Origin of the sequence: Pseudomonas sp. P7548, from assembly GCF_013386585.1 — a bacterium.
In the GTDB taxonomy this organism is placed as follows: Bacteria; Pseudomonadota; Gammaproteobacteria; order Pseudomonadales; family Pseudomonadaceae; genus Aquipseudomonas.
In genome coordinates this window covers 57,672-115,342 of the sequence record NZ_JACARO010000002.1, presented here as the reverse complement: position 1 = coordinate 115,342, position 57,671 = coordinate 57,672, and the positions used below count along the sequence as shown (strand labels likewise).

The following is a 57,671-nucleotide window of genomic DNA, read 5'->3' as shown; positions in this document are numbered from 1 at the left end:
GACGGCACCTGTCCCTCAAGGAACAATGGCACACCATCGAACAGGGTCGCCGGGTACAGCCCGGTAGTGGCACCAGCATAGAGCGGTTTGTCGTCCGATGGCCGGTTCAGGTCGATCACGAAGCGCGAATACTCCGCCGCCAGGGTGCTGGCGCCCAGTGCTTCGGCAAAATCGTACAGCGTAGGGATATGCCAATCGGTGTCCGGCAGGCTTTGTGCTTCTGGGATCAACCCGGCTTCGACCGCAGGCGTGAGGCGCAAGCCAGCGTGGGGCATGCTGATCAGCAGCGGCACGCGGCCTTTTTTGAACGTCAGAACCTTATCCACAGCAGCACTCCTTCATACAGTGACGTCGGCGCCATGGCGCACGACGCGTTTATCCAGCTCGCCACCCAGCCAGTAGGCCAGGTCGGCGGGACGATCAATCTGCCAGGCGACAAAATCGGCCACCTTGCCCACTTCCAGGGATCCGTGGGTATCGCCCATGCCCAGCGCGGTCGCCGCGTGGGTGGTGGCGCCGGCCAGGGCTTCTTCCGGAGTCATGCGGAACAGGGTGCAAGCCATGTTCAACATCAAGCGCACCGACAGCGCCGGCGAGGTGCCGGGGTTGAGGTCGCTGGCGATGGCAATTTTCACGCCGTGCTTGCGCAGGGCGTCCATCGGCGGCAACTGGGTTTCGCGCAGGAAGTAGAAAGCGCCCGGCAGCAGGACCGCGACGGTGCCGGATGCGGCCATGGCGATGGCGTCTTCTTCGGTCATGAACTCCAGATGATCCGCCGACAACGCGTGGTAACGCGCCGCCAGGCTGGAGCCGTGCAGCGACGACAGTTGCTCGGCATGCAGCTTCACCGGCAGGCCCAGTTGCTGCGCGACGTTGAATACACGCTCCACCTGCTCGGTGGAAAACGCCAGGTATTCGCAGAACGCATCCACCGCATCCACCAGCCCTTGCGCCGCCAGGGCCGGCAGCATCTCGGTGCAGATATGGTCGATGTAGTCGTCGGCGCGGTCCTTGTACTCCGGTGGCAATGCATGGGCCGCCAGGCACGTGGCCCGTATGCTGACCGGCAGCGCTTCACCGAGGCGACGGGCTACGCGCAGCATCTTGCGTTCGTTGACCAGGTCCAGGCCGTAGCCGGACTTGATTTCCACGGTGGTCACGCCGTCACGCAGCAGGCTGCGCAGGCGTTTCTCAGCGCTGGCAAACAGTTCATCCTCGGTCGCGGCGCGGGTGGCGCGTACAGTGCTGGCAATGCCGCCACCCTTGGCTGCGATCTCGGCGTAGCTCACGCCTTGCAGGCGCTGCTCGAACTCGCCACTGCGATTGCCACCGAACACCGTGTGGGTGTGGCAGTCGATCAGCCCGGGGGTGACCCACGCGCCTTGCAGGTCATGCACCTGGGCGTATTCCGCCGTAGGCACCTGACTGCGGGGTCCGATCCACTCGATGAGCGAACCGGCGGTGACCATGGCGGCATCCTCGATGATCGAGTACTTGCCCTGGGCCATGGTTGCGACGTGGCAGTGTTGCCAAAGCGTTTTCATCAACGCCTCCCTAGATTAACGATGAGACAAAGCCGGGTCGTGATGAACCTTGGCCGCTTGCCCGGCCGCAGGCTTGACCCACAGCAGGTAGGCCACGACCAGCAGCACGATCCATACGGCGCCGACCAACAAGGCGGCCTGGGTGTCCGGGAAGTAACCCAGCACACCAAACACGAACAGCATGAAGACGATGGCGGCGGCCGGCGCATACGGCCAGAACGGCACCGGGAATTTCAGTTCGGCGACCTGCTCCGCTGTCATGGAGCGGCGCATGGCGACCTGGGTGAACAGGATCATCAGCCACACCCACACCGTGGCGAAGGTGGCAATCGAGGCGATCAGCAGGAACACGTTTTCCGGGATCAGGTAGTTGAGCACCACGCCGCCCAGCAGCGCTGCGCCCATCACCACCACGGTCATCCATGGCACGCCGTGCCTGGACAACTGCGCAAACCCCTTGGGTGCCTGCCCTTGCTGGGCCAGCCCGTACATCATGCGGCCGGCGCCGAAGATGTCGCTGTTGATGGCCGATACGGCCGCCGAGATCACCACGATATTGAGAATGGTCGCGGCCGAGCCGATGCCGAGGTTGCTGAAGATCTGCACGAACGGGCTGCCCTGGCTGCCGATCTGCGGCCACGGGTAGATGGCCATCAGCACGAACAACGTCAGCACGTAGAACAACAGGATGCGCAGCGGCACGGCATTGATCGCCTTGGGGATCACACGTTGCGGGTCCTTGGCTTCACCGGCGGTGATGCCGATGATTTCGATGCCGCCAAACGCAAACATCACCACCGCGAACGAGGCGATCAGGCCGCCGACGCCGTTGGGCATGAAGCCGCCGTGGGCCCACAGGTTGCTGAGGCCACTCGCTTGGGTTTCACCCGCCGAGTGGATGCCGAACAGCATGATGCCGAAACCGCCAAGGATCATCGCGACGATGGCGCCAACCTTGAGCAGCGACAGCCAGAACTCCATTTCGCCAAACACTTTGACGTTGCACAGGTTCAGGCCGCCGATCAAAAAAACAATGCCGAGCACCCAGACCCAACGCGCGACGTCGGGAAACCAGAAGCCCATGTAGATGCCGAAGGCAGTGACGTCAGCCAGGCAGACGATGATCATTTCAAACGCGTAGGTCCAGCCGAGGATGAAGCCGGCCATGGGGCCCAGGTAGGTGCTGGCGTACTGGCCGAACGAGCCCGCCACCGGGTTGTGCACAGCCATCTCGCCGAGGGCGCGCATTACCATGAACACGGCGGCACCGCCGATCAGGTAGGCCAGCAGCACGGCCGGGCCGGCCATCTGGATGGCGGAGGCGGAGCCGTAGAACAGCCCGGTGCCGATCGCGGAACCGAGTGCCATGAAGCGAATATGTCGGGCGCTGAGCCCGCGTTTCAAACCCTTTTCTTGCTGGAGCATTTCTCGTCCCTAATTATTCTTATCCTGAGAAAAATTCAGAGCCTGACGCCCATCACTGTAGGAGCTGGCTTGCCAGCGATGGCGGCGTGTCAGATAGACCGCTATCGCCGGCAAGCCGGCTCCTACAGGAGTTGTTGCGCCTTACAGGCTTGGCAGCAACTTGGCCGGCACCAGCTCATTCAGGCAGCGGCTGGCGAGCAGTTCGCTGGCGGCGTTGATGTCCGGGGCGAAGAAACGGTCCTTCTCATAGAACGCCACTTTGTCGCGCAGGATGCCGCGCGCTTTCTCAAGCTTGGCCGAGGTCTTGAGACCGTCACGCAGATCCAGGCCCTGGCACGCGGCCAGCCACTCGACCGCCAACACACCACGGGTGTTTTCAGCCATTTCCCACAGGCGCTTGCCCGCCGCCGGGGCCATGGACACGTGGTCTTCCTGGTTAGCGGACGTCGGCAGGCTATCCACACTGTGCGGGTGGGCCAGCGCCTTGTTCTCACTGGCAAGCGCAGCAGCGGTCACCTGGGCGATCATGAAGCCGGAGTTCACCCCGCCATTGCCCACCAGGAACGGCGGCAGTTGCGACATGTGCTTGTCCATCATCAGCGAGATACGGCGCTCGCTCAGCGAACCGATTTCGGCGATGGCCAGGGCCATGTTGTCAGCGGCCATGGCCACGGGTTCGGCGTGGAAGTTACCACCGGAGATCACGTCGCCTTCGGCGGCAAACACCAGTGGGTTATCCGACACGGCGTTGGCTTCGACCACCAGCACTTCAGCGGCCTGGCGGAACTGGGTCAGGCACGCGCCCATGACTTGTGGCTGGCAACGCAGGGAGTACGGGTCTTGCACCTTGTCGCAGTTCTGGTGCGACTGGGACACCTGGCTGCTTTCACCGAGCAGGTCGCGATAGGCTGCCGCTGCATCGATCTGCCCACGCTGACCACGCGCAGCATGAATGCGTGCGTCGAACGGCGAGCGCGAACCCAGCACCGCTTCCACAGTGAGCGCGCCGCACGCCAGGGCGCCGGCGAACAGGTCTTCGCCTTCGAACAGGCCGCGCAGTGCGTAAGCGGTGGACACCTGGGTGCCGTTGAGCAGCGCCAGGCCTTCTTTGGCGGCGAGAGTCAGCGGCGTAAGGCCGGCGACTTTCAGCGCGTCGGTGGCTTCCAGCCATTCGCCTTTGTGGCGCGCCTTGCCTTCGCCCAGCAGCACCAGGGACATGTGCGCCAAGGGCGCGAGGTCACCGGAGGCACCGACCGAACCTTTGAGTGGAATGTGCGGGTATACCTCGGCGTTGATCAGCGCGATCAGCGCGTCGATCACTTGGCGGCGGATCCCGGAGAACCCACGGCTGAGGCTGTTGACCTTGAGCACCATGACCAGCCGCACCAGCGCATCGCTGATCGGCTCACCGACGCCGGCGGCGTGGGACAGCACCAGAGAACGCTGGAGGTTTTCCAGGTCTTCGCTGGCGATGCGGGTCGAGGCCAGCAGGCCGAAACCGGTGTTGATGCCGTAGGCGGTGCGGTTCTCGGCGAGAATCTGCTCCACGCAGGCCACACTGGCGTCGATCTGCGCCGTGGCGCTGTCATCCAGACTGAGGGTTACCGGCTGCTGGTAGATGGCCCGCAGTTGGGCGAGGCTCAGTTGGCCTGGAATCAGGTTTAGCGCAGTCACATTCATGCTCCTTTTGAGAGTGTTGTTAACTACCAGTCGCTCCGGATGCTTCCGTTATCCGCCGCGGCCCTCTTTTAGAGCGACACGCGGCTTGGCACGCTGGTTATTGTTGGAAAAACTTCAGTGCAAATTCGGCAAGGTGCGCTGCAGCAGAGCGGCGTCCTTGAGCAAGGCGGCGGTGGTGGCGATGTCCGGCGCGAGCCAACGGTCCTGTTCATAGGCCGGCACCCCTTCACGCAGCAATCGCCAGGCGCTGTCGGTGCCGGCGCCGAAACGCTGGTCCTTCAAGAACTCAAACGCCTGGGCCGCCAGCAGGTACTCGATGGCGAGGATCTGGGTCACGTTGGCCAACACCTGGTGCAGCTTGAGCGCGGCATTGGTGCCCATGCTCAGGTGGTCTTCCTGCAGGCCCGAGGTGACGAAGTTGTCGAGCACAGCCGGTTGCGCCAGCTGGCGGTTTTGCCCGCACAGGGAGGCGGCGACGTACTGCACGATCATCATCCCGGAGTTGACCCCCGGGTTGCTCACCAGGAACGCCGGCAAGCCGCTGACGTGCGGGTTGATCAAGCGGTCCAGGCGGCGTTCGGCCACGGAACCGATCTCGGCCATGGCGATGGCGAGCATGTCGGCGGCCAGTGCCACGGACTGCCCGTGGGGGTTGGCCTGGGACATTACGCGGTAGTTGTCCGGAGTGCCGAGCACCAGCGGGTTGTCGGTGGCGCTGTTGAGTTCGGTCTCGATCTGGCGGGTGGCGTGCTCGACCTGGTCGCGCGCGGCGCCGTGAATCTGCGGGATCGAACGGATGCTCAAGGCGTCCTGGGTGCGTATGCCTTTGCTGCTGGCGATCACTTCGCTGCCGTCGAGCAAGGCGCGCAGGTTGATGCCCACTTGCTGCATGCCCGGGTGTGGCTTGAGCGCGATAATTTCTTCATCAAAGGCGTCGATCTGCCCGCGCTGGGCTTCAAAACTCATGGCACCGATCACATCGGCCCATTGCAGCAGGTGGTGGGCATCGGCCAGGGCCAGGCAGCTCAGGCCGGTCATGCACGGTGTACCGTTGACCAGGCACAGGCCGTCTTTGGCGCCGAGCACCACCGGGTGCAAACCTTCTGCGCTTAATGCCTCTTGCGCCGAAACGATCTTGCCCCGGTAACTCACATCACCGACGCCCAGCAAGGCCACGCCGACATGGGCCATGTGGGTCAGGTAACCCACCGACCCCTGGGACGGTACTTGTGGTGTGATGCCGTGGTTGAGCAGCGCCAGCAGCGAATGCACCACCTGCGGATGCAGGCCGGATTTGCCGTGGCTATAGTTGATGATGGCAGCGCAGATGATCGCGCGGGTCTGCTCGTCGCTGAGCACCGGACCGACGCCGCAGGCGTGGCTCAGCAGCGTATTGCGCGACATTTGGCTGAGCTGCTCGCCCTTGAGCGACACATTGCACAGCGCGCCCAGGCCGGTGTTCACGCCGTAGGCGCGTTCGCCGCTGGTGACGATGCGCTGCACGATGGCTTGTGCGTTATCGATGCGTGCCCAGGCCTGGCCCGAGAGTTCGAGGATCGCGCCGTGACGGGCCACGGCGACCACGTCCTGCCAGCGCAATGGCGTGTCCGCGATGATGATTTTTGTTGGCTGGGACATCTTCATACCTTCTCTAATGCTTATGCAGCCTTACCGGCCTCTTCGCGAGCAAGCCCGCTCCCACAGGGGGAATGCATTCCAAATGTGGGAGCGGGCTTGCTCGCGAAGGGGCCAGCCAGCTCACCATAAGATCCGGGTCAGACCACCGCCGCCCGCCGCTGTACGAACCGGTCCACATACTCATCCGCCGGCGAATGCAGGATCTCGCGGGGCGTGCCGACCTGGATCAGCTTGCCGTCCTTGAGGATCGCAATGCGGTTGCCGATGCGCACGGCCTCGTCGAGGTCGTGGGTGATGAACACGATGGTCTTGTGCAGGGTCTTTTGCAGCTCCAGCAACTGGTCCTGCATCTCGGCGCGGATCAGCGGGTCGAGGGCGCTGAACGCTTCGTCCATCAGGATGATGTCGGTGTCGGCCGCCAATGCGCGGGCCAGGCCAACGCGCTGGCGCATGCCGCCAGAGAGCTGGTGCGGGTATTTGTTTTCGTAGCCTTTGAGGCCCACGGTTTCGATCCAGTGCAGGGCGCGTTCGGCACACACCTGCTTGGTTTCGCCACGCACCTTCAGGCCGTAGGCGACGTTGTCGAGCACGCTCTTGTGGGGCAACAGGCCGAAGCTCTGGAACACCATGCTGATCTTGTGCCGACGGAATTGGCGCAGGGCTTCCATGTCCAGTTGCAGGATGTCTTCGCCGTCCACCAGGATCGCGCCGCTGGTAGGATCGATCAGGCGGTTGAAGTGGCGCACCAGCGTGGATTTGCCGGAACCCGACAGGCCCATGATCACGAAGATCTCACCGGTGCCGATGCTCAGGGACAAGTCGTTCACGCCGACCACGCAGCCGGTCTCGGCCAGCACCTGGTCCTTGGTCTTGCCTTGGCCGATCAGCGACAGCGCGTCCTTGGAACGGGCGCCGAAGATCTTGAAGACGTTTTTAACTTCAATTTTGCTGACAGTAGTCATTTGCTCGCCTCATGCCGTGGACGACCATAGGCCTGGGTAATGCGGTCGATGACCACTGCGAGAATCACAATCGCCAGCCCGGCTTCGAGGCCGCGACCGACGTTGAGGGTCTGGATGCCGACCAGCACGTCTTCACCCAAGCCACGGGCACCGATCATCGAGGCGATCACCACCATCGACAGCGCCATCATGGTGGTCTGGTTGATACCGGCCATGATGCTCGGCAACGCCAGCGGCAGTTGTACGCCGAACAGTTGCTGCCAGCGGTTGGCACCGAAGGCGTTGATGGCTTCCATGACTTCGCCGTCGACCTGGCGAATGCCCAAGTCGGTCAGGCGAATCAGCGGCGGCGCAGCGTAGATCACCGTGGCGAAGATCGCCGGGACCTTGCCCAGGCCGAACAGCATCAATACCGGGATCAGGTACACGAAACTCGGCATGGTCTGCATGATGTCGAGCAACGGCATCAGCACCGAACGCAGGCGATTGCTGCGCGCCGACAGAATGCCCAGCGGGATGCCGATCAGCACCGAGATCACCGTGGCGACCATCATCAAGGCCAGGGTCTGCATCAGTTTGTCCCACAGGCCGACCGCGCCCACCAGGAACAGCAAACCGACGATCACCGCCGTGGTCACCACCTTACGGGTGGCGTGCCAGGCAACGCCGGCAACGATGGCCAGCATCAGCCACCACGGCGCTGCGCGCAGCAAGCCTTCCAGGTTGACGATGGCCCACAGCAGGGTGTCGGAGATGTGCCGGAACACATCGCCGTAGTTGGTGACCAGTGAATCCACCCAACCGTTGACCCAGTCGGCAATGGAAAACGTAAAACTCTCAGGAAACATATCGTGCTCTCGATCCAGTGGGTTGTGGCCAAGTGCCCGGCCAGCCCCTCAGGGTAGCCGGGCACACTTGACCTACAAGGCCGCGTCGATTTTCTTGGCTGCGTCGTCGCTCACCCATGCGTGCCAGACTTCAGGATGTTCCTTGAGGAAAATTTTCGCCAGTTTTGGCGATTCAATTCGCTCTTTGGCCATGCGACCGAGGTTCTGGTTCAGCAGGTCGATAGGCAGGTTGACCTTTTCCAGCACGGCCACCAGCTCTGGCGCCTGCTCGTGGAAGGTCTTGGACAGACCGACCTTGATGCTCACGCTTTTATCCACGCCGGGTTTTTCTTCCAGCTTGACCAGGTCGACCTGGCCCATCAGCGGTGTCGGCGACCAGTAGTAGAACAGGATCGGCTCGCCACGCTTGTAGCTCGACAGCACCGCCGCATCCAGCGCCGGGCCGGTGCCTGGACGGAAGTTGGTGTAGGAATTTTCCAAGCCATAGCTTTTCAGCATTTCGCTGTTGTCCAGCTCGCAGGTCCAGCCGGCCGGGCAGTTGTAGAAACGCCCCTTGGACGGCTCTTCCTGGTCCTTGAACACCGAGGCGTATTTGGCCAGGTCGGCGATGTTTTTCAGGTCCGGCGCCTTGGGTTCCAGCTTGCGCTTGGCATCGCCTTCGATCACATAGCGCGGCACGTACCAGCCTTCGATGGCACCCACCACCGGCGCACCAACGCCGACAACTTTGCCGGCCTTCTCGGCCTTGTTCCAGACTTCACTGCGGCCCACCCATTCTTCGGCGAAGATCTGGATGTCGTTGCTGCTCAGGGCGTTTTCCATGGTGATGGAGTTGCCCGGCAGGCTGTCGGTTTTGCAGTCGTAGCCTTTTTCCAGCACGGTTTGCAGGATGTCGGTGAGCAACATGCCGCTTTCCCAGTTAAGGCCGGCGAACTTCACCGGCTTGCCGGATTCGCACCAGCCGGCCGCCTGGGCGCCAGCACTGGCCAACACGCCCGCAGAGAACACAGTGGCCAACAGGGTTTTATTCATCTTCATTGTTGTGACGCTCCCAATCTTGAAATGGATTACGGCAGTCAGTAGGCATCCTGCCCTGTCCACGTCCCATCAGGCTTGTACCGCCAGCCCGTTTGTCGTCGTTGGTGCAGCGCCCTGCTCTGCTGGCAGGATCAGGTGTTCAGGAGTTGCGCTGTGCCACTTTTTGGCGGCCCAGTAATACAGTGCAGCGGGCACCACCAAACCGATGATCCAGGAGATATCGGTGTCACCGAGGCTGGCGACGAGGGGGCCGGTGTAGAAGTGCGTCGAGATGAACGGCATCTGGATCAGCACGCCGAACACATAGATGCTGATGCCCATCAGGTTCCAGCGGCCGTAGCGACCGTTGGGATTGGACAACGCAGGAATGTCATAGCGCTCTTTGGTGATGCAGTAGAAGTCCACCAGGTTGATCGCACTCCAGGGCGTGAAAAACGCCAGCAGGAACAGGATGAACGCGGAGAAATCCTTGAGGAATGAGTCTTTTCCCAAAAGTGCCAGCGCGGCGGCAATCGAGACCATCAGGAAGATGTACAGCAGGCGTACCGCACTCGAGATGTGCCGGCTGCCACGAAAACCGCTGATGATCGTCGCGATGGACATGAAGCTGCCGTAGGCATTGAGGGTGGTCACGGTGACCTTGCCGAAGGCGATGCTGAAATACAGCAGCGCCGCGACAATGCCGGTGCCGCCCAGGCCGACGATAAACGAGACTTCGTGGTGGGCGAATTGCGCGCCGGCCAGGGCCGCCGCGAACACACCAAACACCATCGACGCCTGCGCCCCGATCACCGACCCCAGACCAACGGCCCAGAAGGTTTTCGACGCGCTGGTGCTGCGCGGCAAATAGCGCGAGTAGTCCGCCACATACGGGCCGAACGCGATCTGCCAGGACGCCGACAACGAAATCGCCAACAGGAAACTGCTCAGGGAAAAGTGCTTGTTGCCCAGCAACGCAGCCACGTCGTTACCCGCCAACAGTTTGTAGAACAGGTACACGAACGCAATCACGCCGAGCACACTGGCCACGCGGCCAATGCCGTGGATGACGCGGTAGCCGAAAATGGTGAACACCATGATCAGCCCGGCAAACAACACGATGCCGACCCAGTCTTCCACGTGCAGCAACTGCGCCACCGCCTGCCCCGCCAGCAACGAGCCGCTGGCCGAGAAGCCGATGTACATCAGGCACACCAGCACCAGCGGGATCACCGCCCCATACACACCAAACTGCACACGGCTGGAAATCATCTGCGGCAAGCCCAGTTGCGGGCCTTGTGCCGCATGCAACGCCATCACGCCACCGCCCAGCAGTTGGCCGATCAGCAGACCGATCAACGACCAGAACACATCACCGCCCAGCACCACAGCCAGGGCCCCGGTGACAATCGCGGTGATCTGCAGGTTGGCACCCAGCCACAGGGTGAACTGGCTCAATAGACGACCATGTCTTTCCGCTTCCGGGATGTAGTCGATCGAGCGCCTTTCGATCAACGGGGTGGTGTCATTTGCAGCCATGTTGTTCAACCTCTGATGGATTGTTTTTGTGTGCATTGCTGTTCTGTGGGAGCTGGCTTTTGTAGGAGCTGGCTTGCCTGCGATGCAGGCGACTCGGTCTGTCAGTCAAACCGAGGTGATGCCATCGCAGGCAAGCCAGCTCCCACACAAGCCCGCTCCCACATTGAGTTACTTGATCATTGGGAGGTTGAGGCCCTGTTCTTTGGCGCAATCGATCGCAATCTGGTAGCCGGCGTCTGCGTGGCGCATCACACCGGTGGCCGGGTCGTTGTGCAGCACGCGGGCGATACGCTCAGCGGCTTCGTCGGTACCGTCGCAGACGATCACCATGCCGGAGTGCTGGGAGAAGCCCATGCCGACGCCGCCACCGTGGTGCAGCGACACCCAGGTCGCGCCGCTGGCGGTGTTGAGCAGGGCATTGAGCAGTGGCCAGTCGGACACGGCGTCGGAACCGTCCTGCATGGCTTCGGTTTCGCGGTTCGGGCTGGAGACCGAACCGGAGTCGAGGTGGTCACGGCCGATCACCACCGGCGCCGACAGCTCGCCGCGGCGTACCATTTCGTTGAATGCCAGGCCCAGCTTGGCGCGCTGGCCCAGACCGACCCAGCAGATACGCGCCGGCAGGCCCTGGAAGCTGATTCGCTCGCGCGCCATGTCCAGCCAGTTGTGCAGGTGGGCGTCGTCCGGGATCAGCTCTTTGACCTTGGCGTCGGTCTTGTAGATGTCTTGCGGGTCGCCCGACAGCGCCGCCCAACGGAACGGGCCGATACCACGGCAGAACAGTGGGCGGATGTAGGCCGGTACGAAACCCGGGAAGTCGAAGGCGTTTTCCACGCCTTCTTCCTGGGCCATCTGGCGGATATTGTTGCCGTAGTCGAAGGTCGGGATGCCTTGTTTCTGGAATTCCAGCATGGCTTTGACGTGCACGGCCATCGACTGCTTGGCGGCCTTGATCACGGCAGCCGGTTCGGTCTTGGCGCGGGCGCGGTATTCGTCCCAGGTCCAGCCGGCTGGCAGGTAGCCGTTGAGTGGGTCGTGGGCACTGGTCTGGTCGGTGACCATGTCTGGGCGCACGCCGCGCTTGACCAGTTCCGGCAGGATCTCCGCCGCGTTACCCAGCAGGGCGATGGAGATGGCCTTGCCTTCCTTGGTGTATTTGGCGATGCGGGCCAAAGCGTCGTCGAGGTCGGTGGCTTGTTCGTCGACATAACGGCTGTTCAGACGGAAGTCGATGCTGACCTGTTGGCATTCAATGTTCAGCGAGCAGGCGCCGGCCAAAGTAGCGGCCAGAGGCTGGGCGCCGCCCATGCCGCCGAGGCCGGCGGTGAGGACCCAGCGGCCGGTCAGGTCGCTGTTGTAGTGTTGGCGGCCGGCTTCGACGAAGGTTTCGTAAGTGCCTTGGACGATGCCCTGGCTGCCGATGTAGATCCAGCTGCCGGCGGTCATCTGGCCGTACATGGCCAGGCCCTTGGCATCCAGTTCGTTGAAGTGTTCCCAGCTGGCCCAGTGCGGCACCAGGTTGGAGTTGGCGATCAGTACGCGCGGCGCGTTGCTGTGGGTCTTGAACACGCCAACCGGCTTGCCGGACTGCACCAGCAGTGTCTCGTCGTCGTTCAGGTTAGTGAGGCTCTCGACGATCTGGTCGTAGCACTCCCAGTTGCGCGCGGCACGGCCGATACCGCCGTACACCACCAATTCTTTCGGGTTCTCGGCCACTTGCGGGTCGAGGTTGTTCATCAGCATGCGCAGCGGCGCTTCAGTCAGCCAGCTTTTGGCAGTGAGCTTGTTACCGTGGGCGGCACGGATTTCGACGTCACGGTATTTTGTAGGCTTGGTCACAACAAGAACTCCTCGGCGATCGATGCGCGAACATGGATGGTGCGAAGGAGAGTCTTACGCACACATCTTTACTTGTACATACAAGCATATGCAATCAAGCGGCCAACTTGGCGAGGGGGTTGTCGAGATTTTTTTGGAAAGCACGCGCAAGCCTTGGAAATTAAGGCTTCGGGGCTTGATGAAATTTCTTACGGAGGATTTTTACAGCGAGAGAGGTTTAGCGCGTTGGCGTGGTTTTGCGCCACGCTGGGGCATTCGGTAACAAATTGGTGCGGGGTCTGGAAACAGTTTTTATCAGCACCACAAAACAACTGTAGGAGCCGGCTTGCCGGCGATGGCGGTGTGTCAGATACACCGCTATCGCCGGCGAGCCGGCTCCTACAGGGTTATTCGTGCGGGGTCAGTTCGATGATGCAACTGCGGCCGGCTACGGAGATATCCAGCAGGCCAGTGCTACCGTCCACTTGCAGGCAGTCGTGGTGACCGAGCTTGTGGTCCAGCACCTTCACTTCATCCGCCACACTGAACACCAGCACGGTCTGCGCGGTCGTGAAGAATTGCTGCACGCCGTCCACCCATTGCAACCGCGCGTGGTAACGCTGGGGCGAATAGATCAGGTTGAAGTCGCGAATCGGCCCGGTGATCAGGCGACAAGACACCTGGCTGTCACCTTTGAACGCGAACGGTTGCAGCGGTAACAAACCGCGCTGTTCCTCACCGTCGACCGTCAACACCATGCCTGCACCCTGGATCACGGTAATCACGCGCTGGTAACCGGCGAAGGTAGAGAACCCGCCCGACTCGCCAATGTCGGCAATCGACAGGCGCCAGCCGAAGCCATCGAGCCCTGCGCCGGCATCACGGGTGATTTCTTCGGTGCTGCCACCGCCGTTTTTCCACGGCATGCGCACGTAATCGGCGGCACGCCAGACTTTCACTGCACTCATTTACTGAAACGTCCTTCCAGGCTATGACGGGAACCGGGGTGGATCAAACGCGCGGCGGTCACCGGCTGGCGGCCCGACCAGGTGCGTCGGCGGATCAACAGGCACGGCTCGGTGGGCTCGATCTGCAGCAGCTTGCACTCGGCGGCGTCGGCCAGGATCGCCTCAACCACGTGCTCGCCTTCAGTGAGCGGTGCCACCTGGTTCAAATAGGCGTAAGGGGTTTGCTGGGTGAAATCCTGCTGCAGGTATTCCGGTGCGACCAGGGCGTTGACGAAACGGTCTTCGATTTGCACGGGAATGTCGTTTTCGAAGTGCACGATCAGCGAGTGGAATACGCGCCCGCCTTCACGCATCTCCAGGGCAACGGCGCGCTCGGAGCCGGCAGCCTCTTCGCCCAGGTGGATGACCTGGCAAGTGTGCCGATGCCCACGGGAGGCGATCTCATCGGCAATGTTGTGCACTTCAAACAGCGCTGACTGGCTTTTGGGCTCGGCGACGAATGTGCCCACGCCTTGCATGCGCACCAGCAACCCTTCGGCGGTGAGCTCGCGCAGGGCGCGGTTGATGGTCATGCGGCTGAAGCCCAGTTCGCTGACGAGTTCGCTCTCGGACGGCACGCGGTAATGGGGCGGCCAGTTGCCGGTGAGAATCTGCTGGCTGATCATCTGTTTGACGCGGGCATACAAGGGCGCCGGACTTTCGTCCATGTGGGCAGCCAGCGAAGAGTTGGCGGGCGGAGTCGGCACAGGGAATCCTTGCAGGTGGAAAAGATGCATAGATTGCCGGAGTTTACCGAGCAGGCAAACGTCTGTATATGTATATACAAATAAACACACGACCGGGGTGCCTTGATCATGTCCGCTTTCTTTGCCGAACGCGCGCTGCTGCCTAATGGATGGGCCAATGATGTACGTCTTGAAGTCAGCGCCGATGGCCTGCTGACAAAGGTTGAGGCCAATGCCAGTGCAGAGGGCGCTGAACGGCTGAGAGGCCCGGTTCTGGCGGGCATGCCGAACTTGCACTCTCATGCATTCCAGCGCGCCATGGCCGGTTTGGCCGAAGTGGCCGGCAACCCGAATGACAGTTTCTGGACCTGGCGCGACCTGATGTACCGCATGGTCGGCAAGATCAGCCCGGACCAATTGCAGGTCATCGCACGCCAGCTGTACATCGAGATGCTCAAGGCTGGCTACACCTCGGTCGCCGAGTTCCACTACGTACACCATGACGTCAGCGGCCAGCCCTACGCCGACCGCACCGAGCTGTCGCGCCAGATCAGCCTGGCGGCGGCCAGTAGCGGGATTGGCCTGACGCTGTTGCCGGTGCTTTATACACATTCCGGGTTTGGTGGCCAGGCGCCGAATGAAGGCCAGCGGCGCTTTATCAACAGCACCGAACACTACCTGGACCTGCAGACCCGCTTGAAGCCTATCCTCGCCGCACAGCCGGCCCAGCAGTTGGGCCTGTGCTTTCACTCCCTGCGCGCCGTCACGCCCCAGCAGATCAGCGACGTGCTGGCGGCCAGCGACAAAGCCTGCCCGGTGCATATCCACATCGCCGAACAGCAAAAGGAAGTCGACGACTGCCTGGCCTGGAGCGGCAAGCGACCTCTGCAGTGGCTGTATGACAACGTCGAGGTCGATGAGCGTTGGTGCCTGGTGCACGCCACCCATGCTGATGCCGACGAAGTGAAGCGCATGGCAGAGAGCCGTGCGATTGCCGGTTTGTGCCTGACGACTGAGGCCAACCTGGGGGACGGTATTTTCCCGGCCGTGGATTTCCTCGCCCAGGGCGGACGCATGGGTATCGGTTCCGACAGCCATGTCTCGCTGAGCGTGGTGGAAGAATTGCGTTGGCTGGAATACGGCCAGCGCCTGCGCGATCAGCGGCGCAACCGGTTGTATCGCAGTGATCAGCCGATGGTGGGGCGCACGCTGTTTGATGCTGCGCTGGACGGTGGCGCTCAAGCATTGGGGCAACCGATAGGTCGCCTGGAAGTGGGTAAACGTGCGGATTGGATTGTGTTGGACGGCAGTGATCCGTATCTGGCGACAGCCACAGAAGACGGGATTCTCAATCGCTGGTTGTTTGCCGGGGGTGATCGGCAGGTGCGGGATGTGCTGGTGAACGGCAAGTGGGTGGTGCGCGATGGGCATCATGCTGGTGAGGAAGACAGCAATCGCGCATTCACACAGGTGTTAAAGGACTTACTCGGTTAAAACTGTGGGAGCGGGCTTGCTCGCGAAAGCGGTGTGTCAGCCATTGCATCTGGTACTGATATACCGCGTTCGCGAGCAAGCCCGCTCCCACATTTATGATCGGCGGTGACCCAGGCTTATTGCGAGGTCTTGGCCATCTGTTTGTCCGACGTGCGCCAGATCAAACGTGTGGTGTCGTACCCCTGCTGCCGCGCCCTGCTCAGCAGGTCCTCGCGGGTGTCGGCATTCACGGTTGGCGTGCGCGACAGGATCCACATGTAGCGTCGGCTGGGGCTGCCCACAATCGCGGTCTTGTAGTCATCACTGACGTACAGCACCCAGTAGTCGCCCTTGGCGACGCCCGGCAGCAGCGACGTGAACCAGTTATTGAATTCCACCCAGAGCTTGTCGGTCTTGCCCGGTACTTGCGGCGTGGCCGTGCCTTTGGCTTCTTCCCACTTCCATTCGGTCGTCAGGCAGCGGTTGAACACCGACATGTCGCCATCGGGCAACAGCGTGTAACGGGCTTCGGACTGGGCGCAGTTGCGCTGGAAGTACATCGGCAATCGGGCCAACTCATACCAGGTGCCCTGGTAACGCTTGAGGTTGACGTTGCTCGCTGTCTTGGGTTGCAGATCGTCGCCAGAATGGCTGGCGCAGCCCGCCAAAAACAGGCTGGCACAAAGGTATAAAACAAAACGCATCATTCTTTTTCTCCCGCAGGCTCGCGCCCCGGTTTACTTCAGGCCTTGCCCGGAAAACATCAGAACTTTGTCACCGGCGTATTGCACGCTGATAAAGCTGTTTTTATCGCCCCACGTGCAGCTGGACATGCCCAGTGCGCCGGAACAATCGGTCGGCTTGCCCAGCAACGACTCCACCTCAGCCTTGGCCATGCCAGCCGACAGCTTCGCGTAATTTTCCTGATTGACCTTGCTGCAGGCGGCCAAAAGCACGCAAAAAGTCAGCAGGGCGAGACGGCGTAACGACATGGGATAACTCCTGGAGAGACGAAGCAGCGTGGGTATCTGCCAGAAGCTTAGAAGGGAAAAGGGGTGTCTGGTTCCCGATGAGCAAAAACAAAAAAAGCCCCGAAACGCTGAAACGTTTCGGGGCTTCTTCAAGGGTGATCCGGCTCACAACAACGCAGATGACCGGTCGCCGCCACTTACTGCTTGTGGTAGGCGGTCACGCGCTCAACTTCTTCCTTCGAACCCAGGAACACCGCCACACGCTGGTGCAGGCCCTCAGGCTGGATGTCGAGGATGCGCTGATGGCCGTCGGTGGACGCGCCACCCGCCTGCTCGACCAGGAAGGACATCGGGTTGGCTTCATACATCAAGCGCAGCTTGCCCGGCTTGGACGGCTCGCGGCTGTCGCGTGGGTACATGAACAGGCCACCACGGGTCAGGATACGGTGTACGTCAGCCACCATCGCAGCGACCCAGCGCATGTTGAAGTTCTTCTTCAACGGGCCTTCCTCGCCTTCCATCAACTCATTCACGTAGCGCTGTACCGGGGCTTCCCAGTGGCGCTGGTTGGACATGTTGATGGCAAATTCCTGGGTGGAGGCAGGAATGGAGATGTCTTCGTGGGTCAGCACGAAGCTGCCCATTTCACGGTCCAGGGTGAAGCCCTTGACGCCGTCGCCCAGGGTCAGTACCAGCATGGTCTGCGGGCCGTAGATCGCGTAGCCGGCCGCGACCTGCTCGGTGCCCGGCTGCAGGAAGGCCTTTTCGTTCAGGGCTTCGTTCTGGCTCAGGTACTCGTTCGGGCAACGCAGTACCGAGAAGATGGTGCCGACCGGTGCGTTGATGTCGATGTTGGACGAGCCGTCCAGTGGGTCGAATACCAACAGGTACGCGCCTTTCGGGTATTTGCCCGGGATCTGGTAGGCGTTGTCCATTTCTTCGGACGCCATGCCGGCCAGGTGACCGCCCCATTCGTTGGCTTCGAGCAGGATCTCGTTGGACAGCACGTCGAGTTTCTTCTGCACTTCGCCCTGCACGTTTTCAGTGCCCATGCTGCCCAGGACACCACCCAGTGCGCCTTTGGACACGGCGTGGCTGATTTCCTTGCAAGCACGCGCCACCACTTCGATAAGGAAGCGCAGATCGGCAGGCGTGTTGTTGCTGCGGGTCTGCTCAATCAAATAGCGACTCAAGGTAACGCGGGACATGTAAGGCTCCGGAGAATGGGGGGGCTAAAAACCCGCGCAGTTTAACGCGAGTCGGGGCTTATTTCCTCTCATCAGAGGATTTAACACCAATAGAGTTCACGGTTTGGCCACGGGCTTGCGCAACAGACTGTAGGCCATGCCTCCCAGCGCCGCCACGCCGAGCAGAAGTACAGCCCACAGGCCCAGCTTCTTCCAGTCGGCACCAACAGGGGGCGACACCGCTGCAACCGACGCACTGACCACCGCCTCGCCCACGGTCCTGGCCTGCCCCAGGGTCTTCAGGCGCTCGGCGCTGTAGTCGGGAATCAGAGTCGATAACGGCAGGTTCGCCGCCTTCACGGCGCCATTGCCCAGCGCCAAGGTGAACGGCGGCTCACCCCGCGCCAAAAACACCAGTTGCGTGGAGCGTACGGCAAAACGCACGGCCGGTGCGTCGACGCCCAGGCCACCGCCGCGCTCGTCGACCTGCAATTTGAGTTCGGTCACAGCCTGGCCCGGCAACGGCAACTCATCCTGCACCACCTCCTGGCCATTCTGGGCCAGGCGATACAGCAAGCCATTGCTCAGGGGTTGCCAGGCTTGGTTGGCTTCACGCCGCCCCGCCAGCGTCACCGGCGCCAGCGTGTTGGGCTGTTTCAACTCGATGCGCAGGCGCTCGACATTCAGCCCCGTCGGCAGTTGCCAGCTGTACTCCCCCGCCTTGAGCCGCGTGCCCGACAACGGCTGCGACCACACCAATGGCATTGGCAGGCTGCTGCGGGTAGCGCTGGTCAACTTGGCTGACGTCAGCAGCGGCGCGGCCTGCCCCTGCCAGACCAATCGCAGGTAACGCGCCGACTGCCCCGGCAAGCTGACGTCATGCTGCTCGACCCGTTCGTCGGCAAACGACAGGCGCGCCACCTGGCCATCGCCCCACGACTCCCAGTGTTGCAAATCATCGCTGGCTTCGATGCTGAAACGCTGGAACCCGTCCTGCTCCCGGCTCCAATCCAGGTTCAGTTGCTGCAACGGCGCCTTGATCGCACTGGCGTCCAACACCCAGCCGCGCAGCACCTGCTTGCCGGGCTTGGGCGCGGTGGCTGGCTTGATCTCCACCAGGGCACCCTCGGTAGTGGCCTTCATCACCACGCCCGGCAACGCCTGTTGGGTATCAGCGGCGTACAGCGGGAACCACTTCACGTCGGTCACCGCGCGACTTTCGGTGGGCTGCGACGATTGACGGGACAACGCATAGGCCTGGGGTTCACCCGCCGCGTTGAACACCCGCACATCACTGAGATCCGCCTGGCGCGCGCTCAACTGCACCGCCAGCGGCAGCTCCAGGCGATACCAGGGGCCGTTGCCGCTCACCGCCAGCGGCACATGCGTGGTGAAGTCGGCCGGCCCTTCCTGGGCAACTGCCGCCGCGCACGCCATCCATACCGCCAACCCGCCCAGACTCAACTTGCCCATCAAGAAGACGCTCCTTCGGTTTCAATCACAGGTTCGGCACGTTTAGGGGGCAGCGGCGCAAAGTAGCCCACCACCAGCAGCAACCCGCCCACGCCGATAAACGACACAATCCGCGCCAGGCCGCCCCGGTTGCTCAGCTCGACAAAGAACAGCTTGGCCACCACCAGCGCAATCAAGGCCGCGCCGATCAGCCACACTTCGCGACGATGACGCAGGTGGCCGCCGATCATCAGGCCGAGGGCGATCAGCGTCCACACGATCGACAGGCCCGCCTGCACCAGCATGGATTCGAGCAATGCATCCGCCTGGAACGGCACACCGCCCCAATGATGAGCGGTGCGCATCACCAGGGCCGTAAAGAACGCAAACAACGAAATACCGGCAACACCCTGGGCGATCAGTTCCACCCTCGGCCCGCGTTGCGGCGCCACGCTGCGTGACCACAGGTAAACGCCCAACAGCGCAAACAGCAGGCCCAGGTCCAGCGGGTTGAGCAACGGTACATAGGGCAGCGGCTTGGCCACGCCATCGCTGAACGTGTTTGCCAGCCAGAACCAGCCGAGCATCAACACCGCCAGCGGCAATGCCGCCAGCACACGGTATTCACGCGGGTACGCCGACACCGGCCATGGCCAGCTGCGTGGTGCGGCTGCCAGTACCAGGTACAGGCTTGGCAGGATCGCCCAGCCCAACCAGCGCCAGGCGTTGTATTCGGCCGACAGAGACAGCAGACCGTAACGCAACTCCAGCGCCAGCACGCCGATCAGCATCCAACAGCCCAACACATGGGCTACGCTCAGCACCTTGCCAGGCACGACGGCCGCCAGGCGACGCAGCGAAATGAAATGCACCGCAAACACGGCGAACCAGGCCAGCCAGCCGAACTGCGCAGCCGGGTGGTAGTAGGCATGGGCAGACACCAGCAACACCACGCCGGCAGCCGGCATCAGCAACGTGCACAGCATGCCCAGCGACGCCCAGCGCAGGCGCTCGGCCAGCAGTGCCCAGATCGCCACGCTGATCGCGGCGATACCCAGCAGGAACGCACCTTGCAGTGCCTGCGGGACAAACCGCAGCACTTCTCCGGTCAGCGCCAGCGTCCACCAGGCCGCGCCCCACACCAGCAGCAGGTCGGACAGCCGTTGCAGTTTCAGTACGTCAAACACCGGCGCATGGGGTTCGCGCTGCAGGCGCCAGGCGCCCACGAGCGCCGCCAGGCCCAGCACCATCGGCGTCCAGAAGCCACTGTGGGCCAGCGGGCGCAATCCTTCGCTAGTCAGCGGCCCCAGCAGTTGCGGCACCGACAGCAGGAACGAAGCACCGCCGACCACTTGCAGCAGCAAGCCGAATACAAAGCTGACGCGCTGTTGCAGGTACAGGCTCAGCCAGATGATCAACACCCCACTGGCCGCCCACACACCGCTGGCGCTTTCCCACGGCAGCACGAACAGCACCGCGAGATTGATCAGCACCAGCCCCGCCAGCAGCACCACTGACAGCCCGCGCAGCAAGCGCACATCACCGCGCACCATATCGTCACGCGCCGCCAGCAGCATGCCGCCAACCAATGCAAGGCCGATCAGCGATGCCGTCAGCAAACCGCCCCAGCCCGCACTGAACACCGCCGCCCCATCGCCGCCCTGCAAGCGCAACAGGAACAACGCGCCGCCCAGCAACTGCACGGCGAACGCAGTGAACAGGAAGGTGCGCGAGCCGATGCGCAAGCCGACAAACAGTGTCGCCAGGCCGGCGAGGGCCCAACTGATGGCCGTGCCTTGGGCCTGCAACAGCAACGGCGCCAGCAGGTAAAGGAAGCCCAGGCCCAGGCTCGCCAGCACCGGCAAGCCTTTGCGTTCCCACTCCGACGCCTGCTCGGTGGAGGCTTTGCGCAGTTGATCGAAACTGAACAGCAGCGCAGCGCCCAGTAGCAACGCGCCCAACGGCGCGCCGTCGAGCAGGCTGTGCTCCCCCATGCGCAACTCGCTGAGGAACGCCACCGCCGAGCCCAGTTGCAGCAACAAACCGAAGGCCCGCGCCAGCGGCCGCTGTTGGCGCACACCCAGCCACAGTATCCCGGCGCCCTCCACGGCCCATGCCGCAGCGGTCCAGCGCGCATCCAGGCCCAGGGGAATCGCCAGGCTGGCGAAGATCACGCCCAGAGCCAAGCAGGTCTCCGCCAGCAGCAACGCGCGCCCGCCACTGAGCATGCGAGCCAGGGCCATGTAGATAATGCCCAGGCCGAGGGCGCTGAACGCCGCCGCGAATTCCAGGTGCTGCACCAGCGCAAACTGCAAGCCAAAGCCCACCAGCGGCGGGCCGAACAGCATGCTGCCGTCGATATAGTCACCCTTGGCCGCCGACCAGCGCAGCAGGGCGCTACGGCTGTCGTCCTCAGGGGCGTCGCGCATCTCCAGCAACTTGCGCCGGGCGAACAGCAGGCCGATGGCCAGGTACATCAGGAAAAACAGGATCAGGAAGGGTTCGGTGCTCCACAACAACTCCGGCGTGTAAGAGCGCATGCCCCACGCAAAGCCGATGCCGAAGGTGCCGACAAAGCCGATCAGGTTGAGCAGGCGCCAGGCCTTGAACCAGGCGATGGCGAGGATGCCGGCGTTGAGCAGCGCGAAATAGCTGAACAACGCCACATGGTTACCGGCACCGGTAGAGGTGAGGATCGGCGCCGCAAAACCGCCCAACGCCGCCGCGCAGGCCAGGCCCAAGGCGTCCTGGGTAATCGCCAGGATCGCCGAGAACACCGTCACCGCCACCAGCAGGCCCAGCGCCGCCCCGGGGTCGATCAGCGGGTGCAGGCGCATCGCGGCAAACACCGTCAGGTACAGCACCGCGATCCCGGTGCCTTGCAGCATCAGCCCGTAATTACTGTTACGCAGGCGCAGCCACCAGCCCAAGCCCAGCAGGCCAACCGCGGCTGCGGCAACGCCGGCGTAACGCAGCTCGATCGGCACCACCATGCCTTCGGTGGCGTAGCGCAGCAGGAAAGCCAGGCCGAGGAACAACAGCACCACGCCAACCCGCAGCACGGTGTTGCCACCCAACAGCCAATTGCGCGCACCGCTGATGGCGCGCTCGATCAGGTTGGGACCACGGGGCGTCACGGGCTCAGCGGGACGTGGGGCGGGAGCAGGTGCCCAGACGTCATCCGGCAGCGGTTGGCTGGGCTCGGCAACCATCGCCACGGGCGCCAGTTCGGCGGGCAGCTCCCAGACAAGCTCAGGCGCCTCAGCGACAGGGGTGGGTTGAGGTTCGGGTTCAGGGGCGACGGGCTCGGCAGCAATACTGCTCGCCGGGGCAGGTACTTCCAGTTGCCGCAGGCGTTCGCCCAATGCGATCAGCGCCTTCTGCGTGGTTTCCAACTGACGTGCTTGCTGGTTAGCCTGGGACGACAGCATCGACAGGCGAATCGCCTGGCCGATCCCCAACCCCAGCAGCGCACCAAAACCGGCATCGGTGAACGACTCATCGAGTGTCCAGCCGAGTGCCAGGCCAATCAGCATGAAAATCCATTGCATGGTCGATATCCCTAAGCAGCCCGAAGCGGGCAAACCGAGGCCTAGTATATCGACGCGGAACCAATGTGGGAGGGAGACTTGTGTGGGAGCGGGCTTGCTCGCGAAAGCGGTGGGTCAGTAACAGATGAGTTGCCTGACACGCCGTCTTCGCGAGCAAGCCCGCTCCCACACAAGCCCGCTCCCACATTTCGGTATTGCGGTGGTCAGTCGAGGGCTTTCCAGATCTCGGTCGCGTATTCGCGAATGGTGCGGTCCGAGCTGAACCACCCCATCCGCGCCGTATTCAACACCGCCGAACGCCACCACGCCTTGGAGTCGTGCCAATGCGCTTCGACCCGTGCCTGGGCGTCCCAGTACGAATCGAAGTCGGCACACACCAGGAAACGGTCGTAATCGATCAGCCCGTCGATCAGGCCCACGTAGCGGCCCGGATCATCCGGCGAGAACACCCCGCCACGGATCGCCTGCAACACATCATTGAGGCGATGGGAGGCCGCGATGTCCGGCCCGGCATTGAACTCGCCGGCGTGCTTGCGCGCCTCCACTTGTTGAGCGCTCAGGCCGAAGATGAACATGTGTTCGGCACCGACGCGCTCGTGCATCTCCACGTTGGCGCCGTCCATGGTGCCGATGGTCAGCGCGCCGTTGAGGCCGAACTTCATGTTGCTGGTGCCCGAGGCCTCGAAGCCTGCGGTGGAGATCTGCTCCGACAAGTCGGCGGCGGGAATGATGCTCTCCGCCAGGCTGACGTTGTAGTTGGGCAGGAACACCACCTTGAGCAACCCGCGCACGGTCGGGTCGTTGTTAACGGTGCGCGCGATGTCGTTGGTCAGCTTGATGATCAACTTCGCCTGGTGATAACTGGCCGCGGCCTTGCCGGCGAAAATCTTCACCCGTGGCACCCAGTCGGTGCCGGGCTCGGCGCGGATGGCCTGGTACAGCGCCACGGTGTGCAGCAGGTTGAGCAGCTGGCGTTTGTACTCGTGGATACGCTTGACCTGCACGTCGAACATCGCCGCCGGGTTCACTGAGATGCCCAGGCGCTCGTGGATGATGTCTGCCAGGGCACGCTTGCTGTGCAGGCGCTGTTCGGCGAAGGCTTTGCGGAACGCCTGTTTCTCGGCGAACGGCTCCAGCTCCACCAGGCGTTGCTCGGGCTTGTCGAGGATGTCCGGGCCCAACGCTTCCACCAACATGTCGGTGAGCTTGGGGTTGGCCTGGTACAGCCAACGACGGAAGGTGATGCCGTTGGTTTTGTTGTTGATGCGCTCCGGGTACAGCTTGTGCAGTTCGGAGAACACCGTGCTGCGCATCAACTGGGTGTGCAAACCGGACACGCCGTTGACGCTATGGGAGCCAAGAAACGCCAGGTTGCCCATACGCACGCGGCGGCCGTTATCTTCTTCGATCAGCGACACGGCGCGCAGCACGTCAAAATCGTGGATGCCTTTGGCCCGCAGCGAGTCAATGTGCTGGGCGTTGATCAGGTAAATGATCTGCATGTGCCGCGGCAACATGCGCTCCATCAAGCCGACCGGCCAGGTTTCCAGGGCTTCGGGCAAGAGCGTGTGGTTGGTGTAGGAAAGGGTCTCAACGGTGACGTCCCACGCGGCTTCCCACGGGATGTCGTGCAGGTCCACCAGTTGGCGCATCAACTCGGCCACGGCGATGGACGGGTGGGTGTCGTTAAGCTGGATTGCGGCGTGCTCGCCCAGGCTCAGCACCGAGCCGTGCATGTTCTTGTGGCGGCGCAGCAGGTCTTGCAGGGAGGCGGCGACGAAAAAGTATTCCTGGCGCAGGCGCAGTTCCTGCCCTGCTTCGGTGCTGTCGGCCGGGTAAAGCACCCGGGAGATGCTTTCGGCACGGGCCACTTCGGCGACGGCGCCCAGGTGGTCACCGGCGTTGAAGCGCTCCAGGTGCAGGTCTTCCACGGCCCGGGCACGCCACAGGCGCAAGGTGTTGACGCTTGCGCCGCGCCAGCCGACCACCGGGGTGTCATAGGCCACCGCGCGCACGGTTTCGTTGGGCGTCCACACCTGGATCATCTTGCCCGAGGCATCGGCCTTGGTCTCGACACTGCCGCCAAAGCCGATCGGGTAGATCACTTCAGCCCGCTCGAACTCCCACGGGTTGCCGAAATCCAGCCAGCGCTCGGTCTGCTCTTGCTGCCAGCCATCAACAATCGCCTGGCGGAACAAACCATGCTCATAGCGAATGCCATAACCGTGGCCGGCAATGCCCAGGGTCGACATGCTTTCCATGAAGCACGCCGCCAGGCGGCCCAGCCCCCCGTTGCCGAGCGCCGCGTCGGGCTCCAGCAAGCGGATGCGCTCCAGGTCCACGCCCAGCTCGGACAGGGCGTCGCGTGCGATTTCCAGCACACCCAGGTTGCTCAGGCTGTCGTAGAGCAGGCGGCCAATCAGGAATTCCAGGGAAAGGTAATAAACCCGCTTCTGACCTTTGCGGTAGATATGCCGCGTATGGTTCATCCAGTGGTCGACCATCTGGTCGCGCGCGGCCAGGGCAATGGCTTCGAACCAGTCGTGGTCGAAGGCGTGATCCGGGTCCTTGCCCACCGCGTAGGTGAGTTTGGTCAAGACGGCATCGCGAAATGCGGCTACCTCTGCTTCTCGTGCAAGCGGTTCCTGAGACATCGGTGCGACCTCGGGCGAGATAGAAGGAGTGGCTAGAGCCTAGTCGGTCTGACAGACGGTAGACGCTCTGGTTCGGCACTTTTTTAACGCATTTACCTTTGGGGTTTTAGATGCAGGGCTCGTGCCCGATCACCGTTCACGCCGTCTTGCAGCGGAAATCCGCAAAATATTGTTCAAAAAACCACCAATCCCGGTATGATCGCGCGCCCGGATAACGCCCCACCTTGGAACCCTGATGAAGCCTCAACTGATCGCCGCCGCGGAACTCGACCGTCTCGAGACTTGGCAGAAATACTCCGCCCACATGTGTGGGGGCTGCGTGTCCAGCTGCTGCACGCTTCCGGTGGAAGTGAAGATCAAAGACCTGATCCGCATTGGCATCGTCGATGAGTTCGAGCGTGGTGACCCACCGAAGAACATCGCCAAGCGTTTGCAGAAGGAAGGCATCGTCGAGCGTTTCAATTCCAAGTCCGAGATCTTTACCCTGCAGCGCATGAGCAACAACGATTGCCTGTATCTGGATCGTAAGACGCGCTTCTGCACTATTTATGACAAGCGCCCGGACACATGCCGCAACCACCCGAAAATCGGGCCACGCCCGGGGTATTGCGCGTACAAGCCGAAGGAAGTGGTGCGCGAGACCAATTTGCGCACACTCGATAAATTCTGATCCAAAGCCAAACCTGTAGTGAGCGGGCTTGCCCCGCGCTGGGTGGCGAAGCCGCCCCAAGACCATGCGCCTCGGTCTGACTGAAACACCGAGGTGTCTGGATTTAGGGCGGCTTCGCCACCCAGCGCGGGGCAAGCGCGCTCACTACAAGAGCCCGCGGCGCAGAGAATCCAGGCACAAAAAAACGCCCCCGGCCTTTCGACCGGGGGCGTTTTTCATTCAGCCTGAGTTAACTCAGTTCTTGGCTTTCTTGGCAGCGCGGGTACGCTCGCCTTCGTCCAGGATCTTCTTACGCAGGCGGATCGACTTAGGCGTCACTTCGCACAGCTCGTCGTCCTGGATGAATTCCAGAGCCTGTTCCAGGGTGAAGCGAACAGGTGGAACCAGAGCGATGGTTTCGTCTTTACCCGAAGCACGCATGTTGTCGAGCTTCTTGCCTTTGGTTGGGTTGACGCCCATGTCGTTGTCACGGCTGTTCAGACCAACGATCTGACCGTTGTAGATCTCTTGACCGTGTTCAACGAACAGCTTGCCACGCGCCTGGAGGGTTTCCAGGGAGTAGGTCAGTGCCTTGCCGGTTTCTACCGATACCAGAACACCGTTCTGACGGCCGGACATGTCGCCGGACTTCATGGTGTCGTAGCGATCGAAGATCGAGGTCAGGATGCCAGCACCGTTGGTCAGGGTCAGGAACTGGTTACGGAAACCGATCAGACCACGAGCAGGGATGTTGTATTCCAGACGTACACGGCCTTTGCCATCCGGCACCATGTTGGTCAGGTCGCCTTTACGCAGACCCATCTCTTCCATCACCTTGCCCTGGGATTCTTCCGGGGTGTCGATAGTGACGTTTTCGAACGGTTCCTGCTTCACGCCATCAACTTGACGGATGATCACTTCTGGACGACCAACGCCCATTTCGAAGCCTTCGCGACGCATGGTTTCGATCAGTACCGAGAGGTGCAGCTCACCACGGCCGGAAACCTTGAACTTGTCAGCCGAGTCGCCTTCTTCAACGCGCAGAGCAACGTTGTACAGCAGCTCTTTGTCCAGACGCTCCTTGATGTTACGGGAGGTCACGAACTTGCCTTCTTTACCGCAGAAAGGCGAGTCGTTTACCTGGAAGGTCATGGAAACGGTTGGCTCGTCAACGGTCAGAGGCTTCATGGCCTCGACGGTGTCCGGGTGGCACAGGGTGTCGGAGATGAACAGCGAGTCCATACCGCTGATGCACACGATGTCGCCAGCAGCTGCTTCTTCAACGTCTACACGGTGCAGACCGTGGTGACCCATCAGCTTCAGGATACGACCGTTGCGCTTCTTGCCGTCAGCGCCGATAGCGACAACCGGGGTGTTCGGCTTGACGCGACCACGAGCGATACGGCCAACGCCGATAACACCCAGGAAGCTGTTGTAGTCCAGAGCGGAGATCTGCATCTGGAACGCGCCGTCACGGTCAACAGCCGGTGCTGGTACGTTGTCGACGATCGACTGGTACAGCGGGGTCATGTCTTCAGCCATGTCGGTGTGGTCCAGACCGGCAATGCCGTTCAGGGCCGAGGCGTAGACGACTTTGAAGTCCAGCTGTTCTTCGGTGGCACCCAGGTTGTCGAACAGGTCGAAGATCTGGTCCAGAACCCAGTCCGGACGCGCGCCTGGACGGTCAACCTTGTTGATGCACACGATCGGGCGCAGGCCGGCTTCGAACGCCTTCTTGGTCACGAAACGGGTTTGCGGCATAGGGCCGTCTTGAGCGTCAACCAGCAGCAGAACGGAGTCAACCATCGACATGACGCGTTCTACTTCGCCGCCGAAGTCGGCGTGGCCCGGGGTGTCCACGATGTTGATGTGGTAGCCGTTCCAGTTGATAGCGGTGTTTTTTGCCAGGATGGTAATACCGCGCTCTTTTTCCTGGTCGTTGGAGTCCATCACGCGCTCGTCGTTGAGCTCGTTGCGCTCCAGGGTGCCGGATTGACGCAGGAGTTTGTCTACCAGGGTGGTTTTACCATGGTCAACGTGAGCAATGATGGCGATGTTACGTAGATTTTCGATCACTTGTGTATCTCGATCAGAGGATTCGGTGTGCTGACAGGTCGTGGCAGCGATTAACAGTAGAGTCAGGCCTTGCCGTTACAGCTTGACGGCAGAGTCGGGGGGCCGGTGACGCAGGCCACAGGCAAACAGCCCCGGGCTCTTAGCTCGGTCGATAAACGCGCACATTGGCATGCCCCTCACTGAGCAAATGGTGGGCATGCAGGCGACTCATCACGCCTTTGTCGCAATACAGCAGGTACTGACGGCTGTTATCCAGTTCCTTGAAACGCGCGTTCAGTGCGTAGAACGGCAGCGTTTGCACGTCGATGCCAGCGATTTCCAGTGGCTCATCTTCAGCGGCATCCGGGTGACGGATGTCGATGACGATCTGGCCGGCCAGGGCTTCGCTGACTTCTTCGATCTTCACATCCTGGCCCAACTCGTCGATCACGCGATCGATCGGGACCAGCTTGGCGTTCTCGAGCGCACGCTCCAGGATCGCCATGTCGAATTCTTTCTCTTCATGCTCCACGCGGTAACGCTTGGCGTGGGTCTTGGGGTTCACCGAAATGACCCCGCAGTACTCAGGCATGTGCTTGGCAAAGTCGGCGGTGCCGATTTCTTCTGCCAAGTCGATGATGTCCTGCTTGTGGCTGGCGATCAGCGGGCGCAAGACCAGCTTCTCGGTGACGCAATCGATGATCGACAGGTTGGGCAGCGTCTGGCTGGACACCTGGGAGATCGCTTCACCGGTCACCAGCGCATCGATGTGCAGGCGGTCGGCAATGCTCGACGCCGCGCGCAACATCATACGCTTCAATACTACGCCCATATGACCGTTATCGACTTTACCGAGAATTTCTCCCAGCACTTCCTCGAACGGTACGCTCACAAATAGCACGCGTTGGGAGCTGCCGTATTTCTTCCAGATAAAGTGCGCAACTTCCATCACGCCCAATTCGTGTGCACGCCCGCCCAGGTTAAAGAAGCAGAAGTGGCTCATCAGGCCACGGCGCATGATCTGGTAGGCCGCCACCGTGGAATCGAAACCGCCGGACATGAGTACCAGGGTCTGTTCCAGGGCGCCCAGCGGGTAGCCGCCGATGCTGTTGTGCTGGCTGTGGATCACAAACAACCGTTGGTCGCGAATTTCGATACGGACTTCGATTTCCGGCGTTTTCAGCGAGATTCCTGCCGCGCCGCACTCGCGACGCAGCTTGCTGCCGACGTATTTTTCGACGTCCATGGAGCTGAACGGGTGCTTGCCGGCGCGCTTGCAGCGCACCGAAAAGATCTTGCCGGTCAGCGAGTCACCGTAGTGCTGCTTGCACTTCTCGGTGATGTCGTCGAAGTCGCCCAGCGCGTACTCATCCACCTGCAGGAAATGCGCGATGCCCGGCATGCAGCTCAGGCGCTCGGTCATGTCCTTCAAGGCTTTGGCGTCGGTAATGCGGGTTTCCAGCTCGAGGTTGTCCCACACACCGTTCACCACCACAGCCGGGTCCAGGTCTCGGAGCACGGCACGGATGTTCTTGGCCAATTGACGGATGAAACGCGTCCGTACCGGTCGGCTCTTGATGGTGATCTCGGGGAAGACTTTAACGATTAATTTCATGGAAACAGCGCGCGCCGGGCCTGCTGAAAAAGGGGGGCGCGGATTATAGCGGAAATCGCTCAAGGTTTAACCAGTTAATATGCACAACAGGTTGAGCGCACCAAAACAGGTCATTTTCACGAATTAACGCTACATTGCAGTGCGTTATTTTTTCCGTTTCAGCGGATTGCACCGTTATAGGGGCCATTTTGAGGCAAAAAGGCCATGTTGGCGCACTGGCATGCAATTTGCTCCCTTGTGAGGCAGGTTGCCTTGGCGGAGTATCCGCGCCGGCATCACCCACATTCTAAGGGCTAACTCCACTACCCAGCCCGAAGCCACCCGGAGGACACCATGTCGAAGTCGGTTCAACTCATCAAAGATCATGACGTTAAATGGATTGATCTGCGCTTCACGGACACCAAAGGTACTCAGCACCACGTGACCATGCCGGCTCGCGACGCGCTGGATGATGCTTTCTTCGAAGAAGGCAAAATGTTCGACGGCTCCTCCATCGCTGGCTGGAAAGGCATCGAAGCTTCCGACATGATCCTGATGCCGGACGACAGCACTGCCGTGCTCGACCCGTTCACCGAAGACCCAACCCTGATCATCGTCTGCGACGTGATCGAGCCTTCGACCATGCAAGGCTACGACCGCGACCCACGTGCGATCGCCAAGCGTGCCGAGGAATACCTGAAGTCGACCGGTATCGGCGACACTGTATTCGTAGGCCCAGAGCCAGAATTCTTCATCTTTGATTCGGTCAAGTTCAAGTCCGACATCTCCGGTTCCATGTTCAAGATCTTCTCCGAACAAGGTTCGTGGATGTCCGACCAGGACGTGGAAGGCGGCAACAAAGGCCACCGTCCAGGTATCAAAGGTGGCTACTTCCCAGTTCCGCCGTTCGACCACGACCACGAAATCCGTACCTCCATGTGCAACGCCATGGAAGAAATGGGCCTGGTCATCGAAGTTCACCACCACGAAGTGGCGACTGCCGGCCAGAACGAAATCGGCGTGAAGTTCAACACCCTGGTTGCCAAGGCTGACGAAGTTCAGACCCTGAAGTACTGCGTACACAACGTGGCTGATGCCTACGGCCGTACCGCTACCTTCATGCCTAAGCCTCTGTACGGCGATAACGGTTCGGGTATGCACGTTCACCTGTCCATCGCTAAAGAAGGCAAAAACACCTTCGCTGGCGAAGGTTATGCCGGCCTGTCCGACACTGCCCTGTACTTCATCGGCGGTATCATCAAGCACGGTAAGGCCCTGAACGGCTTCACCAACCCGTCGACCAACTCCTACAAGCGTCTGGTCCCAGGTTTCGAAGCACCGGTAATGCTGGCCTACTCGGCGCGTAACCGCTCCGCCTCGATCCGTATTCCTTACGTGTCCAGCCCTCGCGCTCGCCGTATCGAAGCCCGCTTCCCGGATCCAGCAGCCAACCCATACCTGGCCTTCGCTGCCCTGGTAATGGCGGGTCTGGACGGTATCCAGAACAAGATCCACCCTGGCGATGCCGCCGACAAAAACTTGTACGACCTGCCGCCTGAAGAGGCCAAAGAGATCCCACAAGTGTGCGGCAGCCTGAAAGAAGCCCTGGAAGAGCTGGACAAGGGCCGTGCGTTCCTGACCAAAGGCGGCGTATTCAGCGACGACTTCATCGATGCCTACATCGAGCTGAAAAGCGAAGAAGAAATCAAAGTACGCACCTTCGTACACCCACTGGAATACGAGCTGTACTACAGCTGCTAATCCAGTAGCGCTACTTGACGTAGCGTGACAAGAAAGGCCTCCTTCGGGAGGTCTTTTTTTTGCCCAGGCTTTTTGAACACTATAAAAGAGGGCTGGCGCCCTCCCATCAGGAGATCACCGTTGAAACGTCGACTCTTATTTGCCCTGCTATTTGCCAGTGCCAGCGCCCACGCTGCGCCACCCACGCTCGACCCCCTGCTCAACAGCATCGCCGAACGCCTGCAGATCGCCGAACAGGTCGCCCTGAGCAAATGGGACAGCCACAAGCCCGTGGAGGACAAGACGCGCGAACAAGAGGTGATCGCCAGTGCTGCCACCCAGGCACCGAGCTACAAACTGAGCCCTGCTGCCGCCGAGCAGTTTTTCTCGGCGCAGATCGAAGCCAACAAACTGGTGCAGTACACCCTGCTGTCCGACTGGCAGTTCCAGGGCAAGGCGCCCGACGATCCACGCCCGGACTTGGTGAAGCAGATTCGCCCCCGCCTCGACGAACTGCAAAAACGCCTGCTCCAGCAATTGGCGGACTTCACCCCGCAACGCACCGACCCTCAGTGCCCGCAGTGGCTGGCGCAGGCCGTCCACGAACCGCTGAACGAGCCCATGCAACAACTGGCGATGATCCGCGCCACCGCCGAGCTGTGCATCCACAAAGGCTAGAGCCTGCAAACCCCATCAAAACTGTGGGAGCGGGCTTGCTCGCGAAAGCGGCGCATCAGTCAATGAAGATGTCGACTGAAGTACCGTATTCGCGAGCAAGCCCGCTCCCACATTTGAATTGCGCTCATTCAGGTGCTTCCTGAACAACCTTCACAAAACCGCACTATATTGGTGCGACAGGCTGCACCCTTCCCATCGACTCAGCCCATTTTGGTTCGAAACTTCACGAGCAAGCTGGCAGAACGCCACAGTTTCGCGCCTAAAACCCCCATTTCAGGGGTTTCGCGCTTCTTTTCGGAGCCTTGGTTTGGTTTTTGCATTTTCCTTGTATCAGCGTGTGCCCGAAGCCCGCGCCTTGCTCCAAAAGAGGTCCTGATGACCATCAGCGATGCACTGCACCGTTTGCTACTCGACAACCTGACCACCGCGACCATCCTGCTCAATGACGACCTGCGTCTTGAGTACATGAACCCGGCGGCGGAGATGCTCCTGGCCATCAGCGGCCAGCGCAGCCATGGGCAGTTCATCAGCGAATTGTTCACCGAGTCGGCCGAGGCCTTGAGCTCGCTGCGCCAGGCGGTGGAGCAGGCACACCCGTTCACCAAGCGCGAGGCGATGCTCACGGCCCTTACCGGCCAGACGTTGACCGTCGACTACGCCGTGACCCCCATCCTGAGCAACGGCGCCACCCTGCTGCTGCTGGAAGTGCACCCCCGCGACCGCCTGCTGCGCATCACCAAGGAGGAAGCGCAGTTGTCCAAGCAGGAGACCAGCAAGATGCTGGTGCGCGGCCTGGCCCATGAAATCAAGAACCCGCTGGGAGGCATCCGTGGCGCGGCGCAATTGCTGGCCCGCGAGCTGCCCGACGAGAATCTCAAGGACTACACCAACGTCATCATCGAGGAAGCCGACCGCCTGCGTAACCTGGTGGACCGCATGCTCGGTTCCAACAAGTTGCCGTCGCTGGCGATGACCAACGTGCACGAAGTGCTCGAACGCGTCTGCCAGTTGGTGGAGGCCGAAAGCCAGGGCTGCATCACCTTGGTGCGCGACTATGACCCGAGCATTCCCGATGTCTTGATCGACCGCGAACAGATGATCCAGGCGGTGCTCAACATCGTGCGCAACGCCATGCAGGCCATCAGCAGCCAGAACGAGCTGCGCCTGGGCCGCATCAGCCTGCGCACCCGCGCCCTGCGCCAGTTCACCATTGGCCATGTACGCCATCGCCTGGTGACCAAGGTCGAGATCATCGACAACGGTCCGGGCATTCCTGCGGAACTTCAGGAAACCATCTTCTTTCCCATGGTCAGCGGCCGCCCGGATGGCACCGGGCTGGGCCTGGCCATTACCCAGAACATCATCAGCCAGCACCAGGGTCTGATCGAATGTGAGAGCCATCCTGGCCACACCACCTTCTCGATCTTTCTGCCTCTGGAACAAGGAGCCCCATCGACATGAGCCGTAGTGAAACTGTCTGGATCGTCGATGACGACCGTTCTATCCGCTGGGTCCTCGAGAAAGCCTTGCAACAGGAAGGCATGACCACCCAGAGCTTCGACAGCGCCGATGGGGTGATGAGCCGCCTGGCGCGTCAGCAACCGGATGTGATCATCTCCGATATCCGCATGCCCGGCGCCAGTGGCCTGGACTTGCTGGCGCGCATCCGCGAGCAGCACCCACGCTTGCCGGTGATCATCATGACCGCGCACTCGGACCTGGACAGCGCTGTCGCATCCTACCAGGGTGGCGCCTTTGAATACCTGCCCAAGCCGTTCGACGTGGACGAGGCGGTGGCACTGGTCAAACGCGCCAACCAGCACGCCCAGGAACAGCAGAACCAGGAAGCGCCGCCGACCCTGACCCGCACCCCGGAAATCATCGGCGAAGCGCCGGCGATGCAGGAAGTGTTTCGCGCCATCGGGCGTTTGAGCCATTCCAACATCACCGTGCTGATCAACGGCGAGTCGGGCACCGGTAAAGAGCTGGTGGCCCACGCCCTGCATCGCCACAGCCCACGGGCGGCCTCGCCGTTTATCGCGCTGAACATGGCGGCAATTCCCAAGGACTTGATGGAGTCCGAGCTGTTCGGCCATGAAAAAGGCGCCTTCACCGGTGCGGCCAACCTGCGCCGTGGGCGTTTTGAGCAGGCCGACGGCGGCACCTTGTTCCTCGATGAAATCGGCGACATGCCAGCCGACACTCAGACGCGCCTGCTGCGTGTACTGGCTGACGGCGAGTTCTATCGCGTGGGCGGGCACACACCGGTCAAGGTGGACGTGCGCATCATCGCCGCGACCCACCAGAACCTGGAAACCCTGGTGCACGCCGGCAAGTTCCGCGAGGACTTGTTCCACCGCCTTAATGTGATCCGCATCCATATTCCGCGTATGTCGGACCGTCGCGAAGACATCCCGACCCTCGCCCGCCACTTCCTCAGCCGCGCCGCCCAAGAGCTGGCCGTGGAGCCGAAGCTGCTGAAAAGCGAGACCGAGGAGTACCTGAAGAACCTGCCATGGCCCGGCAACGTGCGCCAACTGGAGAACACCTGCCGCTGGATCACGGTGATGGCGTCCGGGCGCGAAGTGCACATCAGTGACCTGCCGCCCGAGCTGCTGAGCCTGCCGCAGGATTCGGCACCGGTGACCAACTGGGAGCAGGCCCTGCGCCAATGGGCCGACCAGGCCCTGGCGCGCGGCCAATCGAATCTGCTGGACAGCGCCGTACCGGCGTTCGAGCGGATCATGATCGAGACCGCGCTCAAACACACCGCAGGTCGCCGCCGCGACGCCGCCGTGCTGCTGGGCTGGGGCCGCAACACCTTGACGCGCAAGATCAAGGAATTGGGGATGAAGGTTGATGGTGGGGATGATGACGAGGGCGATGAAGCCTGACCCCAATTTCTGAATTGCTGGAAATCTAATGTGGGAGCGGGCTTGCTCGCGAATGCGGTGGCTCAGACAGAACATCTGTGCCTGATATACCGCATTCGCGAGCAAGCCCGCTCCCACATTTGGATCTGCACAGGGCGCCATGACCGTGCACCGCTTCAATGCACCATGAACTAGCATCGGGCACGGATCCACTCCCTGAAAGTCCCGCGATGCGGAAAAATTCCTGAAATCCAAAAACACCAAAGCCCCGTATTCCGGGGCTTTGCGCTTTCTGTAGAATTTTTTTGGCACAGCTCGGCCACTCTGGCACGCGCCCTGCAATAACCCTTGTACAACCCAGTTTCGGGGACCTTGGTACAGGCAGGCCGAGAATCCCCTCTTTACACCCGGGGTGCTTGATGCGAACCGCGTCGCGCTCCACACCGCTTTGGGGAACCTCGGTACAGGCAGGCCGGGGATTCCCTCTTTAACACCGAAGCCTTGAAGGCTTCACCCCGTTTTGGGAGCCCTGGTACAGGCAGGCCGGGAACTCCCTTCTTTACACCCGGGGCTTATGTGGCACAGCGCCCATAGCCCCAGCCCGTTTCGGGGACCTTGGTACAGGCAGGCCGGGGATTCCCTCTTTTATTGCTCTTGGAGATGGATCTCCAGCCGCCAGCGGCCATCGACCTTCTCCCCCTTCCACGCTCCACGCAACGGCCGGGCCGCCACCAGGTTCAGCAGCAGGCCGCCATCGGTCTTGCGGGTACGCCAATTCACATCCTTGTCATTGACCTTGAGCTGCCCGCTGGCCGCCTTGCCCTGGGCGTCGAACAGCAAGGCCACGGTGCCGTCGATATGCTCGCCGTGCAGCTTGGGTTCGCTGTTGAACCACACCACCACGCCATCCGCCGCCGTCTCGACCTGCTGCAGTTCGACGGGGTCGGGTGTGGTCAGGCGGCCGATCATCAAGCCGATCATCAGCCCCACAATCGCCAAAGAGCCCATCACTCGTGGCAATAGCTTCGGCCTTGGGTCGTCTTCAGGGGTAGAATGCAGCGCATCTTTACCTTCGGAGCCGTGCATGTTTCACGTCATCCTTTTTCAACCAGAAATTCCGCCGAACACCGGCAACGTTATCAGGCTGTGCGCCAACAGTGGCTGCCACCTGCATTTGATCGAGCCCCTGGGCTTCGACATGGACGACAAGCGCCTGCGCCGCGCCGGGCTGGACTACCACGAGTACGCCACCCTCCAGCGCCATGCCGACCTGGCCAGCTGCCTGGAAAGCCTGGGGCATCCACGGCTGTTCGCGTTCACCACCAAGGGCTCGCAGCCGTTCCATGATGTCAGCTTTGCCGAAGGCGACGCCTTCCTCTTCGGCCCGGAAAGCCGTGGCCTGCCGGCCGAGGTGCTGGACGCCCTGCCCGACGGCCATCGCCTGCGCTTGCCGATGCGCGAGGGCTGCCGCAGCCTGAACCTGTCCAACACCGTAGCCGTCGCCGTCTACGAGGGCTGGCGCCAACTCGGTTTCAAGTAACACCCATAACAAATGTGGGAGCGGGCTTGCTCGCGAAAGCGGTGTGTCAGTCAATGAAGATGTCGACTGAAGTACCGCATTCGCGAGCAAGCCCGCTCCCACATTTTTTACATCGTCGGCTTACTGAACCGTCGACGAACCTTCCTGTTGCATGCGCTGCAGCTCTTGAGCGTACAGGGCATCGAAGTTCACCGGAGCCAGCATCAACGCAGGGAACGAGCCACGGGTGACCAGGCTGTCCAGGGTCTCACGGGCATACGGGAACAGGATGTTCGGGCAGAACGCGCCCAGGGTGTGGCTCATGGACGCTTCGTCCAGGCCCTGGATCAGGAAGATACCGGCCTGTTGCACTTCAGCGATGAAAGCCACTTCTTCGCCGTTCTTGACGGTCACCGACAGGGTCAGCACGACTTCGTGGAAGTCACCTTCCAGGGCTTTCTGACGGGTGTTCAGGTCCAGCGCAACGCTTGGGGTCCATTCCTGGCGGAAGATCGCCGGGCTTTTCGGCGCTTCGAACGACAGGTCACGCACGTAGATCCGCTGCAGCGAAAACTGTGGGCCTTGAGCTTCTGCTGCTTCGGTGTTCTGTTGGTCAGTCATCGCAGATCCTTCTTGATCTTGGGGTCTTTTAGGGTTTAGGAGTCAGACGAGCAGCAGCGCATCGAGTTTACCGGCGCGCTCCAGGGCGAACAGGTCGTCGCAACCACCGATGTGCTTGGCGCCGATCCAGATCTGCGGCACAGACGTGCGCCCCGCCTTCTGGGCCATTTCGGCACGCACCTGGGGTTTGCCGTCGACCTTGATCTCTTCGAAGGCAACGCCCTTTTTCTCCAGCAGGGCCTTGGCCCGCATGCAGTAAGGGCACCAATCGCTGGAATACACGACAACCTGGCTCATATCACTTCACCAGCGGCAGGTTATCGGCGCGCCAGCTGCTGATACCACCAGATAGTTTGGCGGCGGTGAAACCGGTCTTGAGCATTTCGCGGGCATGGGTGCCGGCGTGCTGGCCTTGGGCGTCGACCAGGATGATGGTCTTGGCCTTGTGCTTTTCAAGCTCGGCCAGGCGCGCGATCAGCTTGTCCTGTGGAATGTTCAGGGCACCGACGATATGGCCGGTGGCGAATTCCTTGGCCGGGCGGATATCCACGACAACGGCCTCATCCTTGTTGACCAGCGCGGTCAGCTCCGCCGTGCTCAGGCTGCGGCCACCGCGGCTCAATTCATGAGCGATCAGCAGCGCCAGCAGGATGACGAAGGCACCCACGAGCAGGTAGTGGGCAGTGGCAAATGCAATCAGGTGATCAACCATCAAGGAGGTTCCAGGGCGTTAAAATGGCGGTAAGTATACACAGCCGTCAGGGGGGGCCAACCCCCGTAAAGCGGTGACGTCGTCGGAACTTCGCTTTAAACTGCCACTCCCTTTTCAATTGTCTTCCTTTATTACCGCCGCGAGAGGATCTATGACTACGACGCCTAAACCTTTGGTCCTGATAATTCTCGATGGCTTCGGACACAGTGAAAGCCACCACGACAACGCCGTGTACGCGGCCAACAAGCCGGTACTGGACCGCCTGACCGCCAGCGTACCCAACGGCCTGATCTCCGGTTCCGGCATGGACGTGGGCCTGCCCGACGGCCAGATGGGCAACTCGGAAGTCGGCCACATGAACCTCGGCGCCGGACGAGTGGTATATCAGGACTTCACCCGCGTGACCAAAGCCATCCGCGACGGCGAGTTCTTCGAGAACCCGACCATCTGCGCGGCGGTAGATAAAGCAGTTGCGGCTGGCAAGGCCGTGCACTTCATGGGCCTGTTGTCCGACGGCGGCGTCCATAGCCACCAAGACCACCTGGTCGCCATGGCCGAACTGGCCTTCAAGCGCGGCGCCGACAAGATCTACCTGCACGCCTTCCTCGACGGCCGTGACACGCCGCCAAAAAGCGCGCAATCGTCCATCGAACTGCTGGACGCCACGTTCGCGGCGCTGGGCAAAGGCCGCATCGCCAGCCTGGTCGGCCGCTACTTCGCCATGGACCGCGACAACCGCTGGGACCGCGTATCCCAGGCCTACAACCTGATCGTCAACGGCCAGGCCGAATTCAACGCCGCCACCGCCCAGCAAGGCCTGGAAGCCGCCTACGCCCGTGGCGAGAGCGATGAGTTCGTCAAGGCCACCACCATCGGCGAACCGGTGAAGGTCGAAGACGGCGACGCCGTGGTGTTCATGAACTTCCGCGCCGACCGCGCCCGCGAACTGAGCCATGTGTTCGTCGATGACGGTTTCAAGGACTTCGAGCGCTCGCGCCAGCCGAAAGTCGAGTTCGTGATGCTCACCCAATACGCCGCCAACATCCCGGCCCCGTCGGCTTTTGCCCCGGGCAGCCTGGAAAACGTACTGGGCGACTACCTGGCGAAAAACGGCAAGACCCAGCTGCGCATCGCCGAAACCGAGAAATACGCCCACGTGACCTTCTTCTTCTCCGGCGGGCGCGAAGAACCGTTCCCGGGCGAAGAGCGCATCCTGATCCCGTCGCCAAAAGTCGCCACCTACGACCTGCAGCCAGAAATGAGCGCGCCGGAAGTGACCGACAAGATCGTCGACGCCATCGACAACCAGCGCTATGACGTGATCGTGGTCAATTACGCCAACGGCGACATGGTCGGCCATAGCGGCAATCTGGACGCCGCGATCAAGGCCGTGGAGTGCCTGGACACGTGCGTCGGCCGTATTGTCGACGCCCTGGAAAAGGTCGGCGGCGAAGCGCTGATCACCGCCGACCACGGTAACTGCGAGCAGATGTCCGACGAGTCCACCGGCCAAGCCCACACCGCTCACACCACCGAGCCGGTACCGTTCATCTATGTCGGCAAGCGCGACCTGAAAGTGCGCGAAGGCGGTGTGCTGGCAGATGTGGCGCCGACCATGCTGAAGCTGATGGGGCTGGAGAAGCCGGCCGAGATGACCGGTACATCGATCCTGGTTTAACCCTCACAAGCGCCGCGAGCCCCTGTGGGAGCTGGCTTGCCTGCGATAGCGTCAACTCGGTATCGCTGAAACACCGAGGTGTCCGCATCGCAGGCAAGCGAGCTCCCACAAGGTCAAGAGGCGCTTTTGAGTATGTCTTTTTGCCATACCCCCGCCACTCAGCACCTATCTTGCGGCCCAGCCCGAATTGGGCATTTTTTTTGCCGCGCTTGGCGGGCATACTAGGCCGTCCCTTTCCCTGGTGTCGCCCGCCTCTATGCTTCGCGCCTTGATTACCCTCGCTCTTGTCTGCCTGCTCCAACCGGCGTTTGCCGACGAGCGCGCACAAACCCAACAACAGTTGGACGCTACGCGTCAGGACATTACCGAGCTCAAAAAGCTGCTCGGCAAGCTCCAGGAAGAGAAATCCGGGGTACAGAAAGACCTGCGCGGCACGGAAACCGAGATGGGCAAGCTCGAGAAGCAGGTCCAGGAGCTACAAAAAGAATTAAAGAAGAGCGAGTCGGAACTGGAGCGACTCGACGCTGAGAAAAAAAAACTCCAGAGCGCACGCGTTGAACAGCAACGCCTGATCGCGATCCAGGCCCGCGCCGCCTACCAGAGCGGTCGCCAGGAATACCTGAAGCTGCTGCTCAACCAGCAGAACCCGGAAAAATTCGCCCGCACCCTCACCTATTACGACTACCTGAGCAAGGCGCGCCTGGCGCAATTGAAGGGTTTCAACGAAACCCTGCGCCAACTGGCCAACGTCGAGCAGGAAATCGCCGACCAGCAGTCGCAACTGCTGGATCAGAAAACCGCTCTCGACACCCAGCGCGACCAGCTCGACAAAGTCCGTAAGGAACGCCAGCTGGCCCTGGCCAAGCTGAACGACGACGTAAAAGCCCGCGACGCCAAGCTGCAGGCACGCGAGCAGGACCAGGCCGACCTGGCCAAAGTGCTCAAGACCATCGAAGAAACCCTGGCCCGCCAGGCACGCGAGGCCGAAGAAGCGCGGCAAAAAGCGCTGATCGCCCAGCAGGAAGCCGAAAAAAAGCGCCAGCGTGAGGCCGAGCTGGCAGCCAATTCGGATGCCCCGGCGCCCCGCAAACCGGCACATGCTGCGCCCGGCCCGCTGGTTTCCAGCAGCGGCGAGTCCTTCGGCGGCCCTTTTGCTTCAGCTCGCGGCAAACTTCCATGGCCAGTTGATGGTCGATTACTGGCACGCTTTGGTGAAACCCGCGGCGATGACACCCGGGCCAAGTGGGACGGCGTGATGATCAGCGCCGCTGCCGGCAGCCAGGTTCATGCGGTGCACGGTGGGCGCGTGGTGTTTGCCGATTGGCTGCGCGGGGCCGGTTTGTTGGTGATTCTTGACCACGGTAATGGCTATTTGAGCCTTTACGGCCACAATCAGACTTTACTCAAGTCGGCAGGTGATGTTGTAAAAGCCGGTGAATCCATCTCCACTGTGGGTAACAGTGGTGGCCAGGACACCCCGGCGCTGTACTTCGCTATTCGTCAGCAGGGTCGCCCGAGCGATCCTGCACAATGGTGCCGTTCCCAAGGATAGGGCCGCATCTACATTAGGAGTTCGTTCGACATGCTGCATTTGTCCCGCCTCACTTCGCTGGCCCTGACGATCGCCCTCGTGATCGGCGCGCCTCTGGCTTTCGCCGACCAGGCCGCACCGGCTGCGCCTGCCGCCACGGCAGCGACCACCAAGGCGCCGCTGCCGCTGGACGAGCTGCGCACCTTTGCCGAGGTCATGGACCGGATCAAGGCAGCCTATGTCGACCCTGTAGACGACAAAACCCTGCTGGAGAATGCCATCAAGGGCATGCTCAGCAACCTTGACCCGCACTCCGCCTACCTGGGGCCTGAAGACTTCGCCGAGCTGCAGGAAAGCACCAGCGGCGAGTTCGGCGGCCTGGGCATTGAAGTGGGTTCCGAAGACGGCAACATCAAGGTGGTGTCGCCGATCGATGACACCCCGGCGTCCAAGGCTGGCATCCAGGCCGGTGACTTCATCGTCAAGATCAACGGCCAGCCGACCCGTGGCCAGACCATGACCGAAGCCGTCGACAAGATGCGCGGCAAGATCGGCCAGAAAATCACCCTGACCCTGGTGCGCGACGGCGGCAACCCGTTTGACGTGACCCTGGCCCGCGCGACCATCACGGTCAAGAGCGTGAAGAGCCAGCTGCTGGAGTCGGGCTACGGCTACATCCGCATCACCCAGTTCCAGGTCAAGACCGGCGACGAAGTGGCCAAGGCCCTGGCCAAGCTGCGCAAGGACAACGGCAAGAAGCTCAACGGCATCGTGCTCGACCTGCGTAACAACCCAGGCGGCGTACTGCAGGCCGCGGTGGAAGTGGTCGACCACTTCATCACCAAAGGCCTGATCGTTTATACAAAAGGTCGTATCGCCAACTCCGAACTGCGCTTCTCGGCCACCGGCAATGACCTCAGCGAAGGCGTGCCACTGGCCGTGCTGATCAACGGCGGCAGCGCCTCGGCTTCGGAAATCGTTGCCGGCGCCCTGCAAGACCAGAAACGCGGCGTGCTGATGGGCACCACCAGCTTCGGCAAAGGCTCGGTACAAACCGTGTTGCCGCTGAACAACGATCGCGCACTGAAGATCACCACGGCGCTGTACTACACGCCGAATGGTCGCTCGATCCAGGCCCAGGGCATCGTTCCGGACATCGAAGTGCGCAAGGCCAAGATCACCAACGAGGCCGACAGCGAGTTCTACAAAGAGGCCGACCTGCAAGGCCACTTGGGCAATGGCAACGGTGGCGCCGACCAGCCTACCGGCAGCGGCACCAAAGCCAAGCCGATGCCGCAGGACGACGACTACCAACTGGCCCAGGCGCTGAGCCTGCTCAAGGGCTTGAGCATCACCCGCAGCCGTTGATATGCGTTTTGCCCTGATCATCGCTGTGCTGTGCAGCCTGGCCGGAGTCGCCCACGCGACCCCGGCCGGCGAGCCTCACAAAGCCTACCTCACCCTGATCATCGACGACCTGGGGCAGAACCTGCCCCGGGATCGGCGCGTGCTGGACCTGCCTGGGCCGGTGACCACGGCGATCATGCCCGACACACCCCACGCCGCCGAATTCGCCCGCGAAGCCCACAAGGCCGGCAAGATCGTGATCCTGCACATGCCCATGGACCCGGCAACCGGCCCGTTCGCCTGGCACCCCGAGCTGCCCCTCGAAGAACTCGGCAAGCGCCTGGACGCCGCGTTCAAGGCCGTGCCCTATACCGCTGGCATCAACAACCACATGGGCAGCCGCATGACCGCACAGCCCGCCGCCATGGCATGGTTGATGGCCGAGCTGCAACGGCGCAACAAGTTCTTTGTCGACAGCCGTACCAGCGCGCAAACCGTCGCCGCCGCCGAGGCACAGAAGATTGGCCTGGCGCACGTCTCGCGGGATGTGTTCCTCGATGACGAACGCACCGAAGCAGCGATCACCACGCAACTGCAGACGGCCATCAAGCTGGCCCACAAGCAGGGTTCAGCCGTCATGATCGGCCACCCCTACCCCCAAACCCTCGCGGTGCTGGAGCGTGAGCTGCCCAAGCTCAAGGACCAGGGCGTTGACTGGATCGATATCAAGTTGATGATCAGCGTGCGCAGCAACCAGGCGATGGCGGCACATGGAAAAAACGGCACCTACCTTCCCGCGCGTAGATAGATACCACTCGGCGGCGCCCGCGCTGCTCGATAGTTGAGGCTTCAATCAACTGGAGAGCCCTCCATGAAGCCTCTGCAATTCAACGACCTGCTCATCAGCTTTACCAGCGAGTTCCTGCCCCTGTGGAATGACAAGGGCTCGGGTGCGCGCAAAGCCGTCAGCCTGTGGCGGCCCAGCGCAACGTCCGATGCGCTGAGCTCGTTTTTCTCCCTGGGGGATGTTGCGGTCGGTCATTACCGCAATATCAACCAAAGCAAAGTCGTCGCCTTGGTCAGCGATGTCAACAAAACCGACGGCACCGCCCTGCGTCCGCCAGTCGACTACCAACGGGTATGGCATGACGAAGGAACCGGGGCGCGAAACAATGCGTCCATCTGGCGCCCACTGCCACCCGAAGGCTACGTGGCGATGGGGCTGGTGTTCGGGGTCGATTACGACAAGCCTTCACGCCATGCCGTGCGTTGTATCAGGGAAGACCTGGTGATGCCGGCTCAAGTAGGCGACCTGATCTGGAACGACAAAGGCAGCGGCTCCACCAACGACTTGAGTCTCTGGTCGACCGCCCTACCTGACGCTTGCGCAGGCGAACTCTATCTGGCGCCGGGTACATTCATCGGCACTGACAGCTATGCCAAGACGGGCCTTGCCGCCTATTCGCTGCGCCTGGCGCTCACTGCGCAGCTCAGCGACCTGCCACCGCCGCCCGCCCTCCTCGGGTATGAAAGCCCCCAGCAGGAGGAAACCGCCTCCGCGCTGCACGTGTGCGAATTGCCGTGGTTCTGCGTAAAAGACCTGGAACTGACGGCAACCGAGCAGCTCGGGACGTCGCCGGTTTATCGGCTGGAGCGTACTGATCGCCACGTGCTCGCAGGGTTTGGGCATAACACCGAGGCAACCAGCCAGCCGTTCATGTGGACAGCCACCAAAGGTGAGTTGGGTGGGAATGTCAAAGCATTGGCAGCCAACACCAGCGTGGAACTTGGCAAGGAATGGCCTGCTGGCGAACATGTCTTTGAGCTGAATTTTTCAGCGCATCTGGGTCGGGAGTTCACCCATACGCTGCGCTCGGCAAAAGGCTGGAGCCATTCTGCACCGCTTGAAATCATCACGTACGTGCCGCCGAAAAAAGCCGTTGCGGCTTACCTTCTGCACAGTGAATACCGTTTGCTGCGCGAGGATGGCAGCCAGGTGTCAGGCACCGTCGTCTATAACAATGGCGACCATGTGTACTTGAGCGAATCCTCCAACGTTGAGCCAACGCCCGAAGCGGTAACGCCACCGGTCGAAGTTCCTCAGGCAGAGCCGGAGCTAGAGGTAACGGGCCATGATCTGGTCGACAACACCCTCATTCCGTAACTGATCGAGTGCCGCCTGAAGCTTTGCGACCAGATCATCCGGTACGTCTTTGTTCAGCGCCAGGTACAACTGGGCACTGTTGAAGCGCAACACGGTTTTCAATTCGGTCACCCCGACCTGGCGGGCCAGGTAACGGCCCGCCGGATCACCGGTGGCCCACAGGTCGATCTGGCCATCCACCAGCTTTTGCGCGTTGTCCTGGTCGCGCAGGGCAACGATCGGGTTGAGGCCCTGCTTCTCCAGGGTCTCGGCGATGGCGTCACCTTTATAGGCCCCAATCTTGTAGCGCCGCGCCTGCTCCAGGTCGGCCAACTGGATCTTGCTGTCGGCCTTGGCCAGCATCACCCAATCGTCCGGGCCGATGGGGCCGACCCATTTGAACAGGGCTTCACGGTCTGGCAGGCGGGCCATCACGAACACGCCGTAACCGGGTTTTTCCAGGGCGAGCTTGTAGATTCGCTCCCAAGGAAACCGCAGGGTGAGGTTGTAGGAAACGCCGGCACGCTTGAAGGTCTCACGCACGATGTCCACGGCGATGCCTTCGATGTTCTCTTCCTTGGCGAAGTTCTTGCCGTTTTTCGCCATGTTGTAGGGCGGGAAATTTTCCGTCAGCAACACCAGGGCGGCGTCAGACGGCTCTTCGGCATGGGCCGAGCCCGCCAGGAAGATGGACGTACTGGCGAGGGCAAGCAGCAAGTGTTTGAACATGAAGGTTACCGAAATCCATGGCAAGCGCAGAGAGTGCCCCGCCCCTGCCATGGTGTCCAGCAGCGTTTAGCGAACGACGATACCGCGCGCCGCCATGTAGGCCTTGGCCTCGGGCACGGTGTATTCGCCAAAGTGGAAAATGCTCGCGGCCAGTACGGCACTGGCATGGCCTTCGGTCACGCCGTCGGCCAGGTGCTGCAGGTTGCCAACACCACCTGACGCGATCACCGGGATGCCCAGCGCATCGCTGATGGCGCGGGTCACGCCCAGGTCGAAGCCGTTTTTCATGCCGTCCTGGTCCATGCTGGTCAGCAGGATCTCACCGGCACCCAGGCCTTCCATCTTCATCGCCCACTCCACCGCATCCAGCCCGGTAGGTTTGCGGCCGCCATGGGTGAAGATCTCCCAGCGCGGGGTTTCGCCCGGGCCGGAAACCTTCTTGGCGTCGATGGCAACGACGATGCATTGGGAGCCGAAGTGCTGCGCGGCTTCGCCGACAAACTCCGGGTTGAACACCGCCGCCGTGTTGATCGAGACCTTGTCCGCGCCGGCGTTGAGCAGGTTGCGGATGTCTTGCACGGTGCGCACGCCACCGCCCACGGTCAGCGGGATGAAGACCTGGCTGGCCATGCGTTCCACGGTATGCAGCGTGGTGTCGCGACCGTCGACGCTGGCGGTGATGTCGAGAAAGGTAATCTCGTCGGCACCCTGCTCATCGTAGCGACGGGCGATTTCCACCGGGTCACCGGCATCGCGGATGTTCTCGAACTTGACGCCCTTGACCACGCGACCGTTGTCGACGTCCAGGCAAGGGATGATGCGTTTGGCCAGCGCCATGGTCAGTCCTCAGCCGTTGTAGGCGTCGCAGTAAGCCTGGGCTTCGGCGACGTCCAGGGTGCCTTCATAGATCGCGCGGCCGGTGATGGCGCCGATGATGCCGGGCGCTTTGGCGTCCAGCAGCGACTTGATGTCACCCAGGTTGTGAATGCCACCGGAAGCGATCACCGGAATCCTGGTCGCGGCCGCCAGGGCAGCGGTGAACGGTACGTTACAGCCCTGCATCATGCCGTCTTTGGCGATGTCGGTATAAACGATGGCGGACACGCCGTCGGCTTCGAACTGCTTGGCCAGGTCGATCACCTGCACGGTGCTGATCTCAGCCCAGCCGTCGGTGGCGACAAAACCGTCCTTGGCGTCCAGGCCTACGATGACCTTGCCCGGGAACGCGCGGCAGGCTTCGGCGACGAAGGCCGGGTCTTTCACGGCCTTGGTGCCGATGATCACGTAGCTCACGCCCGCCTTGACGTAGTGCTCGATGGTTTCCAGGGAGCGGATACCGCCACCGATCTGGATCGGCAGGTTCGGGTAGCGCTTGGCGATCGCAGTGACCACTTCACCGTTGACTGGCTGGCCTTCGAAGGCGCCGTTCAGGTCCACCAGATGCAGGCGACGGCAGCCCCCTTCCACCCATTTGGCAGCCATGCTCACCGGGTCATCGGAAAACACGGTGGAGTCTTCCATGCGGCCTTGGCGCAGGCGTACACAAGCGCCGTCCTTGAGATCGATAGCGGGGATAATCAGCATCTGGCAAACCTTATTCGATATTCAGCAATGCTTAGGAAATCAGGGTTTCTCAAGCGACCACAGGTCGCTTTCGATGCTTTCGAACCTTTCCTTAAGGAGCGTCTGCGTGTCGAAAATCGCCCTGTTGTAATAGTGCGGCGCAACTTCGGTGGTAAACAGCTCAAGAATCTCGGCGACCTCGAACGAGCCCAGGCTGAGCTCGAAGCGGTCTTCCATGAAGCGCTTGATCTTCTGCGTCGCCTCACGCTCCTGTTCGGGCGTGAGGTTCAGGATCGGCAGCTTCGGCTTCTTGGCCATTTACCAGCGACCGTCCCACGCCGCGAAGTTCTGCAGCAATTGCAGGCCATGGGTATGGCTCTTCTCCGGGTGGAACTGCACGGCAAAGCGCGAACCTTCAGCCAGTGCGGCGGCAAAATCGACGCCGTAATGCCCGCCACCCACCACCTGGCGCGGGTTACCGGCGGCGATGTAGTAGCTGTGCACGAAGTAGAAACGCGCCAGGTCCGGAATGTTGTGCCACAGCGGGTGATCCACTGTCTGGCTGACTTCGTTCCAGCCCATGTGCGGGACTTTCAGGTGGGCGCCGTCTTCATGCAGATCTTTGCCGAAGAACTTCACCTGACCCGGGAACAGGCCGATGCAGTCGACGCCATCGTTCTCTTCACTGCGGTCGAGCAAGGCTTGCATGCCCACGCAGATGCCGAGAAACGGGCGGTCCTGGCTGACTTCACGCACCAAGCCGTCAAAGCCCAGGCGGCGGATCTCGGCCATGCAGTCGCGAATCGCGCCAACGCCCGGGAACACCACCCGGTCGGCTTCGCGAATCACGCTGGCATCGCTGGTAATCAGCACCTTACCGGCACCTACGTGCTCGAGGGCCTTGGCCACCGAGTGCAGGTTACCCATGCCGTAATCGATAACCGCGACGGTTTGCATTACAGGACGCCCTTGGTCGAAGGCATTTGCCCGGCCATGCGCTCATCCAGCTCCACAGCCATGCGCAGCGCGCGGCCGAAAGCCTTGAACACGGTTTCGATCTGGTGGTGGGTGTTGGTGCCGCGCAGGTTGTCGATGTGCAAGCTGACGAGTGCGTGGTTGACGAAACCCTGGAAGAATTCCTGGAACAGGTCGACGTCGAAGCCGCCCACGGTGGCGCGGGTGTAGGGCACGTGCATCTGCAGGCCTGGGCGGCCGGAGAAATCGATAACCACGCGCGACAGCGCTTCGTCCAGCGGGACATAGGCATGGCCGTAGCGACGGATGCCTTTCTTGTCGCCGATGGCCTTGGCAAACGCCTGGCCGAGGGTGATGCCCACGTCTTCCACCGTGTGGTGGTCGTCGATGTGCAGGTCGCCCTTGCTGACGATATCCAGGTCGATCAGCCCGTGACGGGCGATCTGGTCCAGCATGTGCTCAAGAAAAGGTACACCGATATCAAATCGGGCCTTTCCGGTGCCATCCAGGTTGATCGAGGCTTTGATCTGGGTTTCCAGAGTGTCGCGCTCGACGGACGCCTTACGTTCGGCCATCACCAGCTCCGCAAAATCATTGGGCGAAAAAGGCAGCCATTATAGGGGCGCGGGCGCCAAACAGAAACATCGGAGGGGATAAGACTGACGAGTTGAAGCGAGGAATGTCGGGGATAGACATGTGCATACAAGCAAAAGCCGACTCATTGTAGTGAGCGGGCTTGCCCCGCGCCGGGCTGCGTAGCACCCCAACATCTCTCACCGCAGCATCACGGTGAATCTATTGGGGTCGCTTCGCGACCCAGCGGGAGCACGCTCCCTCGCCACAACAAGCCGGCTCCTACAGGGATTTACATCAGTGGAACAGTACGGCGGTTTTCTGCAGGGTGACCCACACGCCCCACGCCAGCGGGATGCCCACTACCAGCCAGGCCGCAATGGCCAATGGCACGGTGCCGGACGCGGCTTTCCACTCCAGGGAAGTGGTGGCGTCCGCGCCTTTGTCGTGGCCCAGCGCCTGTTCGGCGGCCAGTTCGGCGTCGGTCATGAAGTACTTGTCGGCCACCGGGCGAACCAGCAGGTTGCAGAGGAAGCCCAGCACCAGCAGGCCAGCCAGGATGTACAGGGTGATGTCGTAGGCGGCAGCGCGTTCCACGCCGATGCTCAGTTGATATTCACGCAGGTAGTTCACCAGCACCGGGCCCAGCACGCCCGCAGCAGCCCAGGCCGTCAGCAGGCGGCCGTGGATCGCGCCCACCATCTGTGTGCCGAACAGGTCGGCCAGGTAAGCCGGAACGGTCGCAAAACCACCGCCGTACATCGACAGGATGATGCAGAACGCCGCCACGAACAGCGCCACGTTGCCCAGGTGCCCCAGGTTCGGGATCAGCGCGTACAGGGCAAAGCCCAGGGCGAAGAACACGAAATAGGTGTTTTTACGGCCCAGGTAGTCGGAGAACGACGCCCAGAAGAACCGTCCACCGATGTTGAACAGGCTCAACAGACCGGTGAAGCCTGCCGCGATCGCCGCGATGGACGCCAGTTGACCGGCGTCCAGCTGGCCGAACGGCACATCCACGCCCAACAGCTTGCCGCCGAACACTTCCTGCAGCAGGGGCGAGGCCATGCCGAGGATGCCGATACCAGCGGAAACGTTCAGGCACAGCACCAGCCATACCAGGCGGAATTGCGGGGTTTTCCAGGCCACGTTCACGTGGACGTGACGGTGGGTGATCATCGCATTGCTGGCTTTTTTCGCCGGCGCGGTCCAGCCCTCAGGCTTCCAGCCGGTCGGCGGAACACGGTAGGACAGCGCGCCACCGATCATGAACACGAAATAGATCGCAGCCATCACCAGGAAGCTCTGCCAGACGCCAACGCTGGTTGGCGTTGCGAAGTGGCCCATCAGTGCTGCCGCCAGGGGAGCGCCGACCATCGCGCCGCCGCCGAAGCCCATGATCGCCATGCCAGTAGCCATGCCACGTTTGTCCGGGAACCACTTGATCAGGGTCGACACCGGCGAAATGTAGCCCAGGCCCAGGCCGATACCGCCAATGACGCCGGAGCCGATCCACATCAGCCAGATCTGGTGGGTATAGATACCCAACGCCGAGATCAACAGGCCGCCACACCAGCACAGTGCCGATACAACGCCAGCCTTGCGTGGCCCGGCGTGTTCCAGCCAGCCGCCCCAGATCGCTGCCGAACAGCCCAGGAAGATGAAGAACAGGGTGTAGATCCAGCCCAGCATGGAGATGGGCCAGTCGCATTGGGACGAGAAGACTTGCGCGATGAAGCTCATGTCCGGCGCACAGGCGACCGGTGCGGTGATGCCCAACGCCTTGGACAGCGGCAGCCAGAACACCGAGAAACCGTAGGCCATGCCGATGCACAGGTGAATGGCCAGGGCGGCCGGCGGAACCAGCCAGCGGTTGAAGCCTGGCTTGGCGATGATGCGCTCCTTGGACAGGAACGCAGGCTGTGCGGCAGTATGGCCTGCCGCAGTGCTAGTGCTCATTGGTGTTTCCCCCAGTTATTAGTATGTGCCCGTCAGGCGCTCTCTCCCTCGACCTTGCACGCAGAGCGTTGGCCGTTGTTGTTGAGTAAAGCTCCATTTAAACGCGACGCTATGTCGCAGACGACAGACGAACCTGCGCAGATTAGCACCAGTGGATGACAGAAAAACCAAACTGATATCACCTTTTTCGGGAAATCTGTTTTGTTTGACGCCAGAATCCCGTTCCCCGGGCGCTGGATACAATGTAACGATCCGGGCACTGACGTGAGCCGTCGGGCGTTATACTCTGCGGCTAAATTTTGAATTCGACATACAAGGACTCGCCCATGAAAGCGTTCGGCAAAATCCTGGGTCTGGTACTTCTCGGGCTGTTGCTGATCATTGTGGCCCTGGGCTTTGCCCTGACCCACCTCTTCGATCCCAACGATTACAAAGACGAGATTCGCCAGATTGCCCGCGACAAGGCCCACATCGAGCTGACGCTCAATGGCGATATCGGCTGGAGCCTGTTCCCCTGGCTGGGCCTGGAGTTGCATGAAGCCAGTGTGGCGACCATGACCAACCCGACCCAACCGTTCGCCGACCTGCAGATGCTCGGCCTGTCCGTGCGCGTGCTGCCGCTGCTGCGCCGAGAAGTGCAGATGAGCGACGTTCGCGTAGAGGGCCTGAACCTGCGCCTGAGCCGCGACAAGCAAGGCCACGGCAACTGGGAAGACATCGGCAAGAACGTGAGCGAGACCACTGCCGGCGCGCCGACGCCTGCTGAGAAACCTGCCGAAGCCGAGCCGGAGAAACCGCCGAAGCCAATCCGCCTGGACATCGACAGCCTGACCATCAACAACGCCCGCGTTGAATACAACGATGAGCAGACCGGCAAGCAATACAGCGCCGAAAGCATCCAGCTGAGCGCCGGCGCCGTGCACGAAGGCGCGAGCATCCCGCTGAAGCTCACCGCATTCCTGGGCACCAACCAGCCGCTGATGCGCGTCAAGACCGAGCTGAACGGCAACCTGCGCATCCAGCGTGCGCTCAAGCGCTACCAGTTCGAAGACATGAAGCTCAGCGGCGAAGCCACCGGCGAGCCCCTGCAAGACAAGACTGTGACGTTCTCCACCCAGGGCCAGTTGCTGGTAGACCTGGCGGCCAACATTGCCGAGTGGACCAACCTCAAGCTGTCGGCCAACCAGCTGCGCGCCCTGGGCGAAGTGAAGGTCAACGACCTGAACAAGACGCCGCAAGTGAGCGGTGCCCTGTCCATTGCCCAGTTCGACCTGGCCAAGTTCCTCGACAGCATTGGCCACCCGTTGCCGGCCATGGCCGAGGGCAGCCTGAGCAAAGTCGAGCTGGTCAGCCGCCTCAAGGGCACGCCCACCAGCGTGGCCCTGGAAGACTTGAACCTTAAGCTCGACGGCAGCACCTTCACCGGCCGCGTTGCCGTGGATGATTTCGCCAAGCAGTCCCTGCGGGTGCAACTCAAGGGCGACACCTTCAACGCCGACAACTACCTGCCGGCCAAGTCCGAGTCTGCCAAAGGCGCCAGCGCCGCACGCCAGGCGGAAGTGCAGAACAGCGAAGCCGGCGCCATGGCCGCCGGTGGCACCACCCCGCTGCCGGACGCCCCGACCAAAGGCGCCTGGAGCACCGACAAGCTGCTGCCCCTGACACGCTTGCGCACTCTGGATGTGAACGCCGATTTGTCCTTCGGACAACTGACCCTGAGCAAACTGCCGATCCAGAACGCCGCACTGAAAGCCTCCGGCATCGATGGTCAGCTCAAGCTCGACACCCTCAGCGGCGGGCTCTACAACGGCACCTTCCAGGCCAACGGCTCGCTCGATGTGCGCCAGGACATTCCGGTACTCGCGCTGCAAAGCCATATCAAGCAAGTGCCGGTTGAACGCATCCTGCAAGCCCAGGGGCAAAACCCGCCGGTGAAAGGCCAGATCACCCTCGACAGCAACCTGACCGGCCGCGGCAACAGCCAGAAGGCGCTGATCGACAGCCTCAACGGCACGGCAAGCTTTGTGATCAACAACGGCGTGCTGCTCAACGCCAACCTTGAACAGCAACTGTGCACCGGCATCGCCCTGCTCAACCGCAAGACATTGAGCACCACGCCCCAAGGCAAGGACACCCCGTTCCAGGAACTGCGCGGCAACCTGACGTTCCGCAACGGCGTGGCCAACAACCCGGACCTGAAAGTCCGCATCCCTGGCCTGACTGTCAACGGCAACGGTGACATCGACCTGCGCGTGCTGGGCATGGACTACCGCGTTGGCATCATCGTCGAAGGCGACCAACGCGACGTACCGGACCCAGCGTGCCAGGTGGGCGCCAACTTCCAGAACATCGAAGTACCGCTGCGCTGCCGTGGCCCCCTGGAACTGGGTGCCAAGGCTTGCCGACTGGACAAGGACGGCTTGAGCCAAGTGGCCATCAAGGCCGCAGGCAACAAGCTCAGCGAGAAGCTGGAAGAGAAGCTCGACAAGGTCAACCCGCAACTTAAAGACGCTTTGAAGGGCCTGTTCAAGCGATGAGAAACGAGCAGTTTTCAACGGCGGTGCTGGACTGGTACGACCGCCATGGTCGCCATGACCTGCCCTGGCAACAGGGCATCACACCTTATCGGGTGTGGGTCTCGGAGATCATGCTGCAACAGACCCAGGTGAGCACCGTGCTCAATTACTTCGACCGTTTCATGGCCTCGCTGCCGACGGTCGAAGCCTTGGCGGCCGCGCCGGAAGATGAGGTGCTGCACCTGTGGACCGGCCTGGGTTACTACACCCGGGCGCGCAACCTGCAGAAGACCGCCAAGATCGTGGTCGCCGAGTACGGCGGTGAGTTTCCCAAGGATGTCGAAAAACTCACCGAGCTGCCTGGCATCGGCCTGTCCACTGCAGGCGCAATCGCCAGCCTGAGCATGGGCCTGCGGGCGCCGATCCTCGACGGCAACGTCAAGCGCGTGCTAGCGCGCTTTACGGCGCAGGAGGGTTACCCGGGCGAGCCGAAGGTGGCCAAGCAGCTGTGGGCCACCGCAGAGCGCTTCACGCCCCACGATCGCGTCAACGCCTACACCCAGGCGATGATGGACATGGGCGCCACCCTCTGCACCCGCAGCAAGCCCAGCTGCCTGCTGTGCCCGCTGGAAAAAGGCTGCGAAGCCCACATGCTGGGCCTGGAGACGCGCTACCCGATCCCCAAGCCGCGCAAGACCATCCCGCAGAAACGCACGCTGATGCCGATGCTGGCCAACGCCGAGGGCGCGATCCTGCTTTACCGTCGCCCGTCCACCGGCCTGTGGGGCGGCCTGTGGAGCCTGCCGGAGCTGGATGACCTGCAAGACCTGGAACACCTCGCCAACCAGCACGCACTGGCGCTGGGCGCACAACAGGAACTGCCGGGACTGATCCACACCTTCAGCCACTTCCAGCTGGCTATCGAACCCTGGCTGGTGCGGGTCGAGGAATCCGCCCATCACGTGGCCGAGGCCGACTGGCTCTGGTATAACCTCGCCACCCCGCCGCGCCTGGGCCTTGCCGCCCCGGTGAAAAAACTGCTGAAGCGCGCGGCCGATGTATTGAATGCAGGAGAGTCGTCATGACCCGCACCGTAATGTGCCGCAAGTACAAAGAAGAATTGCCAGGCCTGGAACGCCCTCCTTACCCGGGTGCCAAGGGCCAGGATGTGTTCGAACACGTCTCCGCCCAGGCGTGGGCCGATTGGCTGAAACACCAGACCCTGCTGATCAACGAAAAACGCCTGAACATGATGAATGCCGAAGATCGTAAATACCTGGCAGGCGAGATGGACAAGTTCTTTTCCGGCGAAGATTACGCCAAGGCCGATGGCTACGTTCCACCTGCTCAATAATTGATCAAAAACCGGGGTCAGCACGTAAGCGACGGTAATAATTAAATATTTTTCGAAAACTTGCTTGACGACCCCCTGAAAAACCCGTTTAATGCGCCCCGTTGCCCAGATAGCTCAGTCGGTAGAGCAGGGGATTGAAAATCCCCGTGTCGGCGGTTCGATTCCGTCTCTGGGCACCACCTTCAGCTTTCAGGTGGTGTCAACATCACGTGAAAGCACACAAAAAACCCGCCTAGAGCGGGTTTTTTGTTGCCTGCGATTTATGGATTTGATCAAGGGCGATGGTGCATCGCCCTCGTGCATTTTGTCAGCCGCGCTCACACATCAGGGTGACCGCCCATTCACTTGAGCAAAAACACCATCAACGGGTTGTCGTTCAAGCGGCCTTCAAAACTCGGTGCCATCGTCTCCATGGGCGTCCCGCTCAACAGCGCGGCCTCCTTGCGCGCCACAATGACCCACGACGGCCGAGGCAGCGTCGCGAGCTTCTCAAGCTCGTTACGCCCGACAAACAGCGGCTGCTCGTCGTGATCCAGGTTCATCATGTAGCGCACCGCCCAGGTGTCTCGACCCAGATCGACGAACACCAACGGCCCGGGCGTCGACACGCGAAGCGCTTCGACCTGGCCGACAAACTGCCGGGTATCGAACTGCAGGTCCTTGGCCGGCTCTACCACGGTCACCAGCAGCAACCATTGCGCCGCCAATGCGATCAGGCTGAGCCACACCAACCGGCCCGCCCGCCGCCACACGACCAACGCTGCCACTTGCAGGACCACCAGCACCCCGATCAGCAGCGGCAACGAAACGTCAGGCCAGTAACCATGCTTCTGCCACCCGTGCCGGCAGACAAACACCACAACCACGCACAACGCCGGTAGCGCGGCGACAAGCCATTCGTAGCATCGGCGCACGCCGATCAACCAGCCTTGCGCCTGGAGCAGCCCATAGGCGGCGACAGCGGCAAACATCGGTACCATCGGCAGAATGTAGTAGGCACGTTTGAAATGCGGCACCGACAGCCCGAGCAGAATCATCAGGCCGCAAGCGCCGAGACGCAGCATCAGTTGCAGATCATTATTTTCCCAGCGCTCAGGCCAACGATGACGCAGCGCAATCATGGTGGCCAACGCCAGCGGTACTACCGGGAAATAGCGATACAGGCTCAGCTGGAAGTAGAAGTAGAACGGCTCGCCAATCTCATCCAGGCGCCCTCCTACCTGCATCTTGAATACGGCGTCAGCGAAAGCATCGCCACCACTGATGCGCGCCAGCTTCATCAAGGCCCACCAGCACGCCGTGAGCAAGACCAGGCCGACGCCCCCATGGATCAACACCTGCTTGACCCGCTCCCCGGGCTTGCCCAACGCCCAGTACACACACACCACGCCGCACACCTCGATCAGCCCCAACGGCCCACGAATCGCGAACGCCAGGACAAACAGCGGGAATACCGCCAACTGCCTCAAGCGCGACCCTAGACGCTCACTACTGTGCAACAGGTAGAAACTGCCCACGCACAGCAGCGCGACCATCTGATCCAGGCACACCGAGCGCGACTTCTCGAGCAGCTGGGTCGTGAGCAACGTCAGCAAGACGGTGAGCAACGCCCAAGGGCGATTGGACGGCGCCAGCAAACGATAGATCAGGGCAACCACGCCCGCTGAGGCGAGCGCCGTGGGCAGCACGTTCGCCAAGTGATTCGGCGCGCCAAACAGGCGGGCAACTACAAAGCTGAAGAAGGTCGCCGTACCCGGATAATCCGCGTAAGGCTGGCCGTAGGTGGTGGGGAACAGGCTCGCGCCATGGCGAAACATTTCTTGCAGGAACAGCGCCCAGCGCCCGTCAAACCCTTGAGGCTGCTGGCCCCAGATGCCCAGGGTAAACAGCAACAAAGCCATCAGGAAAATGCCCAGGGACTCCAGGCGAAAGCGGTTGCGGTGGTCCATCGGCTGTCCTTTCAGGTTGGGTGCGCTGACGCATGTTGCCGATGGCAACCCTGAATAACGCCTGAACAAACCCGAACAATTGCGGGTTTACCGACCTGCGGGCCATACGAGCATCGGAATCAACCGGATGTAGAGTAGCTCCCCCACCAGCTCGATGAGGGTTTGCAGGATCACCACCGTTGCGGCCAGCCCACGCACGTCCTCGGGCAAAGCCAGCGCCAGCGGCAACACCACCAGTGAATTGCGGGTGGACGCGCTGAACGTCACCGCCCGCGCCGTCGTCGCAGGCAGTGCAAACAGCCGCGAAGCCAGCCCCCCCATCAACGGCGCCAGCAGCAAGAAACCGATGTACACCGGGACCACCGGCAACACTAGGGCAATACCCCGCACCACCGAGGTGATCTGCGAGCCAATCACCACAAACAGCACCAACGCCATTGCCGGCACCGGTAGCCAGGCCCAGGCGTCGTTCCACGCGCTGACAATCCTGGATCGTCGCGCCAGGGACGTGGTCAACACAGCCAACACCATGGGCACCACAATCAGCAGCAGGAATGCCTCGACAAACGGCCCCACCGCCACCACCACTTTCGATTGCACCCCAAGCATGAAACCCAGGTACACCGGCAACAGCGCCAATTGCAGCAACAGCAGCACCGGCGTCGCCGCCAGCATCAACCGCGAATCGCCCTTGCCGATATGGGTGAACACCACCACGTAATCGATACACGGCGTGAGCAACACCAATAAAGCACCGACCAGCAGTGCCGGGCGCTCCGCGAGCCCACGGGTCAGCACCCAGACCAGCAACGGCACAAGAATGAAATTGGCCAGCAGCAGGGCGGATATGAAGCGCTTGTTACTCAACCCTTCGCGCAAATCGAGAAAGGGTATTTGCAGGAACATCGCGTACATCAGCATGACGATAGCCGGCGTGATCAGCGTGCCTAGACCATGAGCCACAGAAGGAACAAGCAGGCCGAACAGGGCGGCCAGGAAGACGGTGGCGAAGTAGACGGGGATCTGATTGCGCTCGAGGGTGTCGCGGGTCATTGGCTGACTCTGCTGGATCGAAAGAACATCAGCCTAAGCATGCGGCAGGCCAAGGTCGAGCAACGCACGTTTTTTTGCGCAAAGACTCTGCCAAATTTGCTAATTTCGGGGAACTGATAAAAAAGCGCGCGGGCCTTCCAACCCACATTGAAAGCGCACATACCGAGCCGCCCTATGAATCTGCCAGCCCAACCTGCCCCCGAAACCTTTCGCGAGCCCGCTGCCGACGGCCACCTCCTCGGTGGTTTTACCTGGCGCCATGTCCGCACAGACCTGACGCGCCCCGTCGTGATCATCAACGCCGCCACCTCCGTACGCTGCCGCCATTACTCACGCTTTGCCGATTACCTGTTTGCCAACGGCTTTGACGTCATCACGTACGACTACCGTGGCATCGGCGAGTCACGG

At 61.6% G+C, this 57,671-nt stretch carries 49 protein-coding genes and 1 tRNA gene (2 of these 50 cut by a window edge); 17 read left to right on the top strand and 33 right to left on the bottom strand.

Annotated elements, in window-relative coordinates:
- The 12 genes from hutG to hutC form a co-directional block, all read right to left on the bottom strand.
- Nucleotides 1-326 carry the beginning of an N-formylglutamate deformylase gene (gene hutG, locus HX803_RS01100; RefSeq protein WP_178918565.1) on the bottom strand. Its footprint begins 475 nt before the window's first position, so the window shows 326 of its 801 coding nt (coding positions 1-326); the start codon lies at nucleotides 324-326; its stop codon lies off the left edge, out of view.
- Nucleotides 327-338: 12 nt separating this feature from the next.
- Nucleotides 339-1,544 (bottom strand): imidazolonepropionase, encoded by a 1,206-nt coding sequence (hutI, locus tag HX803_RS01095; RefSeq protein WP_178918564.1) that lies wholly within the window; start codon nucleotides 1,542-1,544, stop codon nucleotides 339-341.
- Nucleotides 1,545-1,559: 15 nt separating this feature from the next.
- Nucleotides 1,560-2,969, bottom strand: coding sequence for an amino acid permease (locus HX803_RS01090; protein ID WP_178918563.1), 1,410 nt, complete (start codon nucleotides 2,967-2,969; stop codon nucleotides 1,560-1,562).
- Nucleotides 2,970-3,110: 141 nt separating this feature from the next.
- Nucleotides 3,111-4,649, bottom strand: coding sequence for a histidine ammonia-lyase (gene hutH, locus HX803_RS01085; protein ID WP_178918562.1), 1,539 nt, complete (start codon nucleotides 4,647-4,649; stop codon nucleotides 3,111-3,113).
- A 114-nt stretch (nucleotides 4,650-4,763) separates the two neighbouring features.
- Nucleotides 4,764-6,287, bottom strand: a complete 1,524-nt coding sequence (gene hutH, locus HX803_RS01080; RefSeq protein WP_178918561.1) for a histidine ammonia-lyase — start codon at nucleotides 6,285-6,287, stop codon at nucleotides 4,764-4,766.
- 137 nt (nucleotides 6,288-6,424) lie between these two features.
- Nucleotides 6,425-7,249 carry a glycine betaine/L-proline ABC transporter ATP-binding protein gene (locus tag HX803_RS01075; RefSeq protein ID WP_050572407.1) on the bottom strand — a complete coding sequence of 275 codons (825 nt, stop codon included), beginning with the start codon at nucleotides 7,247-7,249 and terminating at the stop codon, nucleotides 6,425-6,427.
- The gene (locus HX803_RS01070) at nucleotides 7,246-8,097 is read right to left on the bottom strand and encodes a proline/glycine betaine ABC transporter permease (RefSeq protein WP_178918560.1); all 852 of its coding nucleotides are present in this window, start codon (nucleotides 8,095-8,097) and stop codon (nucleotides 7,246-7,248) included. Before HX803_RS01070 ends, HX803_RS01075 begins: the two co-directional genes overlap by 4 nt.
- Before the next feature lie 72 nt (nucleotides 8,098-8,169).
- Nucleotides 8,170-9,135 carry an ABC transporter substrate-binding protein gene (locus tag HX803_RS01065; RefSeq protein WP_178918559.1) on the bottom strand — a complete coding sequence of 322 codons (966 nt, stop codon included), beginning with the start codon at nucleotides 9,133-9,135 and terminating at the stop codon, nucleotides 8,170-8,172.
- Nucleotides 9,136-9,204: 69 nt separating this feature from the next.
- Nucleotides 9,205-10,653, bottom strand: a complete 1,449-nt coding sequence (locus tag HX803_RS01060) for a cytosine permease (RefSeq protein ID WP_178918558.1) — start codon at nucleotides 10,651-10,653, stop codon at nucleotides 9,205-9,207.
- Nucleotides 10,654-10,821: 168 nt separating this feature from the next.
- Nucleotides 10,822-12,492, bottom strand: coding sequence for a urocanate hydratase (hutU, locus tag HX803_RS01055; RefSeq protein ID WP_178918557.1), 1,671 nt, complete (start codon nucleotides 12,490-12,492; stop codon nucleotides 10,822-10,824).
- Nucleotides 12,493-12,878: 386 nt separating this feature from the next.
- Nucleotides 12,879-13,439 (bottom strand): HutD family protein, encoded by a 561-nt coding sequence (locus HX803_RS01050; RefSeq protein WP_178918556.1) that lies wholly within the window; start codon nucleotides 13,437-13,439, stop codon nucleotides 12,879-12,881.
- Nucleotides 13,436-14,146 (bottom strand): histidine utilization repressor, encoded by a 711-nt coding sequence (gene hutC / locus HX803_RS01045; RefSeq protein ID WP_259172907.1) that lies wholly within the window; start codon nucleotides 14,144-14,146, stop codon nucleotides 13,436-13,438. The genes HX803_RS01050 and hutC overlap by 4 nt, the downstream gene beginning before the upstream one ends.
- Nucleotides 14,147-14,293: 147 nt before the next feature.
- Between hutC and HX803_RS01040 the strand changes: the two genes are divergently transcribed.
- Entirely contained in the window at nucleotides 14,294-15,658 is a 1,365-nt protein-coding gene (locus tag HX803_RS01040; protein ID WP_178918554.1) for a formimidoylglutamate deiminase, read from the top strand.
- A gap of 116 nt (nucleotides 15,659-15,774) precedes the next feature.
- Here HX803_RS01040 and HX803_RS01035 read toward each other — a convergent pair whose 3' ends face one another.
- The 6 genes from HX803_RS01035 to HX803_RS01010 form a co-directional block, all read right to left on the bottom strand.
- Nucleotides 15,775-16,344 (bottom strand): lipocalin family protein, encoded by a 570-nt coding sequence (locus HX803_RS01035; RefSeq protein WP_017734862.1) that lies wholly within the window; start codon nucleotides 16,342-16,344, stop codon nucleotides 15,775-15,777.
- Between the two features lie 30 nt (nucleotides 16,345-16,374).
- Entirely contained in the window at nucleotides 16,375-16,629 is a 255-nt protein-coding gene (locus HX803_RS01030; RefSeq protein ID WP_105697716.1) for a hypothetical protein, read from the bottom strand.
- Nucleotides 16,630-16,805: 176 nt separating this feature from the next.
- Complete coding sequence (locus HX803_RS01025; RefSeq protein ID WP_060754592.1) at nucleotides 16,806-17,816, bottom strand: class 1 fructose-bisphosphatase; 1,011 nt, start codon at nucleotides 17,814-17,816, stop codon at nucleotides 16,806-16,808.
- A gap of 96 nt (nucleotides 17,817-17,912) precedes the next feature.
- Entirely contained in the window at nucleotides 17,913-19,268 is a 1,356-nt protein-coding gene (locus HX803_RS01020) for a DUF3999 domain-containing protein (RefSeq protein ID WP_178918553.1), read from the bottom strand.
- The gene (locus HX803_RS01015) at nucleotides 19,268-22,798 is read right to left on the bottom strand and encodes a DUF2339 domain-containing protein (RefSeq protein WP_178918552.1); all 3,531 of its coding nucleotides are present in this window, start codon (nucleotides 22,796-22,798) and stop codon (nucleotides 19,268-19,270) included. Before HX803_RS01015 ends, HX803_RS01020 begins: the two co-directional genes overlap by 1 nt.
- A 203-nt stretch (nucleotides 22,799-23,001) precedes the next feature.
- On the bottom strand, nucleotides 23,002-25,452 hold the full coding sequence (locus HX803_RS01010) for a glycogen/starch/alpha-glucan phosphorylase (protein ID WP_176997274.1): 2,451 nt from the start codon (nucleotides 25,450-25,452) through the stop codon (nucleotides 23,002-23,004).
- 235 nt (nucleotides 25,453-25,687) lie between these two features.
- Between HX803_RS01010 and HX803_RS01005 the strand changes: the two genes are divergently transcribed.
- Complete coding sequence (locus HX803_RS01005; protein WP_176997275.1) at nucleotides 25,688-26,122, top strand: YkgJ family cysteine cluster protein; 435 nt, start codon at nucleotides 25,688-25,690, stop codon at nucleotides 26,120-26,122.
- Between the two features lie 234 nt (nucleotides 26,123-26,356).
- On the opposite strand, the gene typA is transcribed toward HX803_RS01005, so the two are convergent.
- On the bottom strand, nucleotides 26,357-28,177 hold the full coding sequence (gene typA, locus HX803_RS01000) for a translational GTPase TypA (RefSeq protein ID WP_176997276.1): 1,821 nt from the start codon (nucleotides 28,175-28,177) through the stop codon (nucleotides 26,357-26,359).
- Between the two features lie 139 nt (nucleotides 28,178-28,316).
- Nucleotides 28,317-29,771, bottom strand: a complete 1,455-nt coding sequence (thiI, locus tag HX803_RS00995) for a tRNA uracil 4-sulfurtransferase ThiI (RefSeq protein WP_178918551.1) — start codon at nucleotides 29,769-29,771, stop codon at nucleotides 28,317-28,319.
- A gap of 333 nt (nucleotides 29,772-30,104) precedes the next feature.
- Here thiI and glnA point away from each other — a divergent pair, with 333 nt between their 5' ends.
- The 4 genes from glnA (at nucleotide 30,105) to ntrC (ending at nucleotide 35,062) form a co-directional block, all read left to right on the top strand.
- Nucleotides 30,105-31,511 carry a glutamate--ammonia ligase gene (gene glnA, locus HX803_RS00990; protein WP_024072899.1) on the top strand — a complete coding sequence of 469 codons (1,407 nt, stop codon included), beginning with the start codon at nucleotides 30,105-30,107 and terminating at the stop codon, nucleotides 31,509-31,511.
- Nucleotides 31,512-31,631: 120 nt separating this feature from the next.
- Nucleotides 31,632-32,168 (top strand): chorismate mutase, encoded by a 537-nt coding sequence (locus HX803_RS00985; protein ID WP_178918550.1) that lies wholly within the window; start codon nucleotides 31,632-31,634, stop codon nucleotides 32,166-32,168.
- Nucleotides 32,169-32,543: 375 nt separating this feature from the next.
- A complete protein-coding gene (glnL, locus tag HX803_RS00980) occupies nucleotides 32,544-33,629 on the top strand; it encodes a nitrogen regulation protein NR(II) (RefSeq protein ID WP_016979130.1) in 1,086 nt (361 codons plus the stop codon).
- A complete protein-coding gene (ntrC, locus tag HX803_RS00975) occupies nucleotides 33,626-35,062 on the top strand; it encodes a nitrogen regulation protein NR(I) (protein WP_017529547.1) in 1,437 nt (478 codons plus the stop codon). The genes glnL and ntrC overlap by 4 nt, the downstream gene beginning before the upstream one ends.
- 624 nt (nucleotides 35,063-35,686) lie before the next feature.
- Here ntrC and HX803_RS00970 read toward each other — a convergent pair.
- Nucleotides 35,687-36,127 (bottom strand): hypothetical protein, encoded by a 441-nt coding sequence (locus HX803_RS00970; protein ID WP_178918549.1) that lies wholly within the window; start codon nucleotides 36,125-36,127, stop codon nucleotides 35,687-35,689.
- On the opposite strand from HX803_RS00970, the gene HX803_RS00965 reads away from it, so the two are divergent.
- Entirely contained in the window at nucleotides 36,126-36,581 is a 456-nt protein-coding gene (locus HX803_RS00965) for a tRNA (cytidine(34)-2'-O)-methyltransferase (RefSeq protein WP_016979127.1), read from the top strand. The genes HX803_RS00970 and HX803_RS00965 overlap by 2 nt on opposite strands.
- A gap of 120 nt (nucleotides 36,582-36,701) precedes the next feature.
- On the opposite strand, the gene secB is transcribed toward HX803_RS00965, so the two are convergent.
- The 3 genes from secB to HX803_RS00950 are packed head-to-tail and all read right to left on the bottom strand — an operon-like array spanning nucleotide 36,702 to nucleotide 37,893.
- The gene (gene secB, locus HX803_RS00960) at nucleotides 36,702-37,181 is read right to left on the bottom strand and encodes a protein-export chaperone SecB (RefSeq protein ID WP_012721755.1); all 480 of its coding nucleotides are present in this window, start codon (nucleotides 37,179-37,181) and stop codon (nucleotides 36,702-36,704) included.
- Between the two features lie 42 nt (nucleotides 37,182-37,223).
- Nucleotides 37,224-37,478, bottom strand: a complete 255-nt coding sequence (gene grxC / locus HX803_RS00955) for a glutaredoxin 3 (RefSeq protein ID WP_010213876.1) — start codon at nucleotides 37,476-37,478, stop codon at nucleotides 37,224-37,226.
- A gap of 1 nt (nucleotide 37,479) precedes the next feature.
- Nucleotides 37,480-37,893, bottom strand: a complete 414-nt coding sequence (locus HX803_RS00950) for a rhodanese-like domain-containing protein (RefSeq protein ID WP_176997282.1) — start codon at nucleotides 37,891-37,893, stop codon at nucleotides 37,480-37,482.
- Nucleotides 37,894-38,044: 151 nt separating this feature from the next.
- Here HX803_RS00950 and gpmI point away from each other — a divergent pair, with 151 nt between their 5' ends.
- The 5 genes from gpmI to HX803_RS00925 all read left to right on the top strand — a co-directional run bounded on the left by gpmI (nucleotide 38,045) and on the right by HX803_RS00925 (nucleotide 44,613).
- A complete protein-coding gene (gene gpmI / locus HX803_RS00945; RefSeq protein WP_178918548.1) occupies nucleotides 38,045-39,571 on the top strand; it encodes a 2,3-bisphosphoglycerate-independent phosphoglycerate mutase in 1,527 nt (508 codons plus the stop codon).
- A 256-nt stretch (nucleotides 39,572-39,827) separates the two neighbouring features.
- A complete protein-coding gene (locus HX803_RS00940; protein ID WP_178918547.1) occupies nucleotides 39,828-41,123 on the top strand; it encodes a murein hydrolase activator EnvC in 1,296 nt (431 codons plus the stop codon).
- 30 nt (nucleotides 41,124-41,153) lie between these two features.
- Nucleotides 41,154-42,470: a S41 family peptidase gene (locus HX803_RS00935; RefSeq protein ID WP_178918546.1), complete on the top strand. Its 1,317-nt coding sequence runs from the start codon at nucleotides 41,154-41,156 to the stop codon at nucleotides 42,468-42,470.
- A 1-nt stretch (nucleotide 42,471) separates the two neighbouring features.
- The gene (locus HX803_RS00930) at nucleotides 42,472-43,257 is read left to right on the top strand and encodes a divergent polysaccharide deacetylase family protein (RefSeq protein WP_178918545.1); all 786 of its coding nucleotides are present in this window, start codon (nucleotides 42,472-42,474) and stop codon (nucleotides 43,255-43,257) included.
- 63 nt (nucleotides 43,258-43,320) lie between these two features.
- Entirely contained in the window at nucleotides 43,321-44,613 is a 1,293-nt protein-coding gene (locus tag HX803_RS00925) for a Vps62-related protein (RefSeq protein ID WP_178918544.1), read from the top strand.
- Here the strand turns inward: HX803_RS00925 and HX803_RS00920 are convergent.
- From HX803_RS00920 to HX803_RS00890, 7 genes are all read right to left on the bottom strand, one after another.
- Entirely contained in the window at nucleotides 44,566-45,321 is a 756-nt protein-coding gene (locus tag HX803_RS00920; protein WP_178918543.1) for an ABC transporter substrate-binding protein, read from the bottom strand. The two genes, HX803_RS00925 and HX803_RS00920, sit on opposite strands and share 48 nt — an antisense overlap.
- Before the next feature lie 66 nt (nucleotides 45,322-45,387).
- Nucleotides 45,388-46,158: an imidazole glycerol phosphate synthase subunit HisF gene (hisF, locus tag HX803_RS00915; protein WP_016972251.1), complete on the bottom strand. Its 771-nt coding sequence runs from the start codon at nucleotides 46,156-46,158 to the stop codon at nucleotides 45,388-45,390.
- A gap of 9 nt (nucleotides 46,159-46,167) precedes the next feature.
- A complete protein-coding gene (gene hisA, locus HX803_RS00910) occupies nucleotides 46,168-46,905 on the bottom strand; it encodes a 1-(5-phosphoribosyl)-5-[(5-phosphoribosylamino)methylideneamino]imidazole-4-carboxamide isomerase (RefSeq protein ID WP_008435688.1) in 738 nt (245 codons plus the stop codon).
- 39 nt (nucleotides 46,906-46,944) lie between these two features.
- Nucleotides 46,945-47,202, bottom strand: a complete 258-nt coding sequence (locus tag HX803_RS00905; protein WP_178918542.1) for a DUF2164 domain-containing protein — start codon at nucleotides 47,200-47,202, stop codon at nucleotides 46,945-46,947.
- Entirely contained in the window at nucleotides 47,203-47,841 is a 639-nt protein-coding gene (hisH, locus tag HX803_RS00900) for an imidazole glycerol phosphate synthase subunit HisH (protein WP_178918541.1), read from the bottom strand. It abuts the gene before it with no gap.
- Entirely contained in the window at nucleotides 47,841-48,434 is a 594-nt protein-coding gene (gene hisB / locus HX803_RS00895) for an imidazoleglycerol-phosphate dehydratase HisB (protein ID WP_017849940.1), read from the bottom strand. The genes hisH and hisB overlap by 1 nt, the downstream gene beginning before the upstream one ends.
- A gap of 295 nt (nucleotides 48,435-48,729) precedes the next feature.
- Complete coding sequence (locus tag HX803_RS00890; RefSeq protein WP_178918540.1) at nucleotides 48,730-50,391, bottom strand: OFA family MFS transporter; 1,662 nt, start codon at nucleotides 50,389-50,391, stop codon at nucleotides 48,730-48,732.
- A gap of 326 nt (nucleotides 50,392-50,717) precedes the next feature.
- Between HX803_RS00890 and HX803_RS00885 the strand changes: the two genes are divergently transcribed.
- The 4 genes from HX803_RS00885 to HX803_RS00870 all read left to right on the top strand — a co-directional run bounded on the left by HX803_RS00885 (nucleotide 50,718) and on the right by HX803_RS00870 (nucleotide 54,440).
- A complete protein-coding gene (locus HX803_RS00885; RefSeq protein WP_178918539.1) occupies nucleotides 50,718-52,928 on the top strand; it encodes an AsmA family protein in 2,211 nt (736 codons plus the stop codon).
- Complete coding sequence (mutY, locus tag HX803_RS00880; RefSeq protein ID WP_178918538.1) at nucleotides 52,925-53,992, top strand: A/G-specific adenine glycosylase; 1,068 nt, start codon at nucleotides 52,925-52,927, stop codon at nucleotides 53,990-53,992. The genes HX803_RS00885 and mutY overlap by 4 nt, the downstream gene beginning before the upstream one ends.
- Nucleotides 53,989-54,261 carry an oxidative damage protection protein gene (locus HX803_RS00875; protein ID WP_178918537.1) on the top strand — a complete coding sequence of 91 codons (273 nt, stop codon included), beginning with the start codon at nucleotides 53,989-53,991 and terminating at the stop codon, nucleotides 54,259-54,261. The genes mutY and HX803_RS00875 overlap by 4 nt, the downstream gene beginning before the upstream one ends.
- A gap of 103 nt (nucleotides 54,262-54,364) precedes the next feature.
- Nucleotides 54,365-54,440 (top strand) — tRNA-Phe (locus HX803_RS00870).
- Nucleotides 54,441-54,602: 162 nt separating this feature from the next.
- Here HX803_RS00870 and HX803_RS00865 read toward each other — a convergent pair.
- The gene (locus HX803_RS00865) at nucleotides 54,603-56,210 is read right to left on the bottom strand and encodes a glycosyltransferase family 39 protein (RefSeq protein ID WP_178918536.1); all 1,608 of its coding nucleotides are present in this window, start codon (nucleotides 56,208-56,210) and stop codon (nucleotides 54,603-54,605) included.
- A gap of 87 nt (nucleotides 56,211-56,297) precedes the next feature.
- Nucleotides 56,298-57,263: an arsenic resistance protein gene (locus HX803_RS00860; RefSeq protein ID WP_178918535.1), complete on the bottom strand. Its 966-nt coding sequence runs from the start codon at nucleotides 57,261-57,263 to the stop codon at nucleotides 56,298-56,300.
- A 174-nt stretch (nucleotides 57,264-57,437) separates the two neighbouring features.
- On the opposite strand from HX803_RS00860, the gene HX803_RS00855 reads away from it, so the two are divergent.
- A protein-coding gene (locus HX803_RS00855) for an alpha/beta fold hydrolase (protein ID WP_178918534.1) crosses the window boundary here: on the top strand, nucleotides 57,438-57,671 show its 5' portion. 687 nt of this gene lie beyond the right edge of the window; only the first 234 of its 921 coding nucleotides appear in the window; its start codon is at nucleotides 57,438-57,440; its stop codon lies beyond the right edge, outside the window.

What these genes read in the sequence shown, in the direction of transcription:
- hutI (WP_178918564.1), bottom strand. Translation starts at nt 1,544, where the DNA reads ATGAAAACGCTTTGGCAACACTGCCACGTCGCAACCATGGCCCAGGGC.
- HX803_RS01090 (WP_178918563.1), bottom strand. Translation starts at nt 2,969, where the DNA reads ATGCTCCAGCAAGAAAAGGGTTTGAAACGCGGGCTCAGCGCCCGACAT.
- hutH (WP_178918562.1), bottom strand. Translation starts at nt 4,649, where the DNA reads ATGAATGTGACTGCGCTAAACCTGATTCCAGGCCAACTGAGCCTCGCC.
- hutH (WP_178918561.1), bottom strand. Translation starts at nt 6,287, where the DNA reads ATGTCCCAGCCAACAAAAATCATCATCGCGGACACGCCATTGCGCTGG.
- HX803_RS01075 (WP_050572407.1), bottom strand. Translation starts at nt 7,249, where the DNA reads ATGACTACTGTCAGCAAAATTGAAGTTAAAAACGTCTTCAAGATCTTC.
- HX803_RS01070 (WP_178918560.1), bottom strand. Translation starts at nt 8,097, where the DNA reads ATGTTTCCTGAGAGTTTTACGTTTTCCATTGCCGACTGGGTCAACGGT.
- HX803_RS01065 (WP_178918559.1), bottom strand. Translation starts at nt 9,135, where the DNA reads ATGAAGATGAATAAAACCCTGTTGGCCACTGTGTTCTCTGCGGGCGTG.
- HX803_RS01060 (WP_178918558.1), bottom strand. Translation starts at nt 10,653, where the DNA reads ATGGCTGCAAATGACACCACCCCGTTGATCGAAAGGCGCTCGATCGAC.
- HX803_RS01050 (WP_178918556.1), bottom strand. Translation starts at nt 13,439, where the DNA reads ATGAGTGCAGTGAAAGTCTGGCGTGCCGCCGATTACGTGCGCATGCCG.
- hutC (WP_259172907.1), bottom strand. Translation starts at nt 14,146, where the DNA reads ATGGACGAAAGTCCGGCGCCCTTGTATGCCCGCGTCAAACAGATGATC.
- HX803_RS01040 (WP_178918554.1), top strand. Translation starts at nt 14,294, where the DNA reads ATGTCCGCTTTCTTTGCCGAACGCGCGCTGCTGCCTAATGGATGGGCC.
- HX803_RS01035 (WP_017734862.1), bottom strand. Translation starts at nt 16,344, where the DNA reads ATGATGCGTTTTGTTTTATACCTTTGTGCCAGCCTGTTTTTGGCGGGC.
- HX803_RS01030 (WP_105697716.1), bottom strand. Translation starts at nt 16,629, where the DNA reads ATGTCGTTACGCCGTCTCGCCCTGCTGACTTTTTGCGTGCTTTTGGCC.
- HX803_RS01025 (WP_060754592.1), bottom strand. Translation starts at nt 17,816, where the DNA reads ATGTCCCGCGTTACCTTGAGTCGCTATTTGATTGAGCAGACCCGCAGC.
- HX803_RS01020 (WP_178918553.1), bottom strand. Translation starts at nt 19,268, where the DNA reads ATGGGCAAGTTGAGTCTGGGCGGGTTGGCGGTATGGATGGCGTGCGCG.
- HX803_RS01015 (WP_178918552.1), bottom strand. Translation starts at nt 22,798, where the DNA reads ATGCAATGGATTTTCATGCTGATTGGCCTGGCACTCGGCTGGACACTC.
- HX803_RS01010 (WP_176997274.1), bottom strand. Translation starts at nt 25,452, where the DNA reads ATGTCTCAGGAACCGCTTGCACGAGAAGCAGAGGTAGCCGCATTTCGC.
- HX803_RS01005 (WP_176997275.1), top strand. Translation starts at nt 25,688, where the DNA reads ATGAAGCCTCAACTGATCGCCGCCGCGGAACTCGACCGTCTCGAGACT.
- thiI (WP_178918551.1), bottom strand. Translation starts at nt 29,771, where the DNA reads ATGAAATTAATCGTTAAAGTCTTCCCCGAGATCACCATCAAGAGCCGA.
- glnA (WP_024072899.1), top strand. Translation starts at nt 30,105, where the DNA reads ATGTCGAAGTCGGTTCAACTCATCAAAGATCATGACGTTAAATGGATT.
- glnL (WP_016979130.1), top strand. Translation starts at nt 32,544, where the DNA reads ATGACCATCAGCGATGCACTGCACCGTTTGCTACTCGACAACCTGACC.
- ntrC (WP_017529547.1), top strand. Translation starts at nt 33,626, where the DNA reads ATGAGCCGTAGTGAAACTGTCTGGATCGTCGATGACGACCGTTCTATC.
- HX803_RS00965 (WP_016979127.1), top strand. Translation starts at nt 36,126, where the DNA reads ATGTTTCACGTCATCCTTTTTCAACCAGAAATTCCGCCGAACACCGGC.
- HX803_RS00970 (WP_178918549.1), bottom strand. Translation starts at nt 36,127, where the DNA reads ATGCACGGCTCCGAAGGTAAAGATGCGCTGCATTCTACCCCTGAAGAC.
- secB (WP_012721755.1), bottom strand. Translation starts at nt 37,181, where the DNA reads ATGACTGACCAACAGAACACCGAAGCAGCAGAAGCTCAAGGCCCACAG.
- grxC (WP_010213876.1), bottom strand. Translation starts at nt 37,478, where the DNA reads ATGAGCCAGGTTGTCGTGTATTCCAGCGATTGGTGCCCTTACTGCATG.
- HX803_RS00950 (WP_176997282.1), bottom strand. Translation starts at nt 37,893, where the DNA reads ATGGTTGATCACCTGATTGCATTTGCCACTGCCCACTACCTGCTCGTG.
- gpmI (WP_178918548.1), top strand. Translation starts at nt 38,045, where the DNA reads ATGACTACGACGCCTAAACCTTTGGTCCTGATAATTCTCGATGGCTTC.
- HX803_RS00940 (WP_178918547.1), top strand. Translation starts at nt 39,828, where the DNA reads ATGCTTCGCGCCTTGATTACCCTCGCTCTTGTCTGCCTGCTCCAACCG.
- HX803_RS00935 (WP_178918546.1), top strand. Translation starts at nt 41,154, where the DNA reads ATGCTGCATTTGTCCCGCCTCACTTCGCTGGCCCTGACGATCGCCCTC.
- HX803_RS00930 (WP_178918545.1), top strand. Translation starts at nt 42,472, where the DNA reads ATGCGTTTTGCCCTGATCATCGCTGTGCTGTGCAGCCTGGCCGGAGTC.
- HX803_RS00925 (WP_178918544.1), top strand. Translation starts at nt 43,321, where the DNA reads ATGAAGCCTCTGCAATTCAACGACCTGCTCATCAGCTTTACCAGCGAG.
- HX803_RS00920 (WP_178918543.1), bottom strand. Translation starts at nt 45,321, where the DNA reads ATGTTCAAACACTTGCTGCTTGCCCTCGCCAGTACGTCCATCTTCCTG.
- hisF (WP_016972251.1), bottom strand. Translation starts at nt 46,158, where the DNA reads ATGGCGCTGGCCAAACGCATCATCCCTTGCCTGGACGTCGACAACGGT.
- hisA (WP_008435688.1), bottom strand. Translation starts at nt 46,905, where the DNA reads ATGCTGATTATCCCCGCTATCGATCTCAAGGACGGCGCTTGTGTACGC.
- HX803_RS00905 (WP_178918542.1), bottom strand. Translation starts at nt 47,202, where the DNA reads ATGGCCAAGAAGCCGAAGCTGCCGATCCTGAACCTCACGCCCGAACAG.
- hisH (WP_178918541.1), bottom strand. Translation starts at nt 47,841, where the DNA reads ATGCAAACCGTCGCGGTTATCGATTACGGCATGGGTAACCTGCACTCG.
- hisB (WP_017849940.1), bottom strand. Translation starts at nt 48,434, where the DNA reads ATGGCCGAACGTAAGGCGTCCGTCGAGCGCGACACTCTGGAAACCCAG.
- HX803_RS00890 (WP_178918540.1), bottom strand. Translation starts at nt 50,391, where the DNA reads ATGAGCACTAGCACTGCGGCAGGCCATACTGCCGCACAGCCTGCGTTC.
- HX803_RS00885 (WP_178918539.1), top strand. Translation starts at nt 50,718, where the DNA reads ATGAAAGCGTTCGGCAAAATCCTGGGTCTGGTACTTCTCGGGCTGTTG.
- mutY (WP_178918538.1), top strand. Translation starts at nt 52,925, where the DNA reads ATGAGAAACGAGCAGTTTTCAACGGCGGTGCTGGACTGGTACGACCGC.
- HX803_RS00875 (WP_178918537.1), top strand. Translation starts at nt 53,989, where the DNA reads ATGACCCGCACCGTAATGTGCCGCAAGTACAAAGAAGAATTGCCAGGC.
- HX803_RS00865 (WP_178918536.1), bottom strand. Translation starts at nt 56,210, where the DNA reads ATGGACCACCGCAACCGCTTTCGCCTGGAGTCCCTGGGCATTTTCCTG.
- HX803_RS00860 (WP_178918535.1), bottom strand. Translation starts at nt 57,263, where the DNA reads ATGACCCGCGACACCCTCGAGCGCAATCAGATCCCCGTCTACTTCGCC.